This window comes from Blautia sp. AF14-40 (assembly GCF_003479665.1).
GTDB classification, from domain to species: domain Bacteria; phylum Bacillota; class Clostridia; order Lachnospirales; family Lachnospiraceae; genus Fusicatenibacter; species Fusicatenibacter saccharivorans.
Genome location: NZ_QUHK01000005.1, coordinates 56,274 through 113,944, shown reverse-complemented (window position 1 = coordinate 113,944; position 57,671 = coordinate 56,274). Strand labels below are relative to the sequence as shown.

Below are 57,671 nucleotides of genomic sequence, written 5' to 3'. Positions count from 1 at the left end.
GTGATGATCTGCAGGAGCTTCTGGAAAAGCAGTACGGATACGAAGTGCTTCATATTACAGAGGCATTTGACATGAAAGAAGGCTGTCTCGAGCGGAGCCGCGCCTACAACTACGCGGAGCCGGTCATCGCAGCGGCGCTGGAAGAACACCCGTCCATTCAGGTCGTGATCGACCTGCACCGGGACGGGGTCAATGGTTCAAAACGTCTTGTGACAGAAATCAACGGAAAGCCGACCGCGCAGATCATGTTTTTCAACGGCCTTTCCCGCACGAAAGAAAGCGGCGAACTGACAAGCCTGCCCAATCCGTATCAGGCGGAAAACCTTGCATTTTCCTTTCAGATGGAGTATGAGGCAAAACAGTATTATCCCGGCTTTTCGCGCTGTATCTATTTAAAAGGCTACCGCTACAACCTCCATCTCCGCCCGAGATCTGTTCTTCTCGAGGTTGGTGCGCAGACGAATACGGTCGAGGAGGTGAAAAATGCAATGGGGCCGTTTGCGGATATCCTGCATAAGGTTCTGTCGGGCAAAAGTCCGGCATCAGGCGGATAAATTTATCTTGCTTTTTTGAGTGGAATTTCGTATCATACAAAATAGACATGAGATAAAATTGATATTTAACCCGTGAAAAAGCAGGAGGAAAAAACTTGTCAGGAATAGATCAGAGTAAAATTCGTAATTTTTGTATTATTGCCCATATCGACCATGGAAAATCAACCCTTGCGGACCGTATTATTCAGAAAACAGGCCTTTTGACCGAGCGTGAGATGCAGGATCAGGTGCTGGACAATATGGATCTGGAGCGTGAGCGCGGCATCACGATCAAGGCACAGGCGGTCCGTACCGTATACAAAGCGGCCGACGGCGAGGAGTACATTTTAAACATGATTGACACCCCGGGCCATGTTGACTTCAACTATGAGGTTTCCAGAAGCCTTGCCGCATGCGACGGCGCGCTGCTCGTTGTCGATGCATCGCAGGGTATCGAGGCGCAGACCCTTGCCAACGTCTATCTCGCCCTTGACCATGACCTGGATGTGTTCCCTGTCATCAACAAAGTAGACCTTCCAAGCGCCGAGCCGGACCGTGTAATTGCAGAGATCGAGGATGTCATCGGACTGGAAGCGCAGGATGCTCCGCGGATTTCCGCAAAAACCGGCCTGAACGTGGACGAGGTGCTCGAGCAGATCGTACAGAAAATTCCGGCACCGGAAGGTGATCCGACGGAACCGTTAAAAGCACTGATTTTCGACTCCGTCTACGATGCATACCGCGGCGTCATCATTTCCTGCCGTGTGATGGAAGGAAGCGTGAAAAAAGGAACGAGAATCCGCATGATGGCGACAGGCGCTGTCGAGGAAGTTGTCGAGGTCGGCTACTTCGGCGCAGGCCGTCTGATCCCGTGCGACGAGCTCTCCGCCGGAATGGTAGGCTATATCACCGCCAGCATCAAAAACGTGCGCGACACCCGCGTGGGTGATACCGTGACCGATGCTGACCATCCATGTGCAGAAGCACTGCCGGGCTACAAAAAAGTCAACCCGATGGTATATTGCGGCATGTACCCGGCCGACGGCGCACAGTACGGCGATCTGCGCGACGCGCTGGAAAAACTGCAGTTAAACGATGCATCCCTCTTCTATGAGCCGGAGACATCGGCAGCACTGGGCTTTGGCTTCCGCTGCGGTTTCCTTGGACTGCTTCACCTGGAAATTATTCAGGAGCGCCTGGAGCGTGAGTACAATCTGGATCTCGTGACGACCGCACCGAGCGTTATCTATAAGGTTCACAAAACCGACGGAACCGTCATTGACCTGACCAACCCGTCGAATCTGCCGGACCCGTCCGAGATTGATTATATGGAAGAGCCGCTGGTAAAAGCAGAGATTATGGTGACGACCGACTACATCGGACCGATCATGGAGCTCTGCCAGCAGAGACGAGGCCAGTATCAGGGAATGGAATACATGGAGACGACGCGTGCGATGCTTCATTACCATCTCCCGCTGAATGAGATTATCTACGATTTCTTTGATGCCTTAAAATCCCGTTCCAAAGGTTACGCGTCATTCGACTACGAGCTGCTCGGCTATGAGAGAAGCGAGCTTGTAAAACTCGATATCCTCGTCAATAAAGAAGAAGTGGATGCGCTGTCCTTCATCGTATTCGAGGGATCTGCCTACGAGCGCGGAAGAAAGATGTGCGAGAAGCTCAAAGAAGAGATTCCGCGGCAGCTCTTCGAAATCCCGATCCAGGCGGCTGTCGGATCGAAGATTATCGCCAGAGAAACCGTCCGCGCGATGCGCAAAGACGTCCTCGCCAAGTGCTACGGCGGCGATATTTCCCGAAAGAAGAAGCTGCTGGAGAAGCAGAAGGAAGGTAAGAAGCGGATGCGCCAGGTAGGAAACGTGGAGATTCCGCAGAAAGCCTTTATGAGCGTGCTGAAACTGGATGAAAATTAAGAAATAAAAATGAGACCGGCCTGTCGGCGCCGCCTGCTGTTGCGGGAGCGCAGGGGCCGGTCTTTCGATCGTACGGAGGAAAAGCAGAATGAATAAAAAAAGAAAACCACTGGAACTCTATGTGCATATCCCGTTCTGCATCCGGAAATGCGCCTACTGTGATTTTGTCTCGGGACCGGGTACGAAGGCAATGCAGAAGGAGTATGAAGAGACTCTGCTGGCAGAAATCGATGCGGCGGAAGAGGCGGCGGAAAGGGAAGTAATTACTGTCTTTTTCGGCGGCGGAACACCATCCGCGGTAGAGGCCGGAATGCTCGCCCGTGTGATGGAAAAACTGCGGAGCAAGTACGTTTTTTCAGAGGATGCCGAGATCACGCTGGAGGCCAATCCGGGAACGCTGGATGTGGAAAAACTGAAATGTTACAGGAAGAGCGGCTTCAACCGGATCAGTATCGGCTGTCAGTCGGTTCACGATGAGGAGCTGAGACGGCTGGGAAGAATCCACACGTTTGCGGAATTTCAGGAGAGTTTTGCACTGGCACGGGACGCCGGGTTTGCGAATATCAACGTGGATCTGATGTCAGGTCTGCCGGAGCAGAGTGAAGAGAAATGGGAAGAGAGTCTTCGGACGATCGCGGAGCTTTCTCCGGAGCACATTTCCGCCTACAGCCTGATCGTGGAGCCGGGAACCCCGTTTGCGGAGCAGAAACTGGATCTGCCGGATGAGGACACAGAACGCGAAATGTATGCCAGAACGGCGGAAATCCTCGCAGAATACGGCTTTTTCCAGTATGAGATTTCCAATTATGCAAAGCCGGGCTTCGCATGCCGCCACAATATCGGCTACTGGAAAAGGACGGATTATCTGGGGTTCGGGCCTTCCGCGGCATCGTTATTTGGAAACCGCCGGTGGACGAACACGGCAGATCGATCTTTGTATCTGAAAGCGTGCGGAGCACTGGAAAAGATCCGTGAGGATGAGGAAATTCTTTCCCGGCAGGATGCCATGGAAGAATTTATGTTTCTCGGCCTTCGAATGACACAAGGGATCTCGACGGCGGAGTTTGAGGAGAAGTTTGGAAAGGAGATCCATGCCGTATACGGCGGGGTTCTGAAGAAATACGAAGCGATGCATCTTTTACAGGAACACAGCGGGCGCCTGGCTCTGACACGCGATGGGATTTCCGTCAGCAATGTGATTCTGGCAGATTTTCTGCTGTAAAAAGATGATAAAGAAATAGAACAAATGTTTGCATAACGCACGGCGGTGTGCTATAATGGGAGAAAACGAGACAAGATTCCTGTCCCTGTCCGGACAGGGATTCCAATTAATAAGAGGAACAGTTATGGCAGAGAAAAAAGAGTTTATCAGAATACGGGGAGCCAGGGAGAACAACCTGAAAGCACTGAATGTCGATATCCCCAGAAACCAGTTTGTTGTATTTACGGGCCTCAGCGGTTCAGGAAAGAGTTCGCTTGCGTTTGACACGATCTATGCGGAGGGCCAGCGGCGGTACATGGAGAGCCTTTCCTCCTACGCGCGCCAGTTCTTAGGACAGATGGAAAAACCGAATGTGGACAGCATCGAAGGCCTGCCGCCTGCTATTTCGATCGATCAGAAATCGACGAACCGGAACCCGCGTTCCACCGTCGGAACCGTGACGGAGATTTACGATTACTTCCGTCTTCTGTACGCGAGAATCGGTATTCCGCACTGCCCGAAGTGCGGAAAAGTCATCAGCCGCCAGTCGGTGGACCAGATGGTCGATCAGATCATGGCACTCCCGGAGCGGACGAAAATCCAGCTTCTCGCGCCGGTTGTGCGCGGCCGCAAGGGAAGACACGAAAAGGTGCTCGAACAGGCAAAACGCAGCGGCTATGTCCGCGTGATGATCGACGGCAGCCAGTATGAGCTGTCCGAGGAGATCACGCTGGATAAGAACCTGAAACACAACATTTCCATTATTGTGGACCGTCTTGTAGTCAAACCGGACATTGAGAAACGTCTGACGGATTCCGTCGAGAACGTACTGGATCTGGCGGACGGCCTTCTGGTGGTCGACACGATGGACGGAAATCAGCTCAACTTCAGCCAGAGCTTTTCCTGCCCGGACTGCGGCATCAGCATGGAGGAGATTGAGCCGAGAAGCTTTTCCTTCAACAACCCGTTCGGCGCCTGCCCGAGCTGTGCCGGCCTTGGCTACAAGATGGAGTTCGACGAGGATCTGATGATTCCGGACAAGACCGTATCCATCGCAGACGGAGCTATCACCGTGCTCGGCTGGCAGTCCTGCACGGACAAATCGAGCTATACGAGAGCCGTTCTCGATGCGCTCGCAGAGGAGTACGATTTTTCCCTTTCCACTCCGTTCTGTGAATATCCGAAAAAAATCCACGATATCCTGATTTACGGAACGAACGGAAAATCCGTCAAGGTGCATTACCGCGGTCAGCGCGGCGTCGGTGTGTACGATGTGGCTTTTGAGGGGCTGATCAAAAATGTAGAGCGCCGCTACCGTGAGACCGGATCGGATTCTACAAAACAGGAATACGAAACCTTCATGCGTGTGACCCCGTGCCAGGCGTGCCATGGCCAGCGTCTGAAACCGACGTCGCTTGGTGTGACGGTCGGAGATAAAAATATTTTTGAAGTAACATCCCTTTCCATCGACAATCTGCAGAAGTTTATGAAGAACCTCGAACTCTCCGAACAGCAGCTGCTGATCGGAAAGCAGATTTTAAAAGAGATCCGTGCGCGTGTGAGCTTCCTTGCGGATGTCGGATTAAACTATCTGACCCTGGCGCGCGGAACGGCATCGCTGTCCGGCGGTGAGGCGCAGAGAATCCGTCTGGCAACGCAGATCGGCTCCGGCCTTGTCGGTGTCGCCTATATTCTCGACGAGCCGAGCATCGGTCTTCACCAGAGAGACAACGACAAACTTCTCGCGACGCTGAAACATCTGCGTGACCTCGGAAACAGCCTGATCGTCGTGGAGCACGACGAGGATACGATGCGCGCCGCTGACTGCGTTGTCGATATCGGCCCGGGAGCCGGTGAGCACGGCGGAGAGCTGGTGGCGATCGGAACGGCGGAAGATCTGATGAAAAATCCGAATTCCATCACCGGAAAATACTTAAGCGGAGAGCTGAAAATTCCGGTTCCGTCCGAGCGCAGAAAGCCGACGGGCTGGCTGAAGGTAGTCGGAGCAAAAGAGCACAATCTGAAAAATATCAACGTGAATTTCCCGCTCGGTGTCATGACCTGCGTGACCGGAGTCTCCGGATCGGGAAAGAGTTCCCTTGTCAATGAAATTCTGTACAAACGGCTGGCAAGAGATCTGAACCGTGCGCGGACGATTCCGGGTGCACACAAAGACATCATCGGTATGGAACAGCTCGATAAGGTCATCGACATCGACCAGTCCCCGATCGGAAGAACACCGCGTTCCAATCCGGCAACGTACACAGGTCTGTTCGATCAGATCCGCGACCTGTTTGCGGCAACGCAGGATGCCAAGGCGCGCGGCTACAAGAAGGGAAGATTCAGTTTTAATGTGAAGGGCGGCCGATGCGAGGCCTGCGGCGGCGACGGTATCCTGAAGATCGAAATGCACTTCCTGCCGGATGTCTATGTGCCGTGTGAGGTCTGCCATGGAAAACGGTACAACCGTGAGACACTGGAAGTCAAATACAAAGGAAAGAGCATCTACGATGTGCTGAATATGACGGTCGAGGAGGCACTGGAATTCTTCAGGCCGGTACCGTCGATTTTCCGGAAATTACAGACCCTGTACGATGTCGGCCTTTCCTACATCCGCCTCGGCCAGCCGTCCACCACGCTGTCCGGCGGAGAAGCGCAGCGTATCAAGCTCGCAGCAGAGCTGAGCCGCCGCGGCACGGGAAAAACGATCTACATTCTCGACGAGCCGACGACGGGACTTCATTTTGCGGATGTCCACAAACTGGTGGAGATTCTGCACCGCCTGTCCGAGGGCGGAAATACCGTCGTTGTCATCGAACACAATCTGGATGTCATCAAGACGGCGGACTATATTATTGATATCGGACCGGAGGGCGGAGACGGCGGCGGAACCGTGATTGCGTGCGGAACGCCGGAGGAAGTGGCCAAGAGCCCGGTATCCTACACCGGAAAATATGTCGAAAAATATCTCTAAAAAATCCTTTCCATTTTAAAAGGGATTGTATATAATAAGAAGCGGGTTGGGTTCAGAGCACATTCGATCCTTTTGGGTTTCGGGTGTTTTGAACCCGAACTTATTCTATACAAATTTCAAACAGATTAAAATAAAGAAAAATAAAAGAGAACAGGAAAGGGGATTACTATGGCTGCAACGACCGATATCGGAATTGATCTGGGGACGTCCAGCATCCTGGTCTATGCCAAGGGAAAAGGCATTGTATTAAAGGAGCCGTCCGTAGTTGCGTATGATAAAGATGCAGATAAAGTACGGGCAATTGGAGAAGAAGCGCGTCAGATGATTGGACGGACACCGGGCAATATTATGGCGGTCCGGCCCATGCGGCAGGGCGTGATCACGGACTTTCTGATCACCGAGCGCATGCTGCGCTACTTTATCCAGAAGGCAATGGGAAGAAGAGCATTCCGGAAACCGAGAATCAGCATCTGTGTGCCGTCCGGTGTGACGGAAGTAGAGCGGAAGGCTGTGGAGGAGGCAACGTACCAGGCGGGAGCCCGGGAAGTGCTGATCGTGCCGGAGCCGGTGGCAGCGGCAATCGGATCCGGAATTGACATTACGAAACCATGCGGAAATATGATCGTGGACATCGGTGGAGGCACGACGGATATCGCTGTGATCTCGCTTGCGGGAACCGTTGTTTCCAATTCGGTCAAGATTTCCAGTGAGACATTTGACCAGGATATCATCCGCTATGTACGGAAAACATACAACGTATTTATCGGAGAACAGACCGCAGAGGCAGTGAAAATCCGGATTGGTTCCGCTTATCCGCGGGCCGAGGAGAAAACGATGGAGATCAAGGGAAGAAACGTCATCACCGGACTTCCGGCGACGATTACGGTTTCCTCCGACGAAATCCGAGGTGCCCTTGCCCAGACGACAAACCAGATTGCGGACGCGATCTGTGCCGTGCTGGAAAAAACGCCGCCGGAACTGGCATCCGATGTTTCCGACCGCGGCATTATCCTGACCGGAGGCGGCAGTCTCCTTGCCGGAATGGACGAGCTGATCCAGGAGCGGACCGGCATTAATACCGTGACAGCAGAAAATCCGGCGAGCGTCGTTGCGCTTGGAACCGGCCAGTACCGCGAAGTGATGAATGAATTTGAAAGCCAGTTTTGATAAAAGATGAGTGAAAAAGAAAAAGTAGAAGGCTACGTAGAACACATTATTTTCCGAAATGAGGAGAACGGCTATACCGTCCTGAATCTGAGCATGAAGGGGCGCGAGCTGACATGCGTCGGCACGCTTCCGATGATCGGAGAGGGCGAGCTGATCGAGGCTTCCGGAGATTATATTGAACATGCTGCCTATGGAAAGCAGTTCCGCATTGAATCCTATGAGACGAAAGTTCCACAGGATTCTGTTGCATTGGAGCGGTATCTCGGTTCCGGTGCGATCAAAGGAGTCGGTGCGGCGCTGGCGGCAAGAATTGTGCGCCGCTTCGGTGACGATACGCTTCGGATCATCGAGGAAGAGCCGGAGCGCCTCGCGGAGGTAAAGGGAATCAGCGAGCGGAAAGCGCGTGAAATTGCACAGCAGGTGGCAGAAAAAGCCGAAATGCAGAATGCGATGATTTTCCTCTCGGGATATGGCATTGCACTGAATCTCGGTGCAAAGATTTATCAGCAGTACGGGGACAATGTGTACCGGATTTTAAAGGAAAACCCGTATAAAATGGCGGAAGATATCGCAGGCGTGGGATTTCGGACGGCGGATGAGATTGCCGGAAAAATCGGGATTGCCGTGGACAGCGAATTCCGCATCAAGAGCGGTCTTTCGTATGTGCTGAATCAGGCGACGGCAGAAGGCCATGTCTATCTGCCGGAACCGGTGCTGCTTCGGAGAGGGCAGGAACTTCTCGGCGTAGAACCGGAGCGGATGCAGAAATCTCTGCAGGATATGGCAATCGACAAAAAAGCGGTCATCCGCGAGCTCCCGGCCGAACGGGAAGGGGATGAGCCTCTGCGGATTGTGTACGCCAGCCAGTATTATTATCTGGAACTGAGTACGGCGCGCATGCTGCATGAGCTGAATATTACATGCGAGGAAGACCGTGAGGCAATCGAAAAGCGGATCGGAAAGATCGAGAAAAAATATCAGATCGAGCTGGATGAGATGCAGAAGACGGCAGTCGTTGAGGCGGCATACAGCGGTCTTATGATCCTGACCGGAGGTCCCGGAACCGGAAAAACGACGACCATCAATGCGATGATCCATTATTTTGAGGCAGAAGGCCTCGACATTTTCCTGGCAGCGCCGACCGGAAGAGCGGCGAAACGAATGACAGAGGCAACTGGCTGTGAGGCATGCACGATCCATCGTCTTCTGGAACTGACGGGAAATGTGGATGATTCCTCGGCAAATGTGCATTTTGAGCGGAACGCAGATAATCCGCTCGACGCGGATGTCATCATCATTGATGAGATGTCGATGGTTGATATCCACCTGATGCATGCCCTTCTTTCCGCGATTGTGCCGGGAACAAGGCTGATCCTGGTGGGAGACCAGAACCAGCTTCCAAGTGTCGGCCCGGGCAGTGTCCTCCGGGATCTGATCCGTTCGGAATGCTTTCCGATTGTCTGCCTGACACACATTTTCCGGCAGGCATCCCAGAGCGATATTGTTGTCAATGCACATAAGATCCATAATGGGGAAGAGGTTATACTGGACAATAAGAGCAAAGATTTCTTCTTTTTGAAACGGTACGATGTCAACGTGATCTGGAAAGTGCTGGTGACGCTGGTGTCCCAGAAACTGCCGCGTTATGTGGATGCCCGCCCGCAGGATATCCAGATTCTGACTCCGATGCGGAAAGGTGCACTCGGCGTGGAAAATCTGAATCAGATTCTGCAGAAATACCTGAACCCGCCCGCACCGGACAAAGCCGAGCGGGAAAATGGAGGTAATATCCTCCGCGAGGGCGACAAGGTCATGCAGATCCGCAACAATTACCAGATGGAGTGGGAAATCCGCGGCATCAACGGAATCGTGGCGGAGCGCGGTATGGGTGTATTCAACGGAGACCTCGGCATGATCCGGAGTATCAACCCGTATACCGAGGTGATCACCGTGGAGTTTGAGGAAGGAAAATTCGCAGACTATACGTTCAAACAGGCGGACGAGCTGGAGCTCGCCTACGCCACAACGATACATAAAGCGCAGGGAAGCGAGTACCCGGCGGTTGTGATTCCGCTGCTCGGCGGCCCGCGCATGCTGATGACGCGGAATCTTCTGTATACGGCCGTGACGAGAGCCAGAAAGTGCGTCACCATCGTCGGAAGTGATGTGACATTCCAGGCAATGATCGGAAATCATATCGAGGCGAACCGGTATACAACGCTCGCCAGAAGAATCTGGGAAATGCAGGAAGAAAACGCGTAAACACGTTTTTCCGGGGCATGGATGCGGCTGCATCCGGCAGAGTGGATAAGGGAAAGCGCAGGTTACATGAAAGAAAAAAATAAAACAGGAAACTGGCTTTTAAACGCAGTTTATCCGAGACGATGTCCCATCTGTGACGGACTGCTGTCACGTGAGGAACTGTATCTATGCCGGAATTGTGTGGAAAAGATCCATCCGATTCTGGGTGCGCGGTGCAAAAAATGCGGGAAACCCGTGGGCAGTGAGGAAGAGTTCTGCCGGGACTGCAGCAGAACGAGGCACAGCTTCGACCGCGGTTTTGCGCCGTACGGTTACCACGGGGAACTTGAGACTTCCCTGATGCGGTTCAAATATCATGAACGGCAGGAATACGCTGGATTTTATGCTCACGCGGCGTTTTTCTATGTGGGAAAGCAGATCCAGAGAAGAAATCCGGAGGTGCTCGTTCCGGTGCCGCTTCATCCGGCGAGACAGCGGCAGCGCGGCTACAATCAGGCGGAGGTATTTGCAGAAAAGCTGGCAGAAGAAATGGAACTTCCCATGAATGCCCGCCTGATCCGCCGTGTGAAAAAAACAAAACGCCAGAAAGAGCTTAGTCCCGCCGAGCGGCGGAAAAACCTGGAGGGAGCTTTTGCATTGGCAAAGCCGGGACAGATGAAATACTGCCGGATTCTTCTGGTAGATGACATTTACACAACGGGAAGCACGGTTGATGCCATTGCGTCACTGTTGAAAGTGAATGGAGCAGAACAGGTGGATTTTGTTTGTGCGGCAATTGTAAAATAGTGTGTGAATATTTTGAGAATAGCTTTCCAATATCGGAAACATATGGTAAAATAAACATAATTTAGAACGGGAAGAGGAGACCAAGAGGCATGTTGGACGAAAAAAGGATTCGTCAGATGACAAAACTGGCTTTTTTCGAAAAAAAAGAAGAAAAAAATGCCTTACGAATCGGCCGCTATTTTCGGAGTGATTACATCGGAAAAGAGCTTCTGAAAAATTTTTTTCTGGCTTCCATCGGATACATTCTGGTACTTGCGGTTGCAGTCTTATATCATATTGAATGGTTGGTGGACGAGATAGACACAATCGACCTGCAGTTTGCAGCAGGGTGTCTGATCGCGTCCTATCTGTGTTTTCTGGCAGTCTATTCCATTGCCGTGTATGTGATCAGCACGATCCGTTACCAGGGAGCACAGAAAAAGCTGAAATGGTATGGAAAAGAGCTGGATGACCTGCAGAACATGTATGAGGAACAGGAAAAAAGCGGGAAGAAATCCGGGCGCAGGAGGAAGGAAACATGACAGTATTGATTGAACTGAAAGAAAAATTAAAAGAGTTTTACGGCTCCTGCAGCGGAATCGTACTTCCGATTGTGAAATTTCTGCTCGCTCTTGCTGTATTTCGTGGTATTAATTCCAATCTCGGCTATCTGAAGATGCTGGACAGCATGTATGTGGTATTGATTCTGTCACTGATCTGCGCCATCCTGCCATTGAATGGAATGGTTTTCCTTGCAATGCTGGTGATCATCGGCCACTGCTTTGCACTTCACATGGTAATCGCGGGTCTTGCGGCGCTGGTTCTGCTGGTGCTCTGGTTTCTATATCTTCGCTTTGTGCCGAAGGATGCGCCGGCACTCCTTTTGACACCGCTCGCATTCTGGCTTCACGTGCCATCTGCCGTTCCGGTTGCCTATGGTCTTGCCGGCACGCCGCTCTCTGCATTTTCAGCAGCCTGCGGTGTCGTTGTCTACTATATGTGCGACATGATTCACGGAAAAATGGAGCCGCTGCTTCATGCGGCGGAAGCACCGGAGATCACGGCAGTCGTACAGGAATTTTTCAACGGCCTCTTCCGCAATGAGGAAATGCTGCTGGTTCTGATCGCCTGTGCACTGACCGTACTTCTTGTCAATGCAATCCGCCACAGCAGTGCGGACTATGCATGGCAGATTTCCATTGTGGCAGGTTCGGTTGCCTATGCGGTTATTATGATTGCCGGAAGCCTGGCACTGGATGTACAGATTGCACTCCCGATGGTTCTGATCGGGGCGGCGGCCGGCTGTCTGGTTGGATTTGTTCTGGAGTTTTTCCTGTTCGGTGCAGACTACACCCGGACAGAATACCTGGAATATGATGACGACGATTATTATTACTACGTAAAAGCCGTTCCAAAATTCAATGTGACAAAGGCACAGCGCTGTGTGACTTATATTCGGAATGAAAAGAAAAAAGAACCGGATCTGACAGACGAGGAACTCGATGCTCTGGCAAATCTTGGACATACAGAAGAATCCGGGAACAGCAGGGATCTTGATGAGATCGAGGAAAAAGAAGAAATAGAAGAAATAAACGAAACAGAAGAAATTCAGGAAGAAGAAATTCCGCCGCTGGACGAGGGCGATTATCAGGATGTGGATTATAAGAGCATGCTGGAGGACACCTTAAAGGATCTTTAAAAGAATTTTGAAAATCAGAAGAAAACCGGCCGTGGGAAAAGAAAGGAAGTGACAGTGTGCGTGGCGTGTGGAACTGGATTGTCACAAGAACGGCAGACTACGGGCTGCCAAAACAAATTGAACTGATTGATATTGTGCAGATTCTGCTCATTGCATTTTTCGTCTATCACCTGATCCGCTGGCTGCAGAATACAAAGGCCTATACGCTGATGAAAGGTATTTTTCTGATTGGTGTCTTTGTCATCATTGCAAACGTGCTGAAAATGCAGACGATTCTGTGGCTGTTCGGAAACATCGGCGGGGCGGCGATCACAGCGGTTGTAATTATCTTTCAGCCGGAGCTTCGAAGAGTGGTCGAGCAGATTGGAGAAAAGAATCCGCTGTCTGCCATTTCTTTTGCGAGCGGCCAGGAGGAAAATGAACGGTTCAGTGACAAAACCATCAATGAACTGGTAAGGGCCAGTTTTGAAATGGGAGAAGTAAAGACCGGAGCGCTGATCGTCATCGAAAAGACCATCACCCTGGAGGAATATGAAAAGACCGGAATCCCGATTGACGGCGTTCTGACCAGCCAGCTGCTGATCAATATTTTCGAACACAATACGCCGCTGCACGACGGAGCCGTGATTGTACGGAACAACCGTGTCACGGCAGCAACATGTTACCTGCCGCTGTCCGACAACATGGATCTGAACAAGAATCTTGGAACACGCCACCGTGCAGGTGTCGGCATCAGTGAGGTGACGGATTCCTTTACGATTATTGTCTCCGAGGAAACCGGAAATGTGTCGTATGCTTCCGGCGGAGAACTCCACACGGCAGTAACACCGAGCGACCTTCGGGAGCAGCTTCACAAAATCCAGAAGCTCGCGAAAAAACCGGAAGAGAAGAAAGGATGGCATATCCGCGGAATGCGTCAGAAAGTGGAGGGAGAGAAGAAATGAAAAAGAAAATTCTGAAAAAGCTTCTGAACAATCTCCCTTTGAAAATTCTTTCTATCCTGATTGCCATTGTAATCTGGTACGTTGTGGTCAGTGTGAATGACCCGATTGTGAAAGAGCGCTTTGATGTCCCCGTGCAGGTGACCAATGAAGCCTACATCGCAGCCGGAAAGAAAACATACCAGATTGCGGAGGAATACCAGACGGTCACGGTTACTGTCACGGACAACAACTCGGTTGTCAGCCGGCTGAAGGCATCGGATATCACCGTCACGGCCGATCTGACCCAGATTGTGACGATGGATACAAACCCGGTTTATGTGCCGATCAAGGCAGCGTGCTCCATGGTAAAACAGGAAAAACTGAGCACAGTGACAGCAACGATCCCTGTGGAAATCGAGGATGTGGACAGCGAAAAATTCCCGATCACAATTGACGCAGGAAATACGAAACCGGCAAAAGATTACGAAGTGGGAACGATGACTTCCGATCCGGAGAGCATCACCATTTCCGGCCCGACGTCCCTGATCAATAAGATCAGCAGTGTGGTGGCAAAAGTAGATGTAACCAATATGCGGAATTCCGGAACCGTCACGGCGGATCTGATGATTATTGATAAAAACCAGGATGAGATGCCGGAATCCCAGATGGAATTTTTGAATTTCGACAGCGGCTCCCCGCAGGTGGATGTGGATATTGAACTGTGGCGCCGTGTATCCGGTATTAAGCTGAGTGCACTGTACAGCGGAACTCCGGCAGACGGCTATCAGATTAAAAATATCTATACCACACCGGAGGAAATCACCGTTGCCGGATCCGAGGAGGCACTTGCAAAGCTGGCGGATGAAGGCAATACGATTGAAATTCCGGAAGACTATACCTCCGTTGCAGGACAGCGCTCCGATGTGGAGACGACGGTTGACTTAAGCGATGTTCTCGCCGATGTGACAGATCTGAAAGTATCCTCCAGTTCGTCTGCATCCGTTACCGTTCACGTAACGGTTATGCCGAATGAGAGCAGGGAATTTGAACTTGATGTCGATCAGATCGAGACGGGCAATCTTCAGTCCACTTATACCGTTCTGTATGATCAGACACAGCTTGCAATCCGCATTAAAGCATCGGACAAAAATCTGGCCAAATTAGATACTTCCCAGATCAACGCATCCATAGATCTGAATGGAATGGGTGTCGGGGATTACGAGGTACCGGTAAAAATCACACTGCCGGATGGCTATGAGCTCGTAGACAGTGTCAAGACAACGATTCATATCAAAGAAAAAGCAGTAGCAAATAAAACGACAGGAACAAATTAGGAGGGAAACCAATGGTAAGCGGAAAAGTGACCGTGAAAAATCCAACCGGCCTTCATCTTCGCCCGGCCGGAACCCTGTGCAAACAGGCGATGCAGTTTAAATCATCTATTACATTCCACTACGGAGATGGAAATACAGCAAATGCAAAGAGCGTCTTAAGCGTCCTTGGCGCATGCGTCAAATGCGGAGACGAAATTGAGCTGTTCTGCGAGGGAGAGGACGAGGAGGAAGCTCTGCAGTTCCTTGTCAATTCCATCCGGACGGGACTTGGGGAAGAACTGTAAGGAGAAAGAACAATGAAGAAATATGATTATGTTCTGGTTGGCGCCGGTCTGTATTCCGGAGTGATTGCTTATCTTGCCGGTCAGGCAGGGAAAAGCTGTCTTGTACTGGAACGAAGAGATCATACAGGCGGAAATATTTACTGCGAAGAAATCGAGGGAATTCATGTACACAAGTATGGAGCGCATATTTTCCATACTTCGAATAAAGAGGTGTGGCAGTTTGTCAATTCGCTGGCAGAATTCAACCGTTATACAAACTCGCCGATTGCCAACTACAAAGGCGAAATTTATAATATGCCGTTCAATATGAATACCTTCAGTAAAATGTGGGGAATCCGTACACCGGAAGAGGCGAAAACAATCATCGAAGAGCAGAGAAAAGCTGTTCCGGGAGAGCCGAAAAATCTGGAAGAGCAGGCGATCAAACTGGTTGGAAAAGATATTTATGAAAAGCTGGTTAAGGGTTATACAGAAAAGCAGTGGGGAAGAGACTGCAGTGAGCTGCCGAGCTTTATCATCAAACGGCTTCCGGTGCGCTTTACGTATGACAACAACTATTTCAATGACCTTTATCAGGGAATTCCGATTGGCGGCTATAACGTTCTGACAGAGCGGCTTTTTGAAAAAGCGGATGTACAGACAGGTGTTGATTTTCTGGAAGATAAAGAAAAGTACCTGGCGATGGGTGAGACGGTGATTTACACCGGAGCGATTGATGCGTTTTACGATTATGCACTTGGCAAGCTGGAATACCGTACGGTGCGCTTTGAAACAGAAGTGCTGGATACCGACAATTATCAGGGAGTAGCTGTAGTAAACTACACCGATCGGGAGACACCGTATACGCGTGTGATCGAACACAAGCATTTCGAATTCGGAACCCAGAAAAAGACCGTCATTTCCAGAGAGTATTCCACCGACTGGAAAGAGGGGATGGAGCCGTACTACCCGGTGAATGATGCCAGAAACCAGGAACTTTATCAGAAATATGCCGCACTTGCGGAAAAAGAAGAGAAGGTTATCTTTGGCGGAAGACTTGGAGAATACAAGTATTACGATATGGACAAAGTCATTGAGGCTGCACTGAACCAGTGGGAGAAAATGCAGCGGTAGGAAAAAAACTGCAAACGGAAATCAATCAAAACGGACTGCACACTTGACAGCAGTCCGTTTTTTGACTATATTATAAACGATATCCGGCTGGAAAATACCGGAAAATAAGAAAATGAAAGAGGTCGTTATGAGAAAAGAATATGATGACGAGGATGAAATCCCGGAAAGACGCCATTCCTCAGGAAAGAAAAAGAAGAAATTCGGCTGGGTTAATGTGCTCACCATCCTTCTCGTAGTTGTACTGGTTGTGCTCGTCGGTGTCTATGCTGTAATCAATCACTATTACAGCAAGAGTAACTACGTAAGCGATGATAAAATCACGATCAATAAATCCACAGAGGTTGAGACAGAAAGTACCGGGTTGACTGATGAGGAGACGGATGCCCTGCAGTCTGAGATTTTAAATGAGACACAGGACATTGAACTTCCAAACAACAATAACGTGTACAACATTCTGCTGATCGGTGTTGACCGTCGTGACAAAACGTGGTATGGAAACTCCGATTCCATGATTCTGATGTCCATCAATAAAGATACAAAACAGATCCACATGACATCCTTTATGCGTGACCTGTATGCAAATATCCCGGATGTCGGTGTGAAAAAACTGAATGCAGCCTGCGCATATGGCGGCGGTCCGCTGGTTGTACGAACCATCGAGGACAACTACAAACTGCCGATTGACAATTATGCAAGTGTTGACTTCGATTCCATGATTGACATTATCGATGCCATCGGCGGAATCGAGCTTTCGCCGAGCGATGATGAAATCCGTGTAGCGAACCAATATGTTGATGAAATGTGCAGACTCCGTAATGTGGATGCTTCCGCCCATCAGTATACAGCAGGCGGAGAGCAGCATGTGGATGGCTATCAGGCAGTTGCATATGCAAGAATCCGTTACGTTGGAAATTCTGATTATCAGAGAACGGAGCGTCAGCGAGAGGTTTTAAGCAAGATGATGCAGAAAATGAAATCGTCAAGCGTAACAGAACTGAGTGCACTGGCGGATACCATTCTTCCAAGTGTTACCCATAACATTGATCAGTCTACATTGATGACATTGATCGGAGAGCTGCCGACAATTCTGTCCTACGAGATTGTACAGAGCCGTGTACCGTACGACGACTTGTACTCCAGCAAGGGTGAGATGCTTGTTCCGGACTTCGCAGCAACCATCTCGAGACTTCAGACAGAGATCTATGGATCTACCACGGTAAACGAATAAAAGAACAGTAAAAAGCCTTCTGTTTCCGGTCAGAAAACCGGGGTCAGGAGGTTTTTTCTGCCCGAAAAACAGGAAAAAACCATAAGAAATTTGTAAGGTATTTTACCGGCGGATAACTTGAAATAGATGGAAAAATGTAGTAAGCTATAAATTGTATAAGAGTAAAAAAATGGGAGGATGAATAAGAATGAAAAGAAAGTTTCTGGCCGCAGCCGTACTTGGCGTCATGGTAAGTGTTACACCAGCCGGTGCATATGCAGCTTCTACAGAAACCAGTCCATTACCGGTAAATTCGGAAAGTGATACTGTAGCTCAGGCCGAAGACGAAGAAACGACTCCGACTCCGGCGCCAACTGAGACCCCAGAGGTTACACCGAGTGAGACTCCGGCTCCAACCGAGGCACCGACCGCAACACCAACCGTAACACCAACTGAGACCCCTTCCGAGACACCGACGCCGAGCGCAACTCCGGCTCCGGAAGTAAGTAATCTGAAGGAAGGCTGGAACAGCGTTGAAAAAGATGGAAAGAAACAGTTTCAGTACGGAGTTCTGGATGAGAATAATAAGGTGGTAGCTGCTACCGGACCAATAGAAATCGACGGCGTCGATTATGCGTTTGACGAAAATGGCTATATGCTGACCGGTGAAGTAGAGCTGACGGATGAAGATGGAAAAACCGGAATCTACTACTTTGAGACAGAAGGGGAAGATCCTGCAAAAGATGAACTTGGTTCGAGACAGCAGGGTATTTGTGAAGGAAAAGTATTTGCACCGGAACTGAAAAAAAATGAACTTGTTACCATCAAATTTGAGGATGGCAGTGTGGATGATTACTATGCCGATGAAGAAGGCTATGCAGTCTGGAGCACAACTCAGAAAGTAGGAGATGTAACATATCTGTTTGGCAATGATGGAACCCGCGTAAAAGAGGCAGGTTTCCAGACTGTTGTTGATGAAAACAATGTAACGCATACCTATTATCTGAATGCAGAAGACAGCACTGTATCTCTTGGAAATCACAATGCGTATCAGCAGGGAGATCGTACGGTAAGCTGGTTGACGGTTGGCTCTAACTGGTACTTAGTGGATGCGGAAACAGGGGAACTTCTTTCAGGATGGCAAAAGGTAGATACAGCAATCTACTATATGAAACCAGCTTCCTTTGATGCAAACGGAAATTTGAAAGATGGAAGTTTCGAGATGGAAACCGGTAATCAGAAAAATAAATCCGGCTGGGCACAGATTGATGGAAAATGGTACAGCTTCTGCAGCTGGGGCGGCGTACGGACAGGCTGGTTCAATTACGATGGAAATAAATATTATCTCCATGAAGACGGTCATATGGAAGACAACGCGCTGAATGTGAACGGAACCATGTATCTCTTCAAGAGCTGGGGCGGCATGTGTGTCAACGATGTTGGAAGCTATAATGGAAATTATTATTACGTTGGTGCTGACGGAGCCGTTTCGACGACAACAGGATGGAAAAAAATTAAAACCAGCACGCAGACAATCTGGTACTGGGCAACTGCAGACGGCGGAAAACTGCTGACGAATTCCTGGCTGGATTACAATGGAAACAGCTATTATCTGAAAGCCGATGGAAAAATGGCTTTTAATGAGTGGCTGGATAACACCTATTACTTCCGCAGCTGGGGTGCGGCCTACAAAAACGCATGGGCAAAAGTCAACAATGTATGGTATTATTTTGACGGAAATGGAAAGAAATATACCAGCGGCTGGCTGACCTACAAAGGAAATAAGTATTATCTGAAATCCGATGGAACCATGCTTGCCAATGAATGGCTCGATGGAAAATACTACTTCAAGAGCTGGGGTGGTATGTATAAAAACGAATGGGGCAAGTCCGGCGATACCTGGTACTGGTTTAATGCAGATGGAACCAAACGGACGCAAAAAGGCTGGTTCCTCTATGATAAAAATTATTATTATCTGGATAAAGATGGAAAAATGCTGACCGGCTGGGTTTACCATGACGGTAACTATTATTACATGAAGAGCTGGGGCGGCATGGCACATGACGAGTGGATTCTTCATGATAAGAACTGGTACTACTTCAAGAGCTGGGGCGGCATGTACCATGATCAGTGGCTGACACTGAACGGTTCTCAGTATTATTTCCGCAGCTGGGGCGGAAGATATCAGAACTGCACCGCTACGATCAATGGAAAACAGTACAAATTCGATGCTTCCGGACGCAGAATCACGGAAGGATGGGAGTACATCGGAAAATACCGCCGTTACCGCAAAGCAGACGGTTCTTTGATGGAGGATGTGACAAGCATCTTCAATCCGTCATCCAAATACATCACAGTAGACAGAACCCGCGGACGTGTCACCATTTACGGCTATAACAGTGCAACCGGTTCTTACGATACCCCGATCAAATCAATGATCTGCTCCGTAGGAAATCCAATCAGTTACACTGCAGCAGGAACATATAAAATCGGCTGGCAGTTGAAAAAGAAGCAAATGAGAGGTGAAGATTATGTGTGCTGGGCACCATATGTATCACAGATTTATGACGCTGTTTACTTCCATGGCGTAGCAAGCAGCACACCGGATCTGAATATGATCTCTGCCGTAGACTTCAATTCCCTGGGATCACCGATGTCACATGGTTGTGTCAGACTGACTGCAATCGATGCAAAATGGATTTATGATAACGTCAGCAGCGGAACAACGGTCCGCATTGGCGACAATCTGGATTATCCGCTGACAAACCCGACCCGTTATACCTGGACAGGCGGTGCTTTCGGAAGCGATCCGACATATCGATAAAAAATAGAACAGGAATACCTGTATGAGAAAATCCATCGGGGCAGCAGTGCCGCCGATGGATTTTCTGATAAGAAGACATCGGCCATTTTACAGGAAAGGAAGACAGATACGATGGAATTACAGGAAAAGAAAAAGAACCGGACAGAACAGAAAACAGATATGCAGAATAAGGAAAAGGCATTGCTTACCCAACTTGACGAGATTGCAAAACAGGATCTCTGTCTGGCATTCTCCGGCGGTGTGGACAGCAGTCTGCTGCTGAAGCTTGTCATGGATGCATCTGCAAAATATGGAACAAAGGTTTATGCAGTAACCTTTCAGACACGGCTGCATCCGCCCTGCGACCTGGAGACAGCGACAAGAGTAGCAAAGGAGGTTGGCGCTGTTCATGAGGTCCTTTTTGTTGATGAGCTGGAGCAGGAGGCAATCCGTTACAATCCGGAAAACCGCTGCTATCTCTGTAAGCACTATCTATTTGGGAAACTTCTGGAATTTGCCCGCGATCACGGTGTCACCCAGGTACTCGACGGAACAAATGAGGATGACCTTCATGTCTACCGGCCGGGGCGAAAAGCGCTGAGAGAATATGGTGTTATCAGCCCGCTTGCAGCGTGTCATGTGACAAAAACAGAGGTAAAAGCACTTGCCGCAAAGTACGGCGTTTCCGTAGCACACCGTCCATCCACTCCATGTATGGCGACACGCCTTCCCTACGGGGCAGAAATTAACTATGACGTTCTGGATCGGATTGCGGACGGCGAAGCATGGCTTCATACGCTGTTCGGTGCGGAAGAGAATCTCCGCCTGCGTGTACATGGCGATGTGGTGCGTCTTGAAATTGCACCGGAGCGTATGGGGGAAGTGCTTGAGAAGAGAGAAGAAATGATTGCATATCTGAAAAAGCTCGGCTTTTCTTACCTGACGATGGATCTGGAAGGGTTCCGTTCCGGCAGTATGGATGAGAAAATAACACAGAAAGAGGAAACAAAATGAAAGCAATTTTAAGTGCGGACCGCAAATGGGGTCTGGGATATCAGGGACGGCTGCTGGTAAGTATTCCGTCTGATCTGCGGTTCTTCCGTGAAACTACGATGGGACACGTTGTCGTGATGGGAAGAAAGACACTTGCTACACTCCCGGCAGGGCAGCCCTTAAAAGGCAGAACGAATATTATTTTAAGCCGTGATCCGGAATGGAATGTCCGCGGCGCAACCGTTGTCCACAGTATCAAAGAGCTGATGGAAGTGTTAAAGCCGTATGAGGACGACGATATTTATGTTGCGGGCGGCGGAGAAATTTACTGTCAGCTTCTCCCATACTGTGATACGGCATACGTCACACGAATTGACATGACGTATCAGGCGGATACCTTCTTTGAGGATCTTGACGAATCACCGGATTGGGAGATGGTAGAAGAGGGCGATGAGCAGACCTGCTTTGATATTGAATTTTATTTCACGGAATACCGAAGAAAGAATGAAAAGGCAGAACGCCCGAGATAAGGGTAAGACAGGACGTAAAAAACGGAGAAACCACAGAAAAAGCGGCTTCTCCGTTTTTTTATATAGAATACAAAAAGTATCAGTGCTGTCCGCCTGCAGAAAGCTCCAGCATTTTTTTCTTAATATCATTTTCGAGCTGTACCAGCTCAACTTCAGCGGCGGCACGTTTCTGGCGGCCGTCCTCCTGAATCTTCATCACTTCATCGAGGGTAGAGATCAGGCTCTGGTTCGTCTGTTTTAAGGTTTCCATATCGACGATACCGCGCTCAGATTCTTTTGCAGTCTCGATCGTTGCCATCTTCAGATTCTCCGCATTCTTTTTCAGAAGCTCATTTGTCATATCCGAAACCTGGCGCTGTGCTTTGGCAGCCTCAGTCGAGTGATGAACGCCGAGTGCAATGATCATCTGGTTTTTCCAGAGCGGAATGGTGTTGACGAGTGTGGATTGGATCTTTTCGGCCATTACAGAATCGCTGTTCTGAATCATGCGGATCTGCGGCGCTGTCTGGATCGAAACCATACGGGTTAGTTCCAGATCATACAGTTTCTTCTCAAATCGGTTGCAGAGATCTTCGAGATCCTTGGCAGCCTGTGCATCTTCGGCCTTTCCGGTCATCTGCGCTTTATTCTGCAGATCACGGAGTTCTGTGGAACGTACCAGCTCCAGCTTTTTCTTTCCAGCGAGAATGTACATGGTTAGCTCTTTAAAATAATTCAGGTTCTGTGCATACATCTGATCCAGAATGGCAATGTCTTTCAGAAGCTGCCGCTGGTGGCCGTCGAGCACGTCACAGATTTTATTGACATTCACCTCTGCCTTGTCATACTTCGCTTTCATTGCATTGATTTTGTTCGTGCTTTTCTTAAAGAAAGAGAATGGTCCCTTTTCTTCTTCTGCGTCAAACGTTTTCAGCTCTGTCACAACAGAGGTGAGCAGATCGCCGATTTCCCCGAGATCTTTGCTTCTGACGTTCTCCAGCGTTTTCTCGGAAAAGTCTGCCATTTTCTTCTGTGCACCGGCACCGTACTGCAGAATGCCGTTTGTATTGGCAAGATCAATCTGGGAAACAAAGGCATTCACCATGGCTTTCTGTTCGTCGGACAGAACAGAATCATCCATGACCTCTTTCTTTTCTTCCGGCTGCTGTACCGGAAGTTCCGGTTCCGGCTCCGGAGCGCCGAAACTTAAGCTTGGAATTTCAGTGGTGTCCTTTACAAAATCATTCATGTTTTCTATTCTCCTTTTCTTCGGTACGGAAACGTAACCGGTGATTTGATTTCAATTGTATAGCTTTGAATAGTTACATGTGAAGCGGCTCAATATCCTGCTTTGACGGACCTGCCTGATTTGTCAGTCCCTCCTGCGCCAGCATCGTCTGCAGAACAGAGATATCAGAAGAAATATCCCATGCCGTTGTCTGGAACAGATCATCAAGCAGCTTTTCGAATGCGGCATTGATGGTATCCAGTGTGTCCTCGATTTCCTTCTTGGTTCGGAGGATATTGTCGCTTTGAATTGGTTCGTTCTCAAAGGAACGGTAAGCGTCGAGCAGCTTCCAGGTTGTCGGCATATAGTAATCCATAAATTTCCGCAGGGCGGCGGCTTCTTTTGGGCGCTTTTTTGCCTCCTCGAGAATCCGGGTAACAACCGTTTCGAGACGGCTCAGCTTGGCTGTGATGACTTCACCCGGCAGATCCAGGTTGCACTGATGGATCTTCTGAATATAAGATTCACATTCTTCCAGCATCTGCTGGTATTCCGGCGTTACACCGGAGGCCTCCAGCTGTTCACGTGCTTTCTGCTCAGCAATCTGCTGTTCCTTCTGGCTGGCGAGCATTGCGCGGTACTGGTCGTAGCAGTCATTTGTTACCATCAGACAGGTACCATTCTCGTCGAGGTGGCCCTGGCGCAGCATGGATTTATCAATCATGGTCGTAATATCGGTCAGAAGCTCACCTTTCTCACAGTGCATACTGTCGCAGAGTTCTTTCGTGGAAATATATTCCTTTGTGCCGATCAGCGTACAGATCTGGCGGAAATGGCGGACCAGACGCCGGTTTTTACTTCCCTTTTTCAGAAGAATGCCGCCGCCGATGGTAAATGCGGCAAAAATAAGAGAAGGAATCAGCGCGCTGTTGTCTGGACCTGCAAATAAGGAATACAGACTAAGCGCTGTGCAGCAGCCGAACAGTCCGGTGACACCCCAGCCGGCGGCCGTCTGAAATCCGCCGACAAGTGCAAGATCGGTGGATGGCATAAAGCGCTCGCGCAGTACACGGCGTTCTTGTATGCGGCTGTTCCATTCCGTATTCTGGGAGGTCTGCCAGGTATGGGAAGGTTTGGGAACCGGGTTCGCGCTCTTACCCGGCATCGTGCCTCCCGGCCCGTAGGAATAGTGATGCGGTCCGGTCTGCTGCGCTGTATTATTATGGGAAGAATGCTGGCTGCTGTAGGAAGTATCTGCGGAATAGCCGCGGGACGGCTCCTGTGTGCCATTTGCACGGAATGGTCCCTTCCGGTTTGGGTAGACAAACTGGTTGATGGTGTCTGAAATCTTCCGGTTTAATTCCTGAAAATCCTGAGAATTTACAGCGTTATCCACAAGCTTTCCAATACTGTCGCCGACATCCTTTAAATCATCTTCAAAACTCATGACAGTTCCTTTCTGATGAGGTACTTTTTCTGTGTACCGTTTTCCATTTATTATACAATGCGATTGGAAATCTTACAAGCATACAGTGCTTAATTTTCTATGAAGCTGGAGCTGACGGGAATGGTTACAGTTCACAGGAAATGATTTTGTTTTTGGATGAGTTGAAAGAAAGCAGTAACTATTATATACTAAAGAATATCGAATGTCAGAAAAAATCAAATCAGAATAAAGGGGCCGCAATACTAAATGAATAAAAACGAAATTATCCAGATACAGGGAATGGAATATAAAGAAATGACAAAACAGCTTTTGAACAAATGTGCCTTAGCTACGCTCATTCCTTCGAAGGTCAGTCTCATCGGTATTAAGCCAAATCTGGTAGCACCTGTCCCGGCGGAGTTTGGAGGGACGACACATCCGGAGGTGGTTGCGGGGATCATCGAATATCTTCAGGAAAACGGATTTACTAACCTTCAAATCATGGAAGGTTCCTGGGTCGGGGATAAGACAGAGGAATCGTTTGAGGTCTGTGGATACCGTATGCTTTCGGAACAGTACGGCGTTCCGCTTATCGATGCGCAGAAGGAAAAAAGCATGCCGGTGCAGTGTGGTGATATGGAACTTCAGATTTGCGAATGTGCGAAAAAGGTGGATTTTATGATCAATGTCCCGGTCATGAAAGGCCATTGCCAGACTAAAATTACCTGCGCACTGAAAAATATGAAAGGTCTCTTGCCGAATAAAGAAAAACGTCATTTTCATGCCATGGGACTTCATCGGCCAATTGCGCATCTGGGGCTGGGGATTCATCAGGATTTTATTTTGGTGGATAATATCTGCGGAGACCTTGACTTTGAGGATGGCGGTAATCCGTTTATTATGAATCGCCTTTTCGCTGGGTTAGATCCGGTGTTGATCGATGCATATGTCTGCGCGGAACTGCATTATAAGCCAGAAGATGTCCCGTATGTCAAAATGGCAGAAGAGTTGGGCGTGGGCAGCGCTGATCTCACACGGCTTTCAATCCGCCAAATTGGCGAAATTGGTGAAAAAAGAGTGATTCCGGAAAAACGGAAGATCGTGGAACTGCAGGATGCCGTAGAGGAAGTTGAGTCCTGCAGTGCCTGCTACGGCTATCTGATCCCGGCGCTCGACCGGCTGAAGGAGGAAGGACTGCTGCAGGAACTCCACGAAAAAATCTGCATCGGGCAGGGATACCGGGGAAAGAGCGGGGCGCTTGGTGTGGGAAGTTGTACTTCAGGGTTTAAATACAATCTGAAAGGCTGCCCACCGACCGATGAGCAGATGTATGAATTTTTGAAGCAGTACATTGCAACTAGACGAAAAACAGAAGCAGAAAAATAGCAACAGAGGAGAGAGCGAATGAAAAAAGCAGTCAAAGCCATTTTAAATGTATTGTCCTACGGCGGAATTGAAGTAGAATCCGCCCGTCGGCTTGCCGATATCAAGAAGCTGGATCCGATTCGTATTTTTCTGCGAAAATTGGATATGGAAATATATAATGGGGACTACAAGGTTCCGATTCGGCTGTTCTTCCCGGATGAAAAAATGGAGGAGCATGGTGCAAAAGAAGCGATTCTGTTCTTCCATGGCGGCGGCTGGACAACCGAGAGTGTGGAGACATACGACCGTGTCTGCGCGCGCATGGCGCAGTCGACGGGGCAGATTGTTGTATCGGTAGAATACCGTCTTGCACCGGAGCATCGTTTCCCGACAGGCTTAGAAGACTGCTACGCCGCCGCCCAGGCAATGCTGCGCGGGGAGATTCTGCCGGAGGTAACGCCGGAAAATGTCACGATCATGGGCGACAGCGCAGGAGGAAATCTTGCGGCTGCGGTCTGCCTGATGGCGAGGGACAAAAAAGAACTGCTGCCGGGGAAACAGATTTTGATTTATCCGGCGGTAAATTCCTGTTACACAGAGAAATCACCGTACAAATCCGTGAAAACCAATGGAACCGGATACCTTCTGACCAGTGTCAAAATGGAAGATTATGTAATTCTGTATCAGCGGACCGAAGAAGACCGCAAAAATCCGTACTTTGCACCGGTACTGGCAGAAAATCTGCAGGGACTGCCGGACACGCTGGTACTGACGGCGCAGTACGATCCGCTGCGTGATGAGGGCGAGGATTATGCGAAAAAGCTGAAAAGGGCTGGCAATCTGGTTGAACATCATCGGATCAAGGGCGCATTGCACGGCTATTTTGCGCTTGGCATTGAACACCTATATGTGCAGGAAAGTTTTCAGTATATGAATGCATTTTTAAGGAAAGAAAAACAGCAGAAAAATGCAGACGAAGAACTGGAAAACATAGCAGCAGTGAAGAAACAATTGACACACGGGAAGGCGTAAGGAGGCATAGAAAATGAAGAAAGAACATTCTTCGCGCTGGAGAAAGCTGGACAACGCGGCACAGGCATTTCCGGCGGCCACCGGAAAAAAGGATACGAGAGTCTTCCGGTTTTACTGCCAGCTGAAAGAGGACATCCAGGCGGATCTGCTGCAGAAAGCGCTGGAGCAGACAATGGAGCATTACCCGGTGTTTTCCATGGTACTGCGGAAAGGTCTTTTCTGGTTTTATCTGGAGCAGCGCGATCTGCCAGCAAAAGTAGAAGAGGAAAAGCGTCCGCCGTGCAGTGAGATTTACGTACCCGACCACAAAACGCTTCTTTTCCAGGTTTCTTACTATAAAACCCGAATCAATTTCGAAGTATTCCATGCCCTGACAGACGGCACCGGTGCGATGCTGTTTCTGAAAGAACTGGTGAGCAATTATCTGATCTTGTGTCATCCCGAGGAAATCTTTTCAAAGGTCAGCGAAGACATGCTGACAGAGACAGATTTCGAGGAGGACAGCTTTTCACAGTATTACACCGGAAAGAAAAATGAAAAAGAAAAAAGCCGCCCGGCATACCAGATCAAAGGCGAGTATCTGGAGCAGGAGGAGATGGAAATTACTGAGATTCTGCTTTCCGCGGAAGCAGTTCATAAGTGCGCAAAAGCACATGGCGTGTCGGTGACGGCGTACCTTGCGGCGGCGCTGGTATATGCGGTATATGAAGAAATCCCGAAAAGCAGGCTGAAAAAGCCGGTTTCTCTGATGGTTCCAGCCAATCTCCGCAACTTTTTCCCATCCGCATCGATGACGAATTTCTGGAGCTGGATCGAGATTGCCTGTGATCTTGGGCCGGAGGCATCGTTTGAGGATGCCCTGCAGATCACGGGAGCCGCGATGCAGAAAGAGGCGCTGAAGCAGGAGATTTCCACACGTATGAACGATCTGGTGCGGATTGAGCGGAATCCGGTGCTGCGCGCCGTGCCGCTGGAAATCAAAAATCTGGCGCTGATGGCGGGCACGACGCTCGGCGGACGAAGCATTACGACCGTCTATTCCAATATCGGCCGGATTCAGATGCCGCCGGAGTATGAAACATATATTGAGCGGTTCGGATTTTTCACCAGCACCGACAAAGTACAGATGTGTTCCTGTTCCTACGGTGACAGCATGGTGCTTGGAATCACATCTAAAATCGCTGATTCCAATATTGAACGGAACCTGATGCATCTGCTGCAGAAAGAGGGCATCGCCTGTGAACAGGAGGAAAATGATTTTCCGGGACAGAAAGAACAGCCGCACGGGACGGCCAAACTGGGATTGAAAATTTTTTCTTTCACCTGCATCGCGGCTGTCGTACTCTGCTGGATGATGAATTTCCTTGCAACGCCGCAGATGTGGTGGGCAGGTTATGCGACAGCGGGTGTGTTCTGCGCCTGGCTTCTGATCCGGGTGGGATATCAGAAACGGAAAAATCCACTCAAAAACAGTATGTGGCAATTGATCTTTATTATGATCGGTGCGATTCTGTGGGATTATGCGACGGGCTGGATCGGCTGGTCTGTCGATTTCGCAATTCCGCTCGCCGTTCTTATGAATGGCGCGACGATGCAGATTCTGGCAAGAGCGTACAAAATGGAGGTCAGTGAATATCTTTTTTATCTGATGCAGTCCGGAGCAGCAGGAATCGTTCCGGCGATTTTGTGGTTGACGGGAACTGTCCGCATTACCTGGCCGTCCGTGATCTGCGTGGGCCTTAGTGTGCTGTATCTGATCGGGCTGTTTTTTTTCCGCGGAAAAGATTTTATGCGGGAAATGCAGAAAAAATTCCGGGTATGAAGGGAAAAGGTGATAGAAAAAATAAGAAGAGCAGGTAAGAAAAGTGGATGTTGGTCCCTTTTCTTACCTGCTCTTTTGAAACTTGTGTGTGTCTGCGGCGGAAAAGCCTGGAGAGATATCTACTGCGCCTTCTCCTCACAGCCGCAGGAATCCCACGACGGCATTTCATCCCCATTTTTAATCGCATCGCGAACCGCGCTGTAATACCGCACTTTCTGCTGAATATGTTCGAGATCAGATTCCATGCGCTCGATTTTCTCGCGTGTATTCTGCTCATGTTCCTTGAGAATGGCAACCATCTGGTCAATATTTCCCGGGATATCGTTCTCAAGCCGGAAAAACTCCTGAATCCCCGCAATCGGAAGCCCGGTGCGTTTGAAGCAGAGAATTGCGGTCATGCAGTCAATGTGCTGCTGGGTGTAAATTCGTTTCTTACTTTCGGTATGAATGACATCCGTCAAAAGTCCGATCTCCTCATAATAACGAAGCGTAGAGGCCGGAAGTCCAAAACGCTCGGACATTTCACGAATGGTGTAGGTCTGCTGTTCCATGGAAAAACCTCCTTGAACGATAGAGTTTGAATAGTAGAATAACTTCTTAAAGTATACTTTAAGAAAGTGAAATTGTAAAGAGAGAATCTTCGTTACGTTTCACTTGGCAGTGCAGCACTTGCTGTTTTGATGCGTAGGAAAGGAATATTTATCAGAAAGTGAGAAGAAAAAGTACATTGCTTATTTGCACCAGAATGGAATATAATAGAAAGCAGAAAAAACGTGAAAAATGTGAGGAATCATCGTGAAACAGGAAATTATAGCAGACCTGTCCCGGATTACGGAGGAGGAACAGGCGATTCTGGACGGCAAGACGGAAGTGGAAAAGGAGCGGTATTCGAGCGGGCAGAAGTTTGTGATGGATGCGGGAAAGCTGCTGGAGCGGGGAAAATTGATTGATATTCGGCCGCACACGCGGTTTATTCGTTTTCCGGCGCACAGCCACAATTATGTCGAGATGATCTACATGTGCCAGGGAAGCACCGTGCACACCATCAACGGGGACCGGATCGAGCTGAAAACGGGTGAGCTGCTGATTCTGAATCAGAATGCAGTGCAGGAAATTGAACCGGCAGGGCGTGACGATATCGCGGTCAACTTTCTGATTCTGCCGGAGTTTTTTGACCAGACGCTGCGAATGATCGGGGCAGAGGAGAATCAGTTAAAGGATTTTATCGTCGGCTGTCTGAAAAGCGGGGAGGTACCGCTCTGTTATCTGCATTACAGAATCGCGGATGTCCTTCCGGTGCAGAATCTGATCGAAAATCTCGTCTGGACGCTCTTACATCACCAGAGCAATAAGCGGAGCATCAATCAGATTACGATGGGCCTTTTATTTCTGCAACTCATGAACTACACCGAACGCGTGCAGGTGGGAGAGCAGTATTTTGAACAGGAGATGCTGCTCGGCGTATACCGCTATATCGAGGAACATTACCGGGAGGGCAGCCTTTCGGAACTGGCGGAAGAACTGCACTACGATTTTTACACCTTAAGCCGCATGATCCGCCGCCTGACCGGGAAAAACTACACCGAACTCGTTCAGAACAAACGCCTGACCCAGGCCGCGTATCTGTTGGAAACGACGGGACTTTCCGTGGCAGACATCGGCGAGCGGGTCGGGTATGAGAACATGAGTTATTTCCATCGGATTTTCAAAGAGCGCTATGGAATATCGCCGAAGAAGTACCGGGTGGAGAAGAAAATACAATAGGACAAGAAAAACGGATCGAGTATCTGACTTTAAAATCAGATGTTCGATCCGTTTTTTGCGTGTAAATCGTATCAATTACTTACTGTTCATTTTCATCCTTCGGCAGCCGCACGATCCGTACCTTGTCGACTCTCCGGTCTGCCATTTTCAGTACGGTTACGTCGAGGCCATCCGAGACGAAATGATCGCCTTCCTTTGGCACGCGCTCGAGGATCCCCATGATCCATCCGCTGACCGTAAAGACGTCAAATTCTTTGTCAATATCGAGCTCTTCATACACCTTGTCGATGCTTGCCGTTCCGGTCACGAGGTATTCGTTTTCGGAAACTTTCTGGATTTCCTGTACAACCGCATCATGCTCATCCCAGATTTCGCCGACGAGCTCTTCGAGGATATCTTCCATGGTGATGATACCGTCGGTGCCGCCGAATTCATCAATGATAATGGCAATATGCGATTTCTTCGCCTGCATTTTTTTCAGCAGCGGGCCGACCTTCGTATTCTCGGTTACAAAGAGCGCCGGGCGGATGATGCTGCTTAGCGGTTTGTTGGTGTGGTAAATGTGGTTGTGGAAATCCTTCTGATACACAATTCCCACAATGTGGTCGATATCATCATCATACACCGGCAGCCGGGAAAATCCGGTGTCGGAGAAAGTCTTAGCGATCTCGGATTTCGTCGCATCGAGCGGAATGCCGATGACGTTGACACGCGGAGTAAAGATCTCTGCGGCCTCCATCTCCATGAAGCCGATTGCATTCTGAATCAGATCGCCTTCCTGATCGTCGATGTCGCCCTCCTGGGTCGCCTCCTCGACGATGGTCATCAGTTCCTCATCGGTGATGCCGTGGTTTTCCGAGGATTTGAAGATGCGGGAGAGCAGCTTCTTCCACTGGGAAAAGAAAAACGTCACCGGGGTCAGCACGATCATCAGAATGTGGAGAAACGGTGCGGAAAATTTGGCGATCGTCTCCGGGGATTCTTTTGCAATGCTTTTCGGGGAAACTTCGCCGAAGATCAGGACCACGATAGTGGTTACGATCGTGGAAACCGTCGCACCGGAGTCGCCGCCGAGAATCTTGATAAAAAGCACCGTGGCAAGGGAGCTGAGTCCGATGTTGACGATGTTGTTGCCGACGAGAATCGTGGAGAGCAGCTTGTCAAAGTTCTCCAGCAGCTTTAACACCAGTTCCGCCCGCTTGTCGCCTTTTTCTGCCATATTTTTCATGCGGATGCGGTTCAGCGAGGTGAAAGAAGTCTCCGTCGCCGAAAAGTAGGCTGAGAGCATGACGCAGATAAGAATGATGATGAGTGACACAATGTCGCTGTTCATTTGTTTTTCCTTTCTTAGGAAACCGGGACACGATGCAAAAAATGTACAAAAAGACATAACCTATCTTGAATCTGGCGGAATCAAAGATAGATTATGTCTCCGTTTATCAAATGATGAAAATAAAGCATCGTCGAGGCATACTGCCTGAGTCGTCCATGTTTCTGTAATCCTTTCGTTGATCAGTAATCCCTTTTATTGTACGGTATGTGGGAATAATTGTCAATAAGACATGCGAAAATCACAGGAAATACGAAACCGCATTGTTGTAGCTGATATTTTCCACCATCTCTTTCAGAAACTCCAGGTTCGCCGGGTACTCCCCGTTTTCCACCCAGTTTCCGATTTGATTGCAGAGAATCCGGCGGAAATATTCGTGGCGCGGGAAGGAGAGGAAGCTGCGGGAGTCGGTCAGCATGCCGATGAAGGTGGAGAGCATGCCGATGCTGGAAAGCGTCGCAAGCTGGGATTCCATGCCGTATTTGTGATCGTTGAACCACCATGCGGTACCGAACTGCACTTTCGAGCGGATGCCAGGCGCAGCAAAGTTTCCAGCCATGCTTGCAAGCATCGGGTTGTCGCCCGGGTTCAGAGAGTAGAGCACAGTTTTCGGCAGTGCGTCGTCCTCGTCCATATCGTTTAAGAAAGCGCCGAGCATCGGGGCAAAGGCGAAATCGTTCATGCTGTCAAAGCCGGTATCGGCACCGAGCGCACGGAACATCCGCTTCGAGTTGTTACGGAGTGCTTTGATATGAAGCTGCATGGCGATATTGTGCTTATGATACAGCCGTCCGAGGTTCGTCAGAAGGAAGCCCTTGTACATGCCGAGCTCTTTTTCAGTGAGAGCACCGCCGTTCATGCGATTTTCAAATACATCATTCGCCTCAGCAGCCGTGCATGGCACATAGAAGCAGTCCTCAAGGCTGTGGTCGCTGACAACGCAGCCGGCGGAGAGGAAGAAGTCGAGGCGGCAGGAGAGGGCATGCACCATATCCTCTGCGGATGCAATCGTCCTGCCGGCGGCAGCGGCAAGCTTTTCCACGTATTCCGGGAAATCCGGCTTTTCGAGATGAACGGCGCGGTCCGGGCGGAAGGACGGCAGAACGCGGCAGGCAAAGTATTCCTTTTGTAATGCCAGATGGCAGTGCAGATCATCTGCAGGATCGTCGGTGGTGCACAGATGCGACACATGCTGGTTCAGAATCAGATTGCGCACGGTAAACTCCTTCGTCTGCAGTTTTGCATTCGCCTCATCCCAGATCTCCTTCGCTGTTGCGCGGGAGAGCGGTGTCGTGATGCCGAAGTACCGCTGCAGCTCCAGATGTGTCCAGTGGTATAAAGGATTGCCGATCGCGTTCTCAATCGTCTCGGCAAACGCCAGATATTTGTCGTAATCATCGGCGTTTCCAGTGATCAGATCCTCCGAAAAGCCCATCGCACGCATGGCACGCCATTTATAATGATCCCCGCCGAGCCAGACGCGTGTCAGATTCTCCATCTGGCGGTCTTCGAGAATCTCCTGTGGATTCAGATGGTTGTGATAGTCAAAAATGGGCATTTTTTCAGCCGCCTCGTGGTACAGTGTTTTCGCCGTATCGGTCTGCAGCAGAAAGTCAGCGTCCATAAAAGGTTTCATATGGAAATACCTCCCCTTTAGAATTGAGCGGTCAGAGCAGCAAGCGTATCTGCCACAGCGCCAGGTCCCTGAAGCATCGAGACAAAAGCATCCAGTACACGGTCAGAAAGTCCGGCGAAAATCAGATCCACACCGAAAATCGAAGCATCGGAGAGCAGCGGAGCCAGAGTTTTGGAAAGGGTCTCGCGGTCAGCCGGTGCGCCGAGTTTCAGATCCTGCACATACGGGCGGACCGTGGCAAGCAGCGGATCCGGGCTCAGATCAAATGCATCGCCGTTGTCATCCACGCCCATCAGATACCGCAGCCATCCCGCAAATACAGCCGGAATTGCCTGAAGATCCGAGAGTGACAGCTCCGGAGAAGCAAGATACGATTTGATCGTCTCACCGAACCGGATCGACAGCTTCTGTGACGTATCGGTTGCAATTCGCTGCGGCGTATCCGGCATAAACGGATTCGGGATGCGGATGTTCAGCACTTCATCGATAAACTGCTTCGGAGAGAGAATACCAGGATCGGTGACAACCGGAAGTCCTTCGATATATCCGATGCGCTCCACGAGCTTTTTCAGTACCGGATTTTTCATCTCCTCACTGATTAGTTCATAGTCCAGCAGGCAGCCGAACACAGCGAGTGCGGTGTGTAGCGGGTTCAGGCAGGTGCAGACCTTCATGCGCTCTGTTTTGTTGACAGTTTCCCGGTCGGTAAAGATCCATCCGCTCTTTTCCACCGGCGGCCGTCCGTTCGGGAAATGATCTTCGACTACGAGGTACTGGCATTCCTCTGCATTGACGAACGGAGCAACGTAGGTGTGGCGGGAGGTGACGATCGACTGTGCATCAGCGAGGCCGTTCTCCTCGAGTATCTTTTCGATGGAACCATCCGGCCGCGGGGTGATCTTGTCGATCATGGTCCACGGGAAGCTGACTTTTTCCGGGTTCTGCAGATAGGAGAGGAAGCCTGGCTGTACCAGCTTGTTTTCTTCCCATGCAGAAGCGTAGGCTGTCAGGGCAAGGGAAAGTTTTTCGCCATTGTGGGAGCAGTTGTCGGTGCTGACCATCGCAAACGGTTTTTCGCCTGCAAGAAATCTTTCATATAAAAGAGAAGCAACTTTTCCCATATAGCTGGTAACGGAAGAAGGTCCGGCAGCAAAATCGGCAGCAACAGACGGCAGCAGTTCGCCCGCACCGTTTTTCAGGGAATATCCCTTTTCGGTGATCGTAAACGTCGCCATCTGCAGGGAATCCTTGGTAAAGATTTCTTTTAACCGGGCAAAATCCGGAGAATCCGCCGTATCGGCAGCCAGCGATTCTGCGATGCTTCCAACAACGGTTTTCTCGACAGAACCATCGGCTTTTAAGGTCACCAGAATGCTTAAATTATCGTGCGGCTGGTACATATCACGGATGATTTCTGTATCGAAGCCCTCCGCAACGATGACACCGCGGTCAAAGGTACCGTTGTTCAGCAGTTCCTGTGCTGTATTTGCCTGGAAGGCACGGAAAATATTTCCGGCTCCGAAATGCACCCAGCACGGAGATTCTTTCGTGCGGGTGATCATTGCTTCGCGGTCATAGGATGGAAGCGCATAGCCTGCGGCTTCCCACGCTTTTTGATCTGCCAGTCCGGCAGCTGTTAAGTTAAGAGACATCAGTAAAAACCTCCTTTAAATTCCACGTTTGTGACTCTTGTCAATAGCTTCCCAGAGTCCGTTTAAATAAGTCGCGCCGAGTGCGCGGTCATACAGTCCATAGCCCGGCATTGCCTTCTCGCCCCAGATCATACGTCCGTGGTCCGGGCGGATCGGGCCGTCAAAGCCGATGTCGTACAGCGCTTTCATGATCTCATATATATCGAAGCTGCCGTCAGAGGAAAGGTGTGCGGCCTCCTCGAAATCCTGCTGGCTGTGGAATTTCAGATTGCGGACGTGAGCGAAGTGGATGCGGCCCTTTAAGGAACGGATCATATCCGGCAGATCGTTCTCCAGGTTCGTTCCGTAGGAGCCAGAGCAGAAGGTCACGCCGTTGTGCGGGTCATCGACCATCTTCATCATGCGCAGAATGTTTTCTCTATTAATGATGATTCTCGGAAGACCGAAGACACTCCATGCCGGGTCGTCCGGGTGAATGGCCATTTTGATGTCGTACTCGTTGCAGACCGGCATGATGCGTTCGAGGAAGTATTTGAGGTTGGCAAACAGTTTCTCATCATCCACATCGCGGTAAGCGTCAAAGAGCTCTTTCACTTTTGCCATGCGCTCCGGCTCCCAGCCGGGAAGAATTGCGCCGTTTGCATCACCTGCGATAGATTCAAACATTTTTTCCGGAACAAGTGCGTCTACGGCGGACTGTTTGTAGGCAAGTACGGTCGAGCCGTCCGGACGGACGCGTGCGAGTTCTGTTCTGGTCCAGTCGAAGACCGGCATGAAGTTATAGCAGACAAGGTGAATGTCTTCCTTGCCGAGGTGCTTTAACGTTTCAATATAATTATCGATGTACTGCTCACGGTCCGGGCTGCCGATTTTGATGGCGTCGTGGATGTTGACGCTCTCGATGCCGGAGATGTGAAGTCCAGAGGCCTCAACCTCTTCTTTTAACGCGTGAATCGCTTCGCGTGTCCACACCTCGCCCGGGGTAGTGTCGTACAGAGTTGTGATGACTCCGGTTACGCCCGGAATCTGGCGGATCTGCTCTAAGGTAACGGTATCAAATTTGGAACCATACCAGCGAAATGTCATTTCCATAAGAAAAACTCTCCTTTATTTTGTAATGTACTCTCGGAATCTTTCTGCACTTGCCTTTGCAGCTGGCGGAAATCATCTCACAAAAACAAGCACAGAAAGATTCCGAGAGTACATTGTATTTTGCAAGTGGTGTTCTTTGCTTTTTATTGTATCGTTTCTTAAGAAAAAAGCCATGGCAAGAATTGTTGAGCACATTGCAAAAGTTGCGGCGGTTGGCCGGGAAAAAGCAAAATCAGCCTACAGGTGTGATAAGTAATATCTTTCTGGTATGACTAACCAATAGGAAAAACCTATAATCGATTCATCGAAATAACAATTACCAAAAGGCGTTTTAGGGGTTGCACATAGAAAAAATATGCATTATAATATGCCATGTAATCGAGAAACACATTAAACATATCGACTTAGTAGGAAAGGAGAACAGCAAATGAAAAAAACAGACAACAGACGAATGCAGGAGAACAGAATGATGGAGATGTGTTGTTGCTGTTGCTGCAGCTCCAATCAGAATAAAGAAAAATAAGAAACATTCGCAGGCAGAAAAAGCATAGCAGAAATTGCATGTGCGGGCAGGCCGGAACGAATGCCTGCTATTTTTTTAACCTTTTTTAAAAGAAATGCGAATGAACAACATAAGAATAGATAATAAACAGACATAGAAAACGGAGGACAAAAACATGAGCGGATGCGGATGCAGCTTCACCCCAGTTGAAAATAAAGAAACCGAAGAAATCAAATACACAGATGCACTGGCAGAACAGTTTGCAGCAGAAGTCGGAGTAGACCCAAGACCAAATGAAACCCTTGTAGAGATCGATGAGCGCGGCGCTTTCATCCGTCAGCCAAATGCATTTATCCAGCCATTCGGCGATAAAGAAGGCGGCCTGAAAGCAGAAGCAAACCGCTTCGGGATCTACTGGGCAACCGGATGCAACTGGTCCAACCGTCCGATCATCGTGCGGGAGCTTTTAGGACTGCAGGATGTGATCTCGGAGACGAGAGTTTCTCCATCCGGCGAGACAAACCGTTACGGACATGCATTCGGACAGTATCCGGATTTCAAGGATCCGGCGACAGGCGCTTACTTCTTAAGTGAGTTCTATAAAAGAGCAAACCCGGACTTCAAAGGAAGAGCAACGACACCGACCCTGGTGGATGTCAAAGAGAAAAAGGCTGTGAACAACGATTATCACCGCCTTACGAACTATCTCGAAGTGCAGTTCCGTCCATTCCAGCCAAAAGATGCGCCGGACCTGTACCCGAAAAAATTCCGGAAAGAGATCGATGAGTTTAACGACTGGCTCTTCCCGCATATCAACAACGGCCATTACCGCATGGCATTCTGCCAGTCACCGGAAGCATACGATGAGGCATACGAAGATTTCTATGAATCCCTCGATAAGCTGGACAAACGGCTGGAGACGAACCGTTTCCTGTTCGGCGACTACATCACCGACAGCGATGTCCGCGCTTACGTCACTCTGATCCGTTGGGATGTCAGCTACTTCCACAACGTAGGACCGGTGAAGAAACCGATTCGTGATTACAAAAATATCTGGGGCTACTTAAAAGAGCTGTATGCGATCCCGGCCTTCCGTCACGGAAGCGATCCGCAGGTGCTGGCACTTTCGAGACCTGGAAAGAAATTAGGCGAGGTTCTCTTCCGCGGATACAACGAACGAATCCTTGCAAAAGTAGATTTCGAGAAGCTGATGGCAGACGATGGATCGAGAAGAACACTCAGCAAAACACCGGATGAAGTATTCCTTCGCCATCCGGAGGGAGAGACCTACGAGGATTACGCAGGAGAAATCTCAAAAACCATCTGGAACAGCCCGAAATGGGAAGACAGAAACCCGAAGAACGGCGTACTTTCCGTGGATGCATCGATTAATCCGCTGAAAGGACTTTTATAAAGAGATAAGACAGAAGAATCCGGAGCGCTCTGGTAGAACACTCTCAGGCAGCCGGGGTGCGGCCGGAACTGAAAAGAACGAGAAAATGAGGAGGATTTTATTATGAAAAAGACAAAGAAATTCTGGGCAGTATTGGCAGCGGCTGGCCTTTTGGCAGCAAGTTTTGCAGGATGTGGAAGCAATGCATCAGCAAATGCAGGAAGCAGCAGCGGTTCCGCAGCATCATCTTCCGCAGAAGGCAGCTCCGCATCGGATTCCGGTGAGAAAAAAGTGATCAAAGCTGTAACAAGCGGCACACTGGCACCGTACTTTTACGTAAATGATGACAACGAGCTGACCGGTGTCGATATCGATATCGTAAAAGAAGTGTTCAACCGCCTTCCGCAGTATGAACTGAAAATTGAGCAGGCAGATGCACTGCAGGGTGTGCTAAGCGGTCAGTACGACATCGCAGTCAACAACTATGGATATACCGATGAGAGAGCAGAATCCTACTACTTCTCTTTACCATATAAAACCAGCTTCAACGAATACATTCAGAGAACCGGCGATGAGCCGCTGACTTCTCTTACCGATCTGGCAGACCGCGGATACAAAATTGAGCTGAGTGCAGGAAGCCTTACCGCAAATGCACTGGAAAAATGGAATACAGACAACCCGGATCACCAGATCAATATCGTATATTCCAATGCAAACTTCCAGGTCCGCTACCAGCACATCGTAGATGGAACCGCTGATGTGGCAATCGACGACGGACCGATCATCGACAACCTGCTTCCGCAGTTCGGACTGGAAGGTCAGCTGGAAGCAAACGAGATCGACGAGGAGACCGAAGATTTCCTGTTCCCGCAGAACAATACCTACTTCCTGTTTGGAAAGAACGAAGAGGGCGCAGCACTCCGCGAGGATGTTGACAAAGCCTTAAAAGAGATGAAAGGAGACGGAACTCTTTCCAAGATCACAACCGAGTATCTCGGCGTGGACACCAGCCCGGACGAGAAATACTTTGATGAGACACCAAACTAGAATATCGTTTTCGAAATAAGAACAGAAGAGATTACAAAACAGACGGGAAGCGGATCGAGAACATCCGTTTCCCGATTCTAAAAGGAGCGAAAAACATGGCAGAAATTTACCGGGTAGAAAAGGGAAGCGAAGAGTGGAAATACAAAGCATATGATTACGTCAGAACCGATGCGTTCTGCTTGGGACAGAACATTCCGATTGAACTGGAATTCGGACAGGACGAGAGCAAAGATGATCTGCAGGCGATTCTGCTGACAGAAGATCACAAGCCGGTAGCCGGCTGCCGCATCGCATTTCCGGCGGAAAAGACAGGAAAAATCGAGCGTGTCTGTGTTGTCAGAGAAAAACAGAAAAGCGGATACGGCCGCGTACTGATCGAAGCCGCTGAGAAATGGCTGAAAGAATACGGTGTCGATCACATCGTCATCACGAGCCAGGACCGCGCCGCAGGCTTTTATGAGAAATTAGGCTACAAACTGAATCCGGACGCTGACCTGTCGGTATACGACCACCATGCACTGAAGAAAGACGAAGAGCCGAAAAAGCCGAAGAAAAATCTTGGCTTTACCTGTGTACTGGTAGAAAAATACGTGTAAGAGAGGACAAAAATCATGGGAAAATTATTTGACGTTTCACTGGTATTTTCATCCATACCAGAATTGCTGACAAAGCTGCCGATCACGCTGGAACTGGCCGTGGTTTCTATGCTGATCGGACTGGGACTGGGACTTGTGATGGCGATCATCAAAATGAAAAAAATCAGAGTGCTGACGCAGATTACGAATCTTCTGATTTCACTGCTCCGCGGCACGCCGGTCATCGTACAGCTGTACGTTGCGTTCTTTGGTATTCCCATGATGTTCAAGGCAATCAACCAGCAGTTCGGAACGAATCTGGCGGTTGCCAATATTTCCGGTTTCGTCTATGCGATGATCGCTCTGGGACTGAACCAGTCGGGCTTTATGGCTGAGATTATCCGTTCGGCTCTGCAGTCCGTTGACCCGGGCCAGATCGAAGCAGCACATGCACTCGGCATGACGTATCCGCAGACACTGCGCCGCATCATTCTGCCGGAGGCCTTTGAGGTTGCGCTTCCGACCCTTGGAAACTCTTTTATCAGTATCATCAAAGGAACGTCTCTTGCTTTTACCTGCGCCGTTGTCGAGATTACCGCACAGGGCCAGATTATTGGAGGAAGAACGTATCGCTACTTTGAAGTTTACGTTTCACTGGCCATCATTTACTGGCTGGTAACGCTGGTGATCGAGCAGATCATCCGCGTAATTGAAAATAAAATCCGGATTCCGGACCAGGTAGAGCTGGCGTCCGCAAACGGGGAGGGTAAGAAAAATGATAAAAATTGATCATTTATCAAAAAAATATAACGACAACGTGGTGCTCGACGACATCAGCCTCGAGATCAAACAGGGCGATGTTGTGGGAATCATCGGTCCTTCCGGAACCGGAAAATCAACGCTTCTGCGCTGCGTCAACCGCCTTGAGACACCGGAGAAGGGAACGGTGACGATCGGGGACAAGGTGATCGGCCTTTCCGAGCGGAAACCGAAAGAGCTTCTGTATTTAAGACAGAACACAGGAATGGTGTTTCAGCGGTTCAATCTGTTTGAGAAGAAAACCGCACTGGAAAATGTGATGGAAGGCCTGATTGTTGTCAAGAAGATGAAAAAAGACGAGGCCAGAGCCATTGCATTAGAAGAACTGAAACTGGTCGGCATGGAGAAATGGGCAAACCATTATCCGAAACATATGTCCGGCGGACAGCAGCAGAGGGTGGCGCTCGCAAGAGCCCTCGCCATGAAACCGCAGATTCTGCTGCTCGACGAGCCGACTTCAGCCCTTGACCCGGAGCTGGTTGGAGAGGTTCTGGATGTTATTAAAAAAGTTGCGGCACAGGGATATACAATGCTTCTGGTTTCCCATGAGATGAACTTTATCCGCCATGTGTCGAACCGTGTGATCTTCCTTGATAAAGGACACGTAGTAGAAGACGGAACACCGAAAGAAGTATTCGAGCATCCGCAGAATCAGAGAACACGGGAGTTCTTCAGCAAGATGCATATTATGGCGCAGCCTGAGTATGTTATTTAAATTGCGGACACAGCCAAAGAGTAGGAGAAAAGATTATGATAGATGAGAAAAGAATTGCTGATTTTTTTGCGGAGCTGGTATCTATCGATTCGCCGTCCTTAGAGGAGCGCGAGATGGCGGACACCTTAAAAATAAAATTCGCCGAAATCGGGGTTACGCTTACAGAAGATCATACGCAGGAGCAGACCGGCTCCAATGCGGGCAATCTGTTCGCGCGCATTCCGGGCAGCCTTGCAGGAGCCCCGGTTCTCTTTGCGGCCCACATGGACACTGTTGAGCCTGCAAAAGGCAAAAAAGCCGTCTCCCATGAGGATGGAACCGTAACGAGCGACGGCACGACAGTTCTTGGCGCCGACGACCTCGCCGGTGTGACAGCCATCTATGAAGCTGTCCGCCACCTCATCGAGACCAAAACACCGTACCGCCCGATCGAAATTCTGATCTCGACTGGTGAGGAGCTGTACTGCAAAGGCGCAAATGCCTTCGACTACAGCCAGGTGCAGGCAAAAGAAGCATACGTTCTGGATTTAAGCGGCGCGATCGGTGCAGCCGCCTACGCGGCACCGACACTCGTTTCCTTCGCGGCGAAAATCCAGGGAAAAGCCGCCCACGCCGGTTTCCACCCGGAGGACGGCATCAACAGCATCCAGGCGGCCGCCCGCGCAATCGCACAGCTTCCGCAGGGCCACGTGGATGAAAGCACCACTGCCAACATCGGAAAAATCGGCGGCGGCTCCGGTACCAACATTGTTTCGGAAAGCTGCGTGATCGAAGGCGAAATTCGAAGCCTGAACCACGAGACGGCCATGGAGCTTCTGGAAACATATCACAGAATCTTCCAGCAGGAAGCAGAGAAGATTGGTGCGAAGCTGGTCTGGGAAGAAAAACTGAATATCCATGCGTATGAGACGCCGCTGACAAGCGATGCCGCAAGGCATTACGAGAGCGCCGTTGCAGAAGAAGGCCTGACCGCTGCATTCGAAAAAACTTTCGGCGGCAGCGACAACAACGTCTTTGCACAGCACGGCATCGAAGGGCTTGTCATCGCAACCTCGATGAATCAGGTACACAGCTGCGCCGAGTACACAAAAATTCCGGAGATAGCCCAGGTGGCGCGGATTGTGGCCAATCTTGCCGCACCGCAGGAAGCCTGAACAGATCCCGGACGAAAAAACAGAATACGTAAAAAATCCCCAAAGCCCGCCGGCAGATGTGAAAACAAAAACCGGCGGGCTTTTCCTGTTTCCGGCACGGCTTGCCACGCAGAGAAAAATAGTCTATAATAGGGAAAAGCTTCCGGTGCATGCCGGAATTTAACACCAGTAGACAAGAAGTCCCCCGCTTCTAAAGCGGTGGGATGAATTGTTAAAAGAAACATAACGGCAGTGGCGGGCGGAGAAAAATCGGTATCCTCCACTGACATGAGGCAAGTCACAGTCGAACTATTTTCGACATGTCAGACTCCGTGAAAATACCGACTGTGAGTTGAAACAAGAATAAAAGAGGAAAAACAATGATACATACACCAATTCAGAAACTGGAATTTCCAAACGACAGAAATGTCCGACTGTACTGCAAGAGAGAGGATCTTCTCCCGTTTTCCCTGGGCGGAAATAAAGTGCGGATCGGACGCGCCTTTTTCCAGGATATGCAGGAGAAAAACAAAGACTGCATGATCATCTACGGAAACAGCAGATCCAACCTCTGCCGCGTGCTGGCCAATCTGTGCTGTGCCGAGAAAATTCCATGTTATATGATCTGTTCTTCCGAAGAAAACGAGGAACAACCGATCGAAACCAACAACAGCCGTCTGATGAAATGGCTCGGAGCCGAAGTCATTCCGTGCAGAAAAACGGAGATTGCACAGACCGTCGAGCAGACGATGAACCGTTTGACAGAAGAGGGATATCACCCATATTATATTTTCGGGGATAAATTCGGAACGGGCAATGAAGGCACACCGGTACAGGCCTACGTGGACGGCTACCGCGAGATTCTTGCGTGGGAGAAAGAACAGAATATTTCTTTTTCTCATATCTTTGCGGCATCCGGAACCGGCTCGACCCAGTGCGGCCTGGTAAGCGGAAAATTGCTCGAGCAGGGAACGGAGCAGATCATCGGCCTTTCGATTTCATCCCGCGAGTACGACCGAGCCATCCGCATCATGGAGAGCGGCATTTCCGATTATTTTGCGAAGAATCATCTCGTGCTGCCGGAAGGATGGGAGAGTGAACTTCATCTGGAAATGGGATACCGCCAGGGCGGATACGGCCAGTACGATGAGCGGATTTTACAGGTGATCCGGGAAGAGTTCTGCCGGAACGGCCTTCCGCTGGATCCGACGTACACCGGAAAGGCATTCTGGGGAATGAAGCAGTACATAGAAGAACATCAGTTACAGGACTGCGATGTGCTTTTTATCCATACCGGAGGCACGCCGCTGTTCTATGACTGCATTCTGAACGATACCGATGGAGGAAAAAAATGAAACTGATTTCAATAGTCATCCCATGCTACAATTCCGAGGCAACGATCCGGAAAGTTGTAGAGATGGTGATGGAAGAATTCAAGAAAATGGACGGATATGACTGCGAATTTGTCCTGGTGAACGACGGTTCCCCGAAAGACAATACGTATGGGGAGATCAAGAAGCTCGGTGAGCAGTATCAGAATGTCAAGGGCATCAACCTGCTGCGCAATTTCGGCCAGCACAATGCGCTGATGGCGGCACTCCACTACACCGAAGGAGACTTTATTCTCGGCATGGACGATGACATGCAGACACATCCGTCCCAGATCAGCAAACTGATCCACAAGATGGAAGAAGGATACGATCTGGTTTACGGCTGCTATCCGAAACGAAAAAATTCGTTCCTGAAAAATGTCACCAGCAAACTGAACGAAGTTTCCTCCCGGATTCTTCTCGGACGGCCAAAAGACATCGTTTCCAGCAATTTCTGGATGATTACCCGCCAGATCAAGGACGAGGTGGTAAAATACGACAGCTTCAATCCCTATATTGACGGCATTTTCTACCGCACGACACACAAAATCGGAAATGTAGAGGTGGAGCATTTCAAACGTGCAGTGGGAACTTCCAACTATACGTTAAAGAAACTGATCAAATTGTGGCTTGCCTACTGGAACTATTCTGTAATTCCGCTTCGCATATCGTCCGTTCTCGGCGGAGTTTCTGCGGCCGGCGGTTTTCTGGCAGCCATCATGATTGCCATCCGAAAGCTCATCAATCCGACCGTGATGGTTGGCTGGTCTTCGACGATCTGCGCCATCGTTGTTTTTTCCGGATTGATTCTGATGGTGCTCGGCATCATCGGAGAATACCTCGGAAAGATGATTCTGATTCTGAACCGCACGCCGCAGTATATTGTGCGGGAAACCATTAACGTATCTGATGAGGAAGAAAAAAAGTGAAAAAAATCATGATTTTAGGTGCTGGTATTTACCAGGTGCCGCTGATCCGGACTGCACGCAGAATGGGTCTTTACACGATCGTAGTGAGTATTCCCGGCGATTATCCGGGGTTTGCACTTGCAGATAAAATTTATGAACTGAATACGCGGGATAAAGAAGCGATTCTTGCGGCGGCGGAAAAAGAACAGATCGACGGAATCTGTACATCGGGAACCGATGTGGCCGTCAGCACAATCGGCTATGTCTGTGAAAAGATGCATCTGTCCGGCATTCCGTGTGAGGCGGCGGAAATTCTGACCGATAAGGCAAAGATGAAAGACGCATTCCGGCAGGGCGGCGTTTCCGCGGCAGACGGGATGCGGGTAAGAAGCGCAGAGGAGGCACAAAAAGCCGCAGAACAGCTTGGATACCCGGTTGTCGTAAAACGGGTGGACAGTTCAGGAAGCCGCGGAATTACCGTGGTGGAGCATTCCGGACAGATCGAAGAAGCGTATGAAAATGCGAGAAACGGTTCGGCAAGAGATTATGTGCTGGTTGAAAAATTCCTCCGCGGAACGGAGATCGGCGTGGATGGATTTGTGCAGAACCACAAACTGGTCTTTCTGGCACCGCACACGAAATTTGTATACCGCGGTGCACACACGACCGTTCCGGTCGGCCACGCATTTCCGTATGGATGCAGCGGGGCACTGCGGGAAGAAATTGCCCGCCAGATGCAGCTGGCCGTCACCGCATCCGGTGCCGATCAGTGCTCCGTCAATGCGGATGTCTTTGTGGACGGAGAGAAGGTCTGGATCATTGAAATGGGCGGAAGAACCGGGGCAACCTGCATTCCGGAACTGATTTCAACGTATTACGGATTTGATTTTTATGAGCAGATGATCAAAAGCGCACTCGGGGAAGAAACGGATTTTCAGCAGACGGAAAGCTGCCCGTGCATGGCAAAACTGCTGCTGAGTCCGGTAAGCGGAACCATCACACAAATCGACCGGGATCAGGTCGAACGTCTGCGTCAGGAAGGGCTGGAGCTTGTCCTGGATTATCCGGAGGGGCATGAAGTTTCTGCCATGGCAGATGGAACTGACCGGATCGGCCATGTGATTGTAAAGACGGACCGGGAAGCGGAACTGGATGAGCAGATGAAGCGGGTGTACCGCTGTATCTGGATTGATGGAAAAAATCTGGAGACAATCTGGGAAGAGAAAACAGCAAAATAAAAAACCCGGAATCTTTTCAAGACCTCAGAAGAGGAGCGAAAGGATTCCGGGTTTTGCGTTGCCAGGCATATCAATATCCGGTGGACCAATTTTGATTACACTGTTTTTACAGGCTTCATCATCATCCGATAGTAGACTGGAATCAGCAGTGCAACCGCACCGAACCAGGCAAGCGGGCTTGCGATGCAGACGGCAGTGTAGCCTAAGAAGCGTGACAGCCAGACGGTAGCAGCAAGACGCATCACAAGCTCGATCATGCATGCGGCAAACGGTGCGCGTCCGTTCTGCATACTCTGAATCGAGGTGCGGTAGACGGCGAGAAGGCCGAGCAGGAAGTAGAACGGCGCTTCGATCGTCAGGAATGCATCGGAGTAATGGTAAGAATCCGTGATTTCGCTCGAAAAGCTTGGTGAGCAAGTGCATCTGTCCCGCGAGGTCTGCTGCCGCCGCTTCCGGAAAATGACGGGAAAGACGGTGACGCAGTATCTCGAGGAATATCGTGTGTCCAAAAGCCTGCCGCTCGTCGAAAGCGGCTTTTTGCCACGAAAAATATGTTACATCTGTTTGATTGCCTGCAGCATTTCAAGATCCGAAGCAGTCACCTTGATATTGGAAACCATCGTTCGGCCGTCCGGTTTTTTCACCGTGACTTCGAGAATCGTTCCCTCCTCGATCTGCGAGGATGCGAGATCGCTCATGAATTTTACGAACTTCGGGTGGTTTTGGGCGAAACGGTCTCTCAGATTTTTTAATTCTATTAACTTCATTGGGTTAAATGCCATTCTTTTTTCTGTCCTTTCTATTCAAAACTTCTTTCGAAACATGAAAGTATTGTAACATGGAAAAGAAAAAATGCAAGCGGATAAAAAGAGAAAAGACAGAGATACTGGGAATATAGAAAAGATTCTCAATTAGAATGGGAGAAAAACGAATGAAAGCGAAGAAGTATCTGCTGTTTTTTCTTTTGGGCTACTGCATTTATATTGCCATCGAAGTCACCTACCGCGGTTACAGCTTCCGCCTGATGGGCATTGCCGGAGGACTGTCCCTTGCAGGAATCGGAATGCTGGAAGACGCCGGGCTGCGCCGCTTTCCGCTGGCGTTTCAGATGATGGTATCTGCGGTTCTGATCACGGCCATCGAACTGTATTCGGGAATGTTTTCCCTGCGGGTGCTGCATTACCGTATGTGGGACTACAGTGCGCTGCCGTTTTCCTTCTGCGATGGGCTGATCTGCCCGTGGTTTTTCGGGATCTGGTATCTGCTCTCGGCAGTGGGAATTTTTCTCACAGATTATGTGAGCTATTATATTTTCCACGAGGGGACGCACCCGATGTATCGAAAGAAGAAAAAGGGTTGTGCCGAGGGTGAGTTCGTTATAAAATAAGAAAAAACAACCCAGGCAGGAGGTACTCATGGAAAACGAAAAAAATTATCTGGAATATCTCGCAGAATTGTACCCGACCATCGAAAAAGCAGCGACCGAAATCATCAATCTGCAGTCCGTTATCAACCTTCCCAAAGGCACGGAGCATTTCCTTTCGGATATTCATGGCGAATACGAAGCCTTTTCTCATGTACTCCGCAACGGTTCCGGTGCCGTGCGAAAGAAGATTGACGATGTCTTCGGCCACACGCTCGGCATTTCGGAAAAACGTGCGCTTGCAACCCTTATCTATTACCCGAGAGAGCGCCTGGAGATGGAGAAAAAGCAGCAGGAGGACATCAATGACTGGTACAAGGTCATGCTGTACCGCCTGATCGACGTCTGCAAAATCGTTTCTTCCAAATACACCCGTGCCAAAGTGCGGAAAGCCCTGCCGGCGGATTATGGCTATATCATCGAGGAGCTGATCACTGAAAAGCCGGAGGTGCTCGACAAAGAAGCATACTACGAGGCGATCATCCAGACCATCCTCGAAATCGGCAGCGCCGAAAACTTCATCATCGCCGTGGCAGAGCTGATTCAGCGGCTCGTTGTTGATCATCTCCACATCATCGGCGACATCTTTGACCGCGGTCCGGAGCCGTATAAAATCATGGACTGCCTGATGAATTACCATTCCCTTGATATCCAGTGGGGCAACCACGATGTGCTCTGGATGGGCGCTGCGACCGGCCAGCCGGCGTGCGTGGCCAGCACGATCCGCATCTGCCTCCACTACGGCAATCTCGATGTGCTGGAGGACGGCTACGGCATCAATATGCTTCCGCTTGCCACCTTTGCTCTCGAGACGTACGGCGATGATCCGTGCGAATGCTTTGCCGCAAAAGGCGGCGAGGACAGCGGAAATTCCCAGCAGATGCTGGAGCGCCGCATGCACAAGGCCATCACCGTAATGCAGTTAAAGCTCGAGAACCGTCTGATCCGTGAGAACCCGGAGTACGGCATGGAAAACCGCCGTCTGCTGGAAAAGATCGATTACCAGAACGGAACGGTGACGATTGGGGAGAAAACGTATGCTCTGCGCGACAAGAGCTTTCCGACGATCGACCCGGCGCATCCGGATGAGCTGACAGAAAAAGAGGCAGAAGTGCTCGATAAGCTGATCTTCGCCTTCCGAAACAGCGAAAAACTGCAGGCGCACGTCGATTTCCTGCTCAAAAAAGGAAGCCTCTACCGCGTCTACAATGGAAATCTGCTGTACCACGGCTGCATGCCGATGAATGAGGACGGCACCTTAAAAGAGGTACAGGTCGACGGAAAGAAATACAAGGGAAAAGCACTGTACGATATCCTCGAGCACAACGTGCGCCGCGCATTTGTAAGCCGCGATCCGAAAAAACGGGAGCAGGGCCGCAATACGCTGTGGTATCTGTGGACCGCGCCGAATTCCCCGCTGTACGGCCGCGACAAGATGACAACATTTGAGCGGTATTTCCTCGCAGAAAAAGAGACCTGGACCGAGGTGAAAAACGCGTATTACCGTCTGATCGAGAAAGAGGAGACGGCGGACCGGATCTTACAGGAGTTCGGGCTTGCCGGTGAAAATGTACATATTATCAACGGCCACGTCCCGGTACACCAGAGTGCCGGTGAAAGCCCGGTCAAATGCGGCGGCAAGGTGCTGATCATCGACGGCGGCTTCTGCAGGGCGTACCACAAAGAAACCGGCATCGCGGGTTACACGCTGATTTACAACTCGTACGGCCTCAGCCTCACCGCGCACGAGCCGTTTGAATCGACGGAAAAAGCAATCCGGGAGGAGAAGGATATTGTCTCCCGCCAGGTGGCGGTGCGGTACAACATGAAGCGCCAGTTAGTCGGCGATACGGATCAGGGACGGCAGATCCGGCAGCGCATCCGTGAATTAAAGGAACTGATCGAGGCGTACCGCACGGCTCAGTTAAAAGAGCTTCTTTAAATCAAGGGTTTTCAACTGCGCCGGAAAATGGTATAATCAAAACAGTGTGCGCAGATGGAAACACTGTGCGCTGGAACAGATGGAAAGAAGGAAGAAACATATGAGGGCATGGATTGCCAGGATGACAGAAGATAACATAGATCAGAGCGCGATCGAAAAAGCAGGAGAGATTCTGAAAAACGGCGGTCTGGCGGCATTCCCGACCGAGACCGTATATGGTCTTGGCGGAAATGCGCTGGATGCCAAAGCTTCCGAGAAAATTTATGCGGCAAAGGGCCGTCCGTCGGACAACCCGCTGATCGTCCACATCGGAAGAATGGAGGACCTCGAAACCGTAGCGGCAAACGTGCCGGAGAGTGCACGCAAACTGGCAGCCGCATGCTGGCCGGGACCGCTGACGATGATTTTTGAGAAAACAAATGCCGTTCCGCTCGAGACGACGGGAGGCCTTACCTCCGTAGCCGTGCGCTACCCGAGCAACAAAGTGGCAAACGCACTGATCTTAGCCGGAGGCGGCTTCATCGCAGCGCCGAGCGCCAATACATCAGGCCGGCCGAGCCCGACGAAAGCCGAGCATGTGATCGAGGACCTTGGGGACAAAATTGACTGTATCATCGACGGAGGAGACGCCGAGATCGGCCTCGAATCCACCATCGTCGATTTTACAGAGGAGATTCCGACGATTCTCCGCCCGGGCTATTACAACAAAGAGATGCTGGAAAAAGTGCTTGGAACCGTGCGTGTCGATCCGGGAATCCTTGCGGAGGACAGCCATGTGCGTCCGAAGGCACCGGGCATGCGCTACAAACATTATGCGCCGAAGGCAGACCTTACGATTATCCAGGGCGAGATGGAACGGGTGATTCCGGAAATCAACCGCCTTGCCGCAGAACAGGAAAAGGCAGGAAAGAAAGTGGGCGTAATCTGCACCGATGAGACACGGGAGCAGTACACCACAGGAGATATCAAGAGCATCGGGCTGCGCGCCGAAGATGAGACGATCGCGCATCACCTGTTTGCGATTCTGCGCGACTTCGATGAGGACGGCGTGGAGGTGATTTATTCCGAGGCTTTCGACACCCCACGTATGGGGCAGGCGATCATGAACCGCCTGTTAAAAGCCGCAGGCCACAAAGTAGCAGAGGTATAACAGTGAAACATTACAGCAGGATTTTATTTGTGGACGCGGACGATACCGCGCGCGCACCGATGGCGAAGGCGATTCTGCAGAGCAAAGAGCTTCCGTGGCCGATGGAAATTGGTTCCCGCGGGCTTGTCGTTCTGTTTCCGCAGCCGGTCAACCAGAAGGTAGAGGCAGTGCTTGCGCGCAACGGGCTTTCGGCCAAAGACCACACCACCACACCGCTTACCGCGGAGGACATCAACGACGACACGCTGCTTCTTGTGATGGAGGACAGTCAGAGGGAAAAGATCCGTGAGGACTTCCCGGATGCGCCCCATCTGCAGACGATCGCCGGATTTCTGCGGCTGGCAGGAGACATCCCCGCCCTTTACGGGGAACCGCTTACCGAATACGGAAAATGTTATGAAGCGCTGGAATTCCTGATTGAAGGTGTTCTTGCGCGGCTGAAAGAGGAGGAAGAACAATGATAGCTTTAGGATGCGACCACGGCGGATATGAGCTGATGCAGGAGGTAAAAGCATATCTGGACAAACAGGGACTGGAATATCAGGACTTCGGATGCTACAGCAACGAGGCAGTTGATTATCCGGTTTACGCCAGAAAAGTAGGCCATGCGATCCAGAACGGAACGTGTGATAAGGGAATCCTGATCTGCGGAACCGGAATCGGCATTTCTATCACGGCAAACAAAATGGAAGGAATCCGTGCAGCACTCTGCACCGACTGCTTCTGCGCAGAGGCAACCCGCCTGCACAACGATGCCAACGTACTGGCGATGGGAGGACGTGTTGTAGGCCCTGGCCTTGCAATCAAAATCGTAGAAACCTTCCTGAACACTCCATTTTCCGGAGAAGAGCGTCACGAACGCCGTATTCACTTGATTGAGCATGAAGGCGAAAATGAATAAATTTTGAACAAAACAAAGGAGAAGCGAAAATGGCAAGAACAGTCATCATGGATCACCCGCTGATCCAGCACAAAATCGGTATTATCAGAAAGAAAGACACAAGCTCCAAGGAGTTCCGCGAGATGATCAGCGAGATTGCAATGTTGATGTGCTACGAGGCAACCAGAGAGCTGCCGCTCACAGACGTTGAAATTGAAACCCCGATCTGCAAAACAACCGTAAAAGAGCTCGAAGGAAAGAAAATGGCAGTTGTGCCGATCCTCCGTGCCGGTCTTGGTATGGTAGAAGGTATGCTGGCTATGATTCCGGCAGCAAAAATCGGACACATCGGTCTGTACCGTGATCCGGAAACCCTGGCACCGGTTGAGTATTACTGCAAACTTCCGTCAGACATCGCAAGCCGTGAAGTATTTGTAACCGACCCGATGCTGGCAACCGGCGGTTCTGCAACGGCAGCCATCACCATGCTGAAAGAAAAAGGCGCAAAGAAGATCCACTTCATGTGTATCATCGCATCTCCGGAAGGAATCGAGAAAATGCATGAGGTTCACCCGGATGTCGATGTTTTCGTCGGAGCACTGGATGACCATCTGAACGAGCACGGCTACATTGTACCAGGCCTCGGCGATGCCGGAGACCGTATCTTCGGTACGAAATAAGAGCGGAAGCAAAGTACGTTAAGAAAACACAGGGGAAATGGGTATGAGCGATAAACGAGAGGATTATATTTCCTGGGATGAATATTTCATGGCAGTTGCCCAGCTTGCCGGTATGCGCTCGAAGGATCCGCACACACAGGTGGGAGCCTGCATTGTGAGCGAGGACAACAAGATTCTGTCCATGGGATACAACGGTTTCCCGAGAGGCTGCTCGGACGACGAGTTCCCGTGGGGAAAGACAAGTGAAAATCCGCTGGAAAACAAGTATCTTTACACAACGCACAGTGAACTGAACGCCATCCTGAATTACCGCGGCGGAAGCCTCGAGGGAGCAAAGCTGTATGTGACATTGTTCCCATGCAACGAGTGCTGCAAGGCGATTATCCAGGCGGGAATCAAAACGGTGATCTACGACTGCGACAAGTACGCGGACACCCCGTCCGTGATCGCATCGAAACGGATGATGAAGGCGTCCGGAGTCACTTTTCAGAAATACCACCGCACAGGGCGGGAAATTACCATGTCCCTGTAGCAGAAAAGATAATAGAAGGAGCGCGCCTGAACGAACAGAAAGTTCAGACGCGCTTCGTCTGTATACACGAAAAGACAAGAAACGGGAGGGCACCATGGAGAGCAATTTCGAATGGATTACGGCAAACGGGGATATCGGCATCCGCTTTTTCCACAGCATCGACGATGGCGGCTACAGCAACCCGCCGCACTGGCACAACGATCTGGAGATCATTTATCTTCTGGAAGGCCGTCTGAAAGTGCGTTTCGGTGACGGCGGCGAGCGGCAGATCGGGGCAGATGAACTTCTCGTCATCAACTCCGGCACGATCCACGCCGTGACAGCCTATCCGAATCAGGCCATCGTCCTGCAGGTTCCGTACGAGATGCTGCTGCAGTACATGGAGCGTTACGATCAGCTTTACTTTGTTGTGGATGAAAGACCGGCCAGTGAGGCGGAAAAACAAAAACTCGCAGAATTCAAAGCAGTTCTCCGGGAGATGGACGAGGTGTACGGTGCGCAGAAAGAAGGGTATCAGTTAAAATTCGACAGCCTTCTTCTTGAAGCGCTGTACCGCTTACTGGTGGACTATGCGGTGCGGATCGGAAAAGAATACATTCCGCAGAATCAGAAGGCCGTACAGCAGATCCGCGAGGTCATGCGGTATATTGAGGAGCATTACGCCAAAAAGCTGACGGTGGCGCAGGTCGCGGAGCACTTTGGTTATACGCCGAATTATCTGTCGAAGCTTCTGAAACGGTACCTCGGTCTGACGGTCTACCAGTATCTGTATGAAATCCGGCTCGACCGGATCTGCCGCGACCTGCAGCATCCCGAGGCGCGGATCATGGAACTTCTGCCGAAACACGGCTGCGAAAACTACAAGTCGGTGTCGCGTCTGTTTAAGGAGCGGTACGGCTGCAGCATGAAGGAAATGCAGAAGCGGTATGAAAAGGAAAAAGGAGACCGCCCGATGGGACAGTGGGTAAGAATCAGAAAAGCGGAAATGCCCTAATTTTCTGCCGAAAAAGGCACTAAACAAGAAGAAGAGAGCATGGTATAGTGGAAGCATGAAACAGCGGATTTTCAGTAAATGCCGCAAAACATGTGAAAAATGGAGTGTGGAAAATGAAAGCAAAACAGATTACAACGTACCATGTAAAAGGGGAAGCAAAAACCTGGGAAAAAGCGCTGGCACCGGAAGACGAGTCCAAGAGCGTAAAAATGATTGAGTCGAACGTCATCAACCTGTATCCGGACTTTGCGTTCCAGACCATCGAGGGCTTCGGCGGCGCCATGACCGAGAGCAGCGCATACCTGCTGTCCCGTATGGATGAGGAAACACAGAATCAGGCATTACAGGATATTTTCGGACCGGACGGCCTTCATGCAAGATTTGTCCGCGTGCCGATCGACAGCTGTGACTATTCCCTTGAGGAGTATCAGGCAGTCGCAGACCCGATCGCAGACCCGGATCTGGCAACCTTCTCGATCGACCGCGACCGCAAATATGTCCTTCCGATGCTGAAAAAAGCCATCGAAATCTCCGCAGAGCCGATCAGTGTTCTGATGAGCCCGTGGTCTCCGCCGTATCAGTGGAAAACTGCACCGAAGATCGCAAAGAATGATGCTGCTGTTTACGGTGCAATGGGAATGCCGGTTCCGGAAGAGATTCCGCAGAGAAACCACGGCGGCAGCCTGAAACCGGAGTATTACGGAAGCTGGGCAAAATACGTCGTAAAATATCTGCAGGCATACCTCGATGAGGGAATCCCGGTGACGATGCTGAGCCTGCAGAACGAGACCGTAGCGGCTACCACCTGGGACAGCTGCGTATGGACACCGGAAGAGTCCAAAACCTACCTGAAAGATTATCTGTATCCGGAGATGAAAAAAGCAGGCCTGACGGACAAGATCGGCATCTTCATCTGGGATCACAACAAAGAGCGTATGATCGAGCACGTTCTGACCGTCCTTGACGAGGAGACCATGGACATGGTAGCCGGTATCGCATTCCATTGGTATTCCGGCGACCACTTCGAGGCTGTTGAGCTGATGAAACAGAAATACCCGGACAAAACCTTCATGCTTTCCGAGTGCTGTGCCCTTCACATGCCGGGCAGAATCGGTTTTGGCGACGGTGGTTTCGGACCGGTGAACTTCCAGACACCAGAGTACGTCGATTACCTTGACGCCGCAGATTATGCACACGATATGATCGGAAACCTGAACGCCGGCATGAACCGCTGGATCGACTGGAACTTCCTCGTAGACAAAGACGGCGGCCCGCGCCACGTACCGATGGGATTCACCTCAGGTCTGATTGTGGATGATGATTTCCATTACCGCAAACCGATCATGTACCACTACATCGGCCATATTTCCAAATATATTGCTTCGGGTGCAAAACGCATCGGCTGGAGCAAATACGGAGCAAACCTGGATGTAACGGCCGCAGTCAATCCGGACGGAAGCTACGTTGTGATCCTGCTGAACCGCACAAAAGAGGATTCCGGCTGCTTCCTGCGTGTCAACGGACATATCATGCGTGTCGATCTTCCGACAGAGACACTCAGCACGGTTGTAATCGAGAAATAAAAAGCAAAAATAAAAAAATGCCTTCTGTGCAGAATGGAAACAGTCTGCACAGAAGGCATTTTTGTAAGATACAATTTATTTTTGATCGGAATCGGAAGAATCTGAATTTTTCTCTTCGGTCGAAGGCTTTGCCGGTGTATACGGCGCATCAACCGGAGACTCTTCCGTGGCCAGCTTTGTCAGCGCTTTGCGCAGCCGGTAGCCCGGGAAGTGGAAGACTTCGGCCTCGTCGATCTTCTTTTTCTGATATGGGATCGCCTGTCTCGTTTCAGGATCAATGTGGTCCATGTGGAAGTAAAACGCATCGTCATCCGGCAGGTGATGTTTTTCAAGACGACGGTTGGCGAAGTTGCGGCAGACCGTGCAGATAATGGCACAGACCGGAACGGCGATGATCATGCCAAAGACACCCAAGAAGCCGCCGCCGATCAGAATCGAGATGATGATAAGGAAGCTGGACACACCGGTCGTCTCGCCGAGGATTTTCGGCCCTAAGAAGTTTCCGTCAAACTGCTGCAGGAGAACGACGAAAATCAGGAAATACAGTGCCTGCAGAGGGTCGATCAGAAGGATCAGCAGAAGACACGGAACGGCGCCGAGGAACGGGCCGAAAAACGGAATGATATTCGTCACACCGATGATTACGCTGACCAGCAGTGCGTACGGGGTGCCGATCAGGCTCGTCACAAGATAGCAGATGGCACCGATGATGATCGAATCGATGACTTTTCCAACGAGGAATCCGCTGAATTCCTGGTTCACATACTGGCAGTCGCGGATCACGGCATTTCCGTGATCCAGACCGAGCAGCGCGTAGACTGCTTTTTTCAGCTTGGCAATGTAGCTTTCCTTGTTGTACAGCATGTAGATTGCAACGATCGCGCCAAGCAGAATGTTTTTGAAAAACGTAACCATGTTGACGAGCTGTCCGGAGAGGTTCAGAAGGAACGTACGGAGCATCGGCATCAGGTCATTGGTCAGCCAGTTGGAAAGCTTTGCGGAGAACATGGAGATGTACTGGTCTGCCGTCTGCTGCATCTCCGGGTAATTCGCCAGCACTTTTGTGGCAAAATCCTGAATGTTGTTTGCGTAGTTGGAGAAGTTGGAGACAATGTTTGTGATACTTGAGAACAGCTCCGGGATCAGGGTCGCAATGAGTCCGTACAGCGCGAAAAGCATGGCGACGTACGTCAGAAGAATCAAAAGCGCCCGCACAAGCTTTTTGCAGCGTACCGACTGTGTTTTTCCGTGCCGGGCAAAGAGTCTGGCGATGATCCGCTGTTCTATGAAGTTAATGATCGGGCTGATCACATAGGCGAGAATCAGGGCTGCAATCAGGGGGGAGAGAATGTCGAGGACATTGTGAAAGGCGGTCCGCACAGAAGTCTGGTGGAAGAGCAGGTAGTAAAAAATCATGGACGCTGCAAGTACCAGAAAGGCAGTAACGCCGGCCCGGACATATTTTCGGTAACGATCCAGTTTCATAAAAATGTAAATCCCCTTTCGAATTTTATTAACCTCTATTATACACATGCAATCCCCAAAATACAACCGCAACCACACTTGCGGGAAAAAAAGGAAACTGCTATACTGGAAAAGCAGATTTAGAAAAAGGAGATAACAAATTTGAAGATAAAAATGCCGCCAAGCGTAAATATGGTAATCGATTCCCTGCATGCGAAAGGCTTCGAGGCGTACGCGGTCGGAGGCTGTGTGCGCGATACGATTCTTGCGCGGGAGCCGGACGACTGGGATATTACAACCTCTGCTTCCCCACAGCAGGTAAAAGAAATTTTTGACCGCACCGTGGATACGGGACTGGAGCACGGAACGGTAACAGTTCTGGCCGGAAGCGGCGCGCACGAGGTCACGACGTACCGCATCGACGGAGAGTATGAGGACGGCCGCCATCCGAAAGAAGTGGTCTTTACCTCCAGCCTCGCCGAGGATCTGCGCCGCCGTGATTTTACGATCAATGCGATGGCATACAACAACGAAGAGGGGCTTGTGGATCTGTTCGATGGAATCAGGGATTTACAGCGCAAAGTCATCCGCTGTGTCGGAAATCCGACCGAGCGGTTCAGTGAGGATGCACTGCGGATCCTGCGTGCCCTCCGCTTTTCCGCACAGCTCGGCTTCAAACTCGATCCGGCAACACTGGATGCCATCATAGCACTCGCGCCGACGCTTGAAAAAATCAGCGCCGAGCGGATCCGTGTGGAACTGAATAAACTGCTGATCTCGAAACGGCCGGAGTACATGGAGGCCGTCTATGAGGCGGGTATTACAAAAATTGTGCTGCCGGAGTTTGATGAACTGATGAAAACGCCGCAGAACAATCCGCACCACTGCTATAATGTCGGTGAGCACACGATTGCCGCTCTGCAGCACGTTCCGGCAGATCCGATTCTGCGCTGGACGATGCTGCTCCACGACATTGCAAAACCGGCGTGCCGCACAACGGATGAGGCCGGCATCGATCATTTTAAAGGCCACGCACCGGCGGGGGAGAAAATGGCGAAAGCGATTCTGCGCCGTCTGAAATTCGACAACGAAACCATCCGCCAGGTCGCAGCATTGATCCGCTGGCATGACTGCCGCATGGCTCCGGAGAAACCGGTGATCCGCCGTATTCTGAACAAACTCGGCCCGGAGCTGTTCGAAAAACTGATGATCGTGCAGGAAGCCGATACGATGGCCAAAAGCCTGTACCAGCGGGAGAAAACCCTGGAACGGATCGGA

At 50.2% G+C, this 57,671-nt stretch carries 50 protein-coding genes (2 of these 50 cut by a window edge); 40 read left to right on the top strand and 10 right to left on the bottom strand.

Annotation, left to right across the window (positions count from 1 at the left end):
- From DWW13_RS05790 to DWW13_RS05710, 17 genes are all read left to right on the top strand, one after another.
- Positions 1–554, top strand: partial view of a stage II sporulation protein P gene (locus DWW13_RS05790; protein WP_226906319.1) — the 3' end only. Its footprint begins 853 nt before the window's first position; 554 of the gene's 1,407 nt are visible here — the last part of the coding sequence; its start codon lies off the left edge, out of view; it ends in the stop codon at positions 552–554.
- A 95-nt stretch (positions 555–649) separates the two neighbouring features.
- The gene (gene lepA, locus DWW13_RS05785) at positions 650–2,464 is read left to right on the top strand and encodes a translation elongation factor 4 (protein WP_117509508.1); all 1,815 of its coding nucleotides are present in this window, start codon (positions 650–652) and stop codon (positions 2,462–2,464) included.
- A gap of 88 nt (positions 2,465–2,552) precedes the next feature.
- Positions 2,553–3,686: a radical SAM family heme chaperone HemW gene (gene hemW / locus DWW13_RS05780; protein WP_117761046.1), complete on the top strand. Its 1,134-nt coding sequence runs from the start codon at positions 2,553–2,555 to the stop codon at positions 3,684–3,686.
- A gap of 124 nt (positions 3,687–3,810) precedes the next feature.
- Complete coding sequence (gene uvrA, locus DWW13_RS05775; RefSeq protein WP_118719528.1) at positions 3,811–6,639, top strand: excinuclease ABC subunit UvrA; 2,829 nt, start codon at positions 3,811–3,813, stop codon at positions 6,637–6,639.
- 168 nt (positions 6,640–6,807) lie between these two features.
- On the top strand, positions 6,808–7,806 hold the full coding sequence (locus tag DWW13_RS05770) for a rod shape-determining protein (RefSeq protein WP_117761048.1): 999 nt from the start codon (positions 6,808–6,810) through the stop codon (positions 7,804–7,806).
- 6 nt (positions 7,807–7,812) lie between these two features.
- A complete protein-coding gene (recD2, locus tag DWW13_RS05765) occupies positions 7,813–10,068 on the top strand; it encodes an SF1B family DNA helicase RecD2 (protein ID WP_117509504.1) in 2,256 nt (751 codons plus the stop codon).
- Positions 10,069–10,134: 66 nt separating this feature from the next.
- The gene (locus tag DWW13_RS05760; protein WP_158579752.1) at positions 10,135–10,854 is read left to right on the top strand and encodes a ComF family protein; all 720 of its coding nucleotides are present in this window, start codon (positions 10,135–10,137) and stop codon (positions 10,852–10,854) included.
- An 89-nt stretch (positions 10,855–10,943) separates the two neighbouring features.
- Positions 10,944–11,375: a hypothetical protein gene (locus DWW13_RS05755; RefSeq protein WP_022462226.1), complete on the top strand. Its 432-nt coding sequence runs from the start codon at positions 10,944–10,946 to the stop codon at positions 11,373–11,375.
- Entirely contained in the window at positions 11,372–12,532 is a 1,161-nt protein-coding gene (locus DWW13_RS05750) for a hypothetical protein (protein WP_118719524.1), read from the top strand. Before DWW13_RS05755 ends, DWW13_RS05750 begins: the two co-directional genes overlap by 4 nt.
- 56 nt (positions 12,533–12,588) lie before the next feature.
- A complete protein-coding gene (gene cdaA, locus DWW13_RS05745; RefSeq protein ID WP_330410111.1) occupies positions 12,589–13,476 on the top strand; it encodes a diadenylate cyclase CdaA in 888 nt (295 codons plus the stop codon).
- Positions 13,473–14,789, top strand: coding sequence for a CdaR family protein (locus DWW13_RS05740; RefSeq protein ID WP_158554979.1), 1,317 nt, complete (start codon positions 13,473–13,475; stop codon positions 14,787–14,789). The genes cdaA and DWW13_RS05740 overlap by 4 nt, the downstream gene beginning before the upstream one ends.
- Before the next feature lie 11 nt (positions 14,790–14,800).
- On the top strand, positions 14,801–15,073 hold the full coding sequence (locus DWW13_RS05735; protein ID WP_022462230.1) for an HPr family phosphocarrier protein: 273 nt from the start codon (positions 14,801–14,803) through the stop codon (positions 15,071–15,073).
- 12 nt (positions 15,074–15,085) lie between these two features.
- Positions 15,086–16,186, top strand: a complete 1,101-nt coding sequence (gene glf / locus DWW13_RS05730; RefSeq protein ID WP_117801481.1) for a UDP-galactopyranose mutase — start codon at positions 15,086–15,088, stop codon at positions 16,184–16,186.
- 127 nt (positions 16,187–16,313) lie between these two features.
- The gene (locus tag DWW13_RS05725; protein WP_158565815.1) at positions 16,314–17,414 is read left to right on the top strand and encodes an LCP family protein; all 1,101 of its coding nucleotides are present in this window, start codon (positions 16,314–16,316) and stop codon (positions 17,412–17,414) included.
- Positions 17,415–17,601: 187 nt separating this feature from the next.
- On the top strand, positions 17,602–20,217 hold the full coding sequence (locus DWW13_RS05720) for a L,D-transpeptidase family protein (RefSeq protein WP_117761058.1): 2,616 nt from the start codon (positions 17,602–17,604) through the stop codon (positions 20,215–20,217).
- Positions 20,218–20,328: 111 nt separating this feature from the next.
- Entirely contained in the window at positions 20,329–21,210 is an 882-nt protein-coding gene (gene larE / locus DWW13_RS05715) for an ATP-dependent sacrificial sulfur transferase LarE (RefSeq protein ID WP_330376945.1), read from the top strand.
- The gene (locus DWW13_RS05710; protein ID WP_117761060.1) at positions 21,207–21,719 is read left to right on the top strand and encodes a dihydrofolate reductase; all 513 of its coding nucleotides are present in this window, start codon (positions 21,207–21,209) and stop codon (positions 21,717–21,719) included. Before larE ends, DWW13_RS05710 begins: the two co-directional genes overlap by 4 nt.
- A gap of 79 nt (positions 21,720–21,798) precedes the next feature.
- Here DWW13_RS05710 and DWW13_RS05705 read toward each other — a convergent pair whose 3' ends face one another.
- Together DWW13_RS05705 and DWW13_RS05700 are read right to left on the bottom strand one after the other, a co-directional pair.
- On the bottom strand, positions 21,799–22,947 hold the full coding sequence (locus tag DWW13_RS05705; RefSeq protein WP_117761062.1) for a toxic anion resistance protein: 1,149 nt from the start codon (positions 22,945–22,947) through the stop codon (positions 21,799–21,801).
- A gap of 73 nt (positions 22,948–23,020) precedes the next feature.
- Positions 23,021–24,373, bottom strand: a complete 1,353-nt coding sequence (locus DWW13_RS05700) for a 5-bromo-4-chloroindolyl phosphate hydrolysis family protein (RefSeq protein ID WP_117761064.1) — start codon at positions 24,371–24,373, stop codon at positions 23,021–23,023.
- Positions 24,374–24,619: 246 nt separating this feature from the next.
- Here DWW13_RS05700 and DWW13_RS05695 point away from each other — a divergent pair, with 246 nt between their 5' ends.
- Genes DWW13_RS05695 through DWW13_RS05685 form a run of 3 tightly spaced genes read left to right on the top strand, consistent with a single transcriptional unit; the run spans position 24,620 to position 28,571 of the window.
- Positions 24,620–25,738: a DUF362 domain-containing protein gene (locus DWW13_RS05695; protein WP_117761066.1), complete on the top strand. Its 1,119-nt coding sequence runs from the start codon at positions 24,620–24,622 to the stop codon at positions 25,736–25,738.
- A gap of 18 nt (positions 25,739–25,756) precedes the next feature.
- Positions 25,757–26,749, top strand: coding sequence for an alpha/beta hydrolase (locus tag DWW13_RS05690; protein WP_117761068.1), 993 nt, complete (start codon positions 25,757–25,759; stop codon positions 26,747–26,749).
- 13 nt (positions 26,750–26,762) lie between these two features.
- Entirely contained in the window at positions 26,763–28,571 is a 1,809-nt protein-coding gene (locus tag DWW13_RS05685) for a DUF6320 domain-containing protein (RefSeq protein ID WP_055227317.1), read from the top strand.
- Positions 28,572–28,690: 119 nt separating this feature from the next.
- Here DWW13_RS05685 and DWW13_RS05680 read toward each other — a convergent pair whose 3' ends face one another.
- Positions 28,691–29,122 (bottom strand): MerR family transcriptional regulator, encoded by a 432-nt coding sequence (locus DWW13_RS05680; RefSeq protein WP_055227315.1) that lies wholly within the window; start codon positions 29,120–29,122, stop codon positions 28,691–28,693.
- Positions 29,123–29,366: 244 nt separating this feature from the next.
- Here DWW13_RS05680 and DWW13_RS05675 point away from each other — a divergent pair, with 244 nt between their 5' ends.
- Complete coding sequence (locus tag DWW13_RS05675; protein ID WP_117761070.1) at positions 29,367–30,335, top strand: AraC family transcriptional regulator; 969 nt, start codon at positions 29,367–29,369, stop codon at positions 30,333–30,335.
- Between the two features lie 79 nt (positions 30,336–30,414).
- On the opposite strand, the gene DWW13_RS05670 is transcribed toward DWW13_RS05675, so the two are convergent.
- The 4 genes from DWW13_RS05670 to uxuA form a co-directional block, all read right to left on the bottom strand.
- Entirely contained in the window at positions 30,415–31,668 is a 1,254-nt protein-coding gene (locus DWW13_RS05670; RefSeq protein ID WP_117761072.1) for an HlyC/CorC family transporter, read from the bottom strand.
- A gap of 238 nt (positions 31,669–31,906) precedes the next feature.
- The gene (gene uxaC / locus DWW13_RS05665) at positions 31,907–33,301 is read right to left on the bottom strand and encodes a glucuronate isomerase (protein ID WP_117761074.1); all 1,395 of its coding nucleotides are present in this window, start codon (positions 33,299–33,301) and stop codon (positions 31,907–31,909) included.
- Positions 33,302–33,318: 17 nt separating this feature from the next.
- Positions 33,319–34,953, bottom strand: coding sequence for a mannitol dehydrogenase family protein (locus DWW13_RS05660; RefSeq protein WP_117761076.1), 1,635 nt, complete (start codon positions 34,951–34,953; stop codon positions 33,319–33,321).
- Positions 34,954–34,968: 15 nt separating this feature from the next.
- Positions 34,969–36,045: a mannonate dehydratase gene (uxuA, locus tag DWW13_RS05655; protein WP_117761078.1), complete on the bottom strand. Its 1,077-nt coding sequence runs from the start codon at positions 36,043–36,045 to the stop codon at positions 34,969–34,971.
- A gap of 677 nt (positions 36,046–36,722) precedes the next feature.
- Between uxuA and DWW13_RS05645 the strand changes: the two genes are divergently transcribed.
- The 9 genes from DWW13_RS05645 (at position 36,723) to DWW13_RS05600 (ending at position 45,745) form a co-directional block, all read left to right on the top strand.
- On the top strand, positions 36,723–37,961 hold the full coding sequence (locus tag DWW13_RS05645) for a glutathione S-transferase C-terminal domain-containing protein (protein ID WP_117761082.1): 1,239 nt from the start codon (positions 36,723–36,725) through the stop codon (positions 37,959–37,961).
- Positions 37,962–38,063: 102 nt separating this feature from the next.
- Positions 38,064–38,987, top strand: a complete 924-nt coding sequence (locus DWW13_RS05640; RefSeq protein ID WP_117761084.1) for a transporter substrate-binding domain-containing protein — start codon at positions 38,064–38,066, stop codon at positions 38,985–38,987.
- A gap of 95 nt (positions 38,988–39,082) precedes the next feature.
- Positions 39,083–39,583 (top strand): GNAT family N-acetyltransferase, encoded by a 501-nt coding sequence (locus DWW13_RS05635; protein WP_117761086.1) that lies wholly within the window; start codon positions 39,083–39,085, stop codon positions 39,581–39,583.
- Between the two features lie 15 nt (positions 39,584–39,598).
- Entirely contained in the window at positions 39,599–40,351 is a 753-nt protein-coding gene (locus DWW13_RS05630; protein WP_022462083.1) for an amino acid ABC transporter permease, read from the top strand.
- Positions 40,338–41,096, top strand: a complete 759-nt coding sequence (locus tag DWW13_RS05625; protein ID WP_022462084.1) for an amino acid ABC transporter ATP-binding protein — start codon at positions 40,338–40,340, stop codon at positions 41,094–41,096. The genes DWW13_RS05630 and DWW13_RS05625 overlap by 14 nt, the downstream gene beginning before the upstream one ends.
- A 35-nt stretch (positions 41,097–41,131) precedes the next feature.
- The gene (locus DWW13_RS05620) at positions 41,132–42,250 is read left to right on the top strand and encodes a M20/M25/M40 family metallo-hydrolase (RefSeq protein WP_243026048.1); all 1,119 of its coding nucleotides are present in this window, start codon (positions 41,132–41,134) and stop codon (positions 42,248–42,250) included.
- A 359-nt stretch (positions 42,251–42,609) separates the two neighbouring features.
- Positions 42,610–43,584 (top strand): 1-aminocyclopropane-1-carboxylate deaminase/D-cysteine desulfhydrase, encoded by a 975-nt coding sequence (locus tag DWW13_RS05610; RefSeq protein ID WP_118700134.1) that lies wholly within the window; start codon positions 42,610–42,612, stop codon positions 43,582–43,584.
- Positions 43,581–44,528, top strand: a complete 948-nt coding sequence (locus tag DWW13_RS05605) for a glycosyltransferase family 2 protein (protein WP_117509476.1) — start codon at positions 43,581–43,583, stop codon at positions 44,526–44,528. The genes DWW13_RS05610 and DWW13_RS05605 overlap by 4 nt, the downstream gene beginning before the upstream one ends.
- On the top strand, positions 44,525–45,745 hold the full coding sequence (locus tag DWW13_RS05600) for an ATP-binding protein (protein WP_118719522.1): 1,221 nt from the start codon (positions 44,525–44,527) through the stop codon (positions 45,743–45,745). The genes DWW13_RS05605 and DWW13_RS05600 overlap by 4 nt, the downstream gene beginning before the upstream one ends.
- Before the next feature lie 95 nt (positions 45,746–45,840).
- Here the strand turns inward: DWW13_RS05600 and DWW13_RS05595 are convergent, their stop codons facing one another.
- Both DWW13_RS05595 and DWW13_RS05590 read right to left on the bottom strand, forming a co-directional pair.
- Entirely contained in the window at positions 45,841–46,254 is a 414-nt protein-coding gene (locus DWW13_RS05595) for a hypothetical protein (protein WP_243026046.1), read from the bottom strand.
- 45 nt (positions 46,255–46,299) lie between these two features.
- A complete protein-coding gene (locus DWW13_RS05590; RefSeq protein WP_118719520.1) occupies positions 46,300–46,527 on the bottom strand; it encodes a hypothetical protein in 228 nt (75 codons plus the stop codon).
- A 149-nt stretch (positions 46,528–46,676) separates the two neighbouring features.
- Between DWW13_RS05590 and DWW13_RS05585 the strand changes: the two genes are divergently transcribed.
- The 9 genes from DWW13_RS05585 to DWW13_RS05545 all read left to right on the top strand — a co-directional run bounded on the left by DWW13_RS05585 (position 46,677) and on the right by DWW13_RS05545 (position 54,929).
- On the top strand, positions 46,677–47,132 hold the full coding sequence (locus DWW13_RS05585; RefSeq protein ID WP_022462091.1) for a putative ABC transporter permease: 456 nt from the start codon (positions 46,677–46,679) through the stop codon (positions 47,130–47,132).
- A 28-nt stretch (positions 47,133–47,160) separates the two neighbouring features.
- The gene (locus tag DWW13_RS05580; RefSeq protein WP_118719518.1) at positions 47,161–49,110 is read left to right on the top strand and encodes a fructose-1,6-bisphosphatase; all 1,950 of its coding nucleotides are present in this window, start codon (positions 47,161–47,163) and stop codon (positions 49,108–49,110) included.
- A 100-nt stretch (positions 49,111–49,210) separates the two neighbouring features.
- Positions 49,211–50,260, top strand: a complete 1,050-nt coding sequence (locus tag DWW13_RS05575) for an L-threonylcarbamoyladenylate synthase (RefSeq protein WP_022462093.1) — start codon at positions 49,211–49,213, stop codon at positions 50,258–50,260.
- 2 nt (positions 50,261–50,262) lie between these two features.
- Complete coding sequence (locus DWW13_RS05570; protein ID WP_055218690.1) at positions 50,263–50,721, top strand: arsenate reductase/protein-tyrosine-phosphatase family protein; 459 nt, start codon at positions 50,263–50,265, stop codon at positions 50,719–50,721.
- Positions 50,718–51,161 (top strand): ribose 5-phosphate isomerase B, encoded by a 444-nt coding sequence (gene rpiB, locus DWW13_RS05565; RefSeq protein ID WP_055218692.1) that lies wholly within the window; start codon positions 50,718–50,720, stop codon positions 51,159–51,161. The genes DWW13_RS05570 and rpiB overlap by 4 nt, the downstream gene beginning before the upstream one ends.
- 29 nt (positions 51,162–51,190) lie before the next feature.
- Positions 51,191–51,820 carry a uracil phosphoribosyltransferase gene (gene upp, locus DWW13_RS05560; RefSeq protein WP_022462095.1) on the top strand — a complete coding sequence of 210 codons (630 nt, stop codon included), beginning with the start codon at positions 51,191–51,193 and terminating at the stop codon, positions 51,818–51,820.
- 43 nt (positions 51,821–51,863) lie between these two features.
- Complete coding sequence (locus tag DWW13_RS05555; protein WP_022462096.1) at positions 51,864–52,352, top strand: deoxycytidylate deaminase; 489 nt, start codon at positions 51,864–51,866, stop codon at positions 52,350–52,352.
- A 94-nt stretch (positions 52,353–52,446) separates the two neighbouring features.
- On the top strand, positions 52,447–53,346 hold the full coding sequence (locus DWW13_RS05550) for an AraC family transcriptional regulator (RefSeq protein ID WP_118719516.1): 900 nt from the start codon (positions 52,447–52,449) through the stop codon (positions 53,344–53,346).
- Positions 53,347–53,459: 113 nt separating this feature from the next.
- The gene (locus tag DWW13_RS05545; RefSeq protein ID WP_118719514.1) at positions 53,460–54,929 is read left to right on the top strand and encodes a glycoside hydrolase family 30 protein; all 1,470 of its coding nucleotides are present in this window, start codon (positions 53,460–53,462) and stop codon (positions 54,927–54,929) included.
- A 75-nt stretch (positions 54,930–55,004) separates the two neighbouring features.
- Here the strand turns inward: DWW13_RS05545 and DWW13_RS05540 are convergent, their stop codons facing one another.
- On the bottom strand, positions 55,005–56,414 hold the full coding sequence (locus DWW13_RS05540; protein WP_158579542.1) for an AI-2E family transporter: 1,410 nt from the start codon (positions 56,412–56,414) through the stop codon (positions 55,005–55,007).
- Between the two features lie 141 nt (positions 56,415–56,555).
- On the opposite strand from DWW13_RS05540, the gene DWW13_RS05535 reads away from it, so the two are divergent.
- Positions 56,556–57,671 carry the 5' portion of a CCA tRNA nucleotidyltransferase gene (locus DWW13_RS05535; protein ID WP_117801461.1) on the top strand. 213 nt of this gene lie beyond the right edge of the window, so only the first 1,116 of its 1,329 coding nucleotides appear in the window; the start codon lies at positions 56,556–56,558; the stop codon falls past the right edge of the window.

What these genes read in the sequence shown, in the direction of transcription:
- hemW (WP_117761046.1), top strand. Translation starts at nt 2,553, where the DNA reads ATGAATAAAAAAAGAAAACCACTGGAACTCTATGTGCATATCCCGTTC.
- uvrA (WP_118719528.1), top strand. Translation starts at nt 3,811, where the DNA reads ATGGCAGAGAAAAAAGAGTTTATCAGAATACGGGGAGCCAGGGAGAAC.
- DWW13_RS05770 (WP_117761048.1), top strand. Translation starts at nt 6,808, where the DNA reads ATGGCTGCAACGACCGATATCGGAATTGATCTGGGGACGTCCAGCATC.
- recD2 (WP_117509504.1), top strand. Translation starts at nt 7,813, where the DNA reads ATGAGTGAAAAAGAAAAAGTAGAAGGCTACGTAGAACACATTATTTTC.
- DWW13_RS05760 (WP_158579752.1), top strand. Translation starts at nt 10,135, where the DNA reads ATGAAAGAAAAAAATAAAACAGGAAACTGGCTTTTAAACGCAGTTTAT.
- DWW13_RS05755 (WP_022462226.1), top strand. Translation starts at nt 10,944, where the DNA reads ATGTTGGACGAAAAAAGGATTCGTCAGATGACAAAACTGGCTTTTTTC.
- DWW13_RS05750 (WP_118719524.1), top strand. Translation starts at nt 11,372, where the DNA reads ATGACAGTATTGATTGAACTGAAAGAAAAATTAAAAGAGTTTTACGGC.
- DWW13_RS05740 (WP_158554979.1), top strand. Translation starts at nt 13,473, where the DNA reads ATGAAAAAGAAAATTCTGAAAAAGCTTCTGAACAATCTCCCTTTGAAA.
- DWW13_RS05735 (WP_022462230.1), top strand. Translation starts at nt 14,801, where the DNA reads ATGGTAAGCGGAAAAGTGACCGTGAAAAATCCAACCGGCCTTCATCTT.
- glf (WP_117801481.1), top strand. Translation starts at nt 15,086, where the DNA reads ATGAAGAAATATGATTATGTTCTGGTTGGCGCCGGTCTGTATTCCGGA.
- DWW13_RS05725 (WP_158565815.1), top strand. Translation starts at nt 16,314, where the DNA reads ATGAGAAAAGAATATGATGACGAGGATGAAATCCCGGAAAGACGCCAT.
- DWW13_RS05720 (WP_117761058.1), top strand. Translation starts at nt 17,602, where the DNA reads ATGAAAAGAAAGTTTCTGGCCGCAGCCGTACTTGGCGTCATGGTAAGT.
- larE (WP_330376945.1), top strand. Translation starts at nt 20,329, where the DNA reads ATGGAATTACAGGAAAAGAAAAAGAACCGGACAGAACAGAAAACAGAT.
- DWW13_RS05710 (WP_117761060.1), top strand. Translation starts at nt 21,207, where the DNA reads ATGAAAGCAATTTTAAGTGCGGACCGCAAATGGGGTCTGGGATATCAG.
- DWW13_RS05705 (WP_117761062.1), bottom strand. Translation starts at nt 22,947, where the DNA reads ATGAATGATTTTGTAAAGGACACCACTGAAATTCCAAGCTTAAGTTTC.
- DWW13_RS05700 (WP_117761064.1), bottom strand. Translation starts at nt 24,373, where the DNA reads ATGAGTTTTGAAGATGATTTAAAGGATGTCGGCGACAGTATTGGAAAG.
- DWW13_RS05695 (WP_117761066.1), top strand. Translation starts at nt 24,620, where the DNA reads ATGAATAAAAACGAAATTATCCAGATACAGGGAATGGAATATAAAGAA.
- DWW13_RS05690 (WP_117761068.1), top strand. Translation starts at nt 25,757, where the DNA reads ATGAAAAAAGCAGTCAAAGCCATTTTAAATGTATTGTCCTACGGCGGA.
- DWW13_RS05685 (WP_055227317.1), top strand. Translation starts at nt 26,763, where the DNA reads ATGAAGAAAGAACATTCTTCGCGCTGGAGAAAGCTGGACAACGCGGCA.
- DWW13_RS05680 (WP_055227315.1), bottom strand. Translation starts at nt 29,122, where the DNA reads ATGGAACAGCAGACCTACACCATTCGTGAAATGTCCGAGCGTTTTGGA.
- DWW13_RS05670 (WP_117761072.1), bottom strand. Translation starts at nt 31,668, where the DNA reads ATGAACAGCGACATTGTGTCACTCATCATCATTCTTATCTGCGTCATG.
- uxaC (WP_117761074.1), bottom strand. Translation starts at nt 33,301, where the DNA reads ATGAAACCTTTTATGGACGCTGACTTTCTGCTGCAGACCGATACGGCG.
- DWW13_RS05660 (WP_117761076.1), bottom strand. Translation starts at nt 34,953, where the DNA reads ATGTCTCTTAACTTAACAGCTGCCGGACTGGCAGATCAAAAAGCGTGG.
- uxuA (WP_117761078.1), bottom strand. Translation starts at nt 36,045, where the DNA reads ATGGAAATGACATTTCGCTGGTATGGTTCCAAATTTGATACCGTTACC.
- DWW13_RS05645 (WP_117761082.1), top strand. Translation starts at nt 36,723, where the DNA reads ATGAGCGGATGCGGATGCAGCTTCACCCCAGTTGAAAATAAAGAAACC.
- DWW13_RS05640 (WP_117761084.1), top strand. Translation starts at nt 38,064, where the DNA reads ATGAAAAAGACAAAGAAATTCTGGGCAGTATTGGCAGCGGCTGGCCTT.
- DWW13_RS05635 (WP_117761086.1), top strand. Translation starts at nt 39,083, where the DNA reads ATGGCAGAAATTTACCGGGTAGAAAAGGGAAGCGAAGAGTGGAAATAC.
- DWW13_RS05630 (WP_022462083.1), top strand. Translation starts at nt 39,599, where the DNA reads ATGGGAAAATTATTTGACGTTTCACTGGTATTTTCATCCATACCAGAA.
- DWW13_RS05625 (WP_022462084.1), top strand. Translation starts at nt 40,338, where the DNA reads ATGATAAAAATTGATCATTTATCAAAAAAATATAACGACAACGTGGTG.
- DWW13_RS05620 (WP_243026048.1), top strand. Translation starts at nt 41,132, where the DNA reads ATGATAGATGAGAAAAGAATTGCTGATTTTTTTGCGGAGCTGGTATCT.
- DWW13_RS05610 (WP_118700134.1), top strand. Translation starts at nt 42,610, where the DNA reads ATGATACATACACCAATTCAGAAACTGGAATTTCCAAACGACAGAAAT.
- DWW13_RS05605 (WP_117509476.1), top strand. Translation starts at nt 43,581, where the DNA reads ATGAAACTGATTTCAATAGTCATCCCATGCTACAATTCCGAGGCAACG.
- DWW13_RS05590 (WP_118719520.1), bottom strand. Translation starts at nt 46,527, where the DNA reads ATGGCATTTAACCCAATGAAGTTAATAGAATTAAAAAATCTGAGAGAC.
- DWW13_RS05585 (WP_022462091.1), top strand. Translation starts at nt 46,677, where the DNA reads ATGAAAGCGAAGAAGTATCTGCTGTTTTTTCTTTTGGGCTACTGCATT.
- DWW13_RS05580 (WP_118719518.1), top strand. Translation starts at nt 47,161, where the DNA reads ATGGAAAACGAAAAAAATTATCTGGAATATCTCGCAGAATTGTACCCG.
- DWW13_RS05575 (WP_022462093.1), top strand. Translation starts at nt 49,211, where the DNA reads ATGAGGGCATGGATTGCCAGGATGACAGAAGATAACATAGATCAGAGC.
- rpiB (WP_055218692.1), top strand. Translation starts at nt 50,718, where the DNA reads ATGATAGCTTTAGGATGCGACCACGGCGGATATGAGCTGATGCAGGAG.
- upp (WP_022462095.1), top strand. Translation starts at nt 51,191, where the DNA reads ATGGCAAGAACAGTCATCATGGATCACCCGCTGATCCAGCACAAAATC.
- DWW13_RS05555 (WP_022462096.1), top strand. Translation starts at nt 51,864, where the DNA reads ATGAGCGATAAACGAGAGGATTATATTTCCTGGGATGAATATTTCATG.
- DWW13_RS05550 (WP_118719516.1), top strand. Translation starts at nt 52,447, where the DNA reads ATGGAGAGCAATTTCGAATGGATTACGGCAAACGGGGATATCGGCATC.
- DWW13_RS05545 (WP_118719514.1), top strand. Translation starts at nt 53,460, where the DNA reads ATGAAAGCAAAACAGATTACAACGTACCATGTAAAAGGGGAAGCAAAA.
- DWW13_RS05540 (WP_158579542.1), bottom strand. Translation starts at nt 56,414, where the DNA reads ATGAAACTGGATCGTTACCGAAAATATGTCCGGGCCGGCGTTACTGCC.